Raw genomic sequence first — 52337 nt, forward strand, 5'->3', positions numbered from 1 at the left:
CAGGACGCTTCACTAACCCCCCCCAGACACACAATTTGTCCTTTAACCCGAGAATGAGCCGTCGCGAAAACGGTGTAGGCGGCATAAAAGCAATGCCCAGTGGGCATTTCGTCGCCGAAACACCAAACAGAAAACGGCAGCGGCGCAGTCACATGAGTCGCTGGTAAAACTGTGCTGATACCAAGTTTCTTCACCTAAAACCCCAGGTGAACCAAAACTTTCAAATTTAACATGGTTAGGCTAACCTAATTAACGCTTTTTGTTATTCATTGTCTGAGAAGGTTTTGGTAAGAGCTATGACTGAAAATATCGAGGAAACAACAGCAACGGTGCACACTTCATCCAGAAAGGGGTTGGCAAACTCCGTACTTGGAACCCGGAATTTGATGACCGTAGCTGCATTAGCAGTAGTTGGGCTAATTATCCTGCTTCCACTGAACTACATTTCGCCACTGCTCGCCACTTCCCCACGGGGCGTTTTGATTGGCTGTTCCATCATGGGGTTTTGGGTTATCCCCTATCTGTTGCCTTCGACTGTTGTTCGCCGTCCGGGTGCCACCATGCTAGCCTCCCTCATTATCGGTGTAATTTGTATCTTCGTCACGCCTACCGGTCCCATGGCTATAATCGGAAATCTGATAGGGGGACTGTACATCGAAGTTCCCCTCGCAGTAATGCTTTACCGACAGTGGAAGACCTGGGCATTCATGATTTCTGCAGGAGTTTTTGGTCTGTTGAATGGACTCCTCTACCTGACTCTGCTCAAGGAAGCTATAGGGATACCGTTTGGCACGGCATATGTGGTTACTTCTGTCGTTTCAGCCCTACTGGGCGGGCTGGTAACTGTAGGCATTACTCGCCTGTTGAACAAGGCAGGCGTGGGTGTGGCTAACCGTGCTTAATCAGACATGCAATCAGGTTAAAGAGAGCCTAAAAGTTCGGGGGCTTAGTGTCCACTATTACGGTCAAGAGAAGTGGGTTCTGTCTGATGTCGACCTGAGCTACCTGGAGGGACAAGTTTGCGCTGTCATTGGTCCCTCTGGCTGCGGTAAAACCACTTTGGTCAGAACCATCTGCGGATTGATACCGCATTGTTTACCGAGTGAGTATTCAGGCTGTGTCGAGTTGTGTGGAACACAAATCGCCGATGCCAGTGTAGAGTTTATCGCCCGACAGGTTGCCTATGTGGGGCAGAATCCCGATGCTGCCGTAATCACGCGTAGCGTGCATGATGACATCGCGTTTGCACTACAAAATCTCTGTCTGGATCCAGATACGATTGAATCACGGGTGGCACAGGCTGCTGCGCAGGTCGGCTTGGGCGAAAAGCTACATGATAGTCCTTGGACCTTGTCTGGTGGACAACGTCAACGTCTGGCAATAGCTGTGGTGCTGGCAATGCGCCCGAAGTTGCTGGTTCTGGATGAACCCACCTCTACGATTGACAGCCTAGGACGTAGAGACTTCTATGACCTAATTGAACAGCTGGTTCACCAGGGCATCGGCGTCATCGTGATTGACCATGATTTAGATCCGTTGCTGCCAATCTGTGACTCCGTGCTTGCGTTGAACGAAAAAGGTGAAATCATCGCGGCGGGAACGCCCCGCGAAGTGTTCTTAAACCACACCCAGGAATTAGCGAGTTGCGGAATCTGGTTGCCGCGAGCGATCCGTTCGGGGTGCAAGGAAGCGCTGACTTGCTCCGAAGCCGGCATTGAATTGCCACAGCTAAACGAGTTTTGTGGCAGTCAAGTTAAATACTGGATGAGGGACGACTCGGGATGGCACGAGACCGGAGAGTCGGTATCCGCGCGACCGGAGGCACTGCTGAAGCTAAATGACTTTTCGGTACCGCGCCGCTGTCCAAGTATCAGCGCAGAGTTCGCTGCTGGCGATTTCGTCGCAGTAATCGGACAAAACGGTGCCGGAAAATCATCGATGCTCTCCGCCCTTGCCGGTCTGCTGCGTTTCGAGGGCAATGCTTCGGTTACGGGCATCCCCCTAAAAAAGGGCAATCACCAGGTGGGTTATGTGTTTCAGAATCCTGAACACCAGATGGTGGCAGCCACCGTACGCAAAGAACTGAGCGTCGGAAAGGTAACGGATTCCCAAATCAACGACCTTTTGAATCGTTTCCATCTGCAAGCAGTCAGCGAGCAACATCCACTAACGCTTTCTGGTGGTCAGCAACGGCGGCTTTCCGTAGCCACGATGGTGGCGGAGCAACGCAAAGTAATCGTTCTCGATGAGCCGACGTACGGACAAGACTGGGCAAACACTTGCGAATTGATGGAGTTCATCCAGCAACTGTGCTCCGCAGGGCACCTGGTCATTATGGCTACGCACGATTTGGAGCTCGCCAAAAAATACTGCTCACACATAATCGCACTGCCATTTTCCCCACAGGTGACAGCTCCGGCTGCCCTCCCGCAGCGCAAAACTCGCGGTCTTTTCGACAGCTTCAATCCCCTGACTTTGTTTATCGCACTCGTGCCACTCATGGTGACGATATTCGTCCTCAAAAATCCGGTGGTTAATTTTTCGCTGCTCTCCGTGTCCAGCCTGGCGATGCTGCTGGCAGGAGCAAACCGGACACGTACCTGGGGAAGCATCCTCGGTTCGTGGCTGGTTGCTGCTTTTATGATTTGGATGTTCTCTGACAACGACGTTCTCTCTATGGCGTCAAGGCTAAACGATGTTGGCACGAACTATGCCGCCGGCAGCGGAATTGGAGCCCTGGTAGCTTTAGTTCTGCTTTCGGGCATCTATAGCGACCCGACAAAGATGCTGGTGAGCTTAAACCAGACTTTTAAAGTGCCCTACCGAATCACTTCCGCCGGTATCGCGGCGGTGAGTTTTATTACCCGCTTCCAGAACGACTTCAAAGTACTGCGAACCGCAAAAGCCCTGCGTGGAGTCGGGCAGCGCTACGGGATTTTTGCACCGGTAGTGCGTTGGGCAGGCTCGCTGGTTCCGTTGGCGATTCTCGCCGTTCAACACGGTGAGAGAGTCGCATTGTCGATGGATTCCCGTGGCTTCGGCGCTTTTCCTAAACGTACCGAATTAATTTCCGCCCCTTGGCGAGTACGCGACTGGGCGCTGGTGGTCGCAATCTGGATTGTGACCACCATATTGTGTCTATTTTTCTGAAAGGCTCTACATGAAAAAGATGTCTGTTGCAGACTTAATTAAACCCGCAAGAACGTCGATGATTGTCTCCGGTCTGCTCACCGCATGCGGGGCAATACTAGGCATAATGCCCTACATCTCGCTGCACCAAATGGCTCTAATCTGGCTACACGGTGTTACTCGAGACGGTCTGACCGGAAACATCTGGTTCTGGGCTGCAAGTGCCTTCATCTCACTTTTTATCGGACAGTCTCTCTATGTAGCAGGTCTGGGCGTTACGCACCTCTCCGAAGCAAAACTTCGCCACAAGATGCGTCAACAAGTCGTCGACGCATTAGCCAATTTGCCCTTGGGTCAGGTAAACGCCTACTCGCGCGGGCAAATCAGAAAGATGGTTTGTGACGATACCGCGGCCGTGCACACTATGGTGGCGCACCTACCTGGAGATGCCACGAATGCAGTGGTGTCTCTGGTCGCGGGGTTCGGCTACCTGCTGTGGGTGGATTGGCGATTGTGCCTGGTGCTGTTTGGTCTCTGGATTGCCGTAATTTCATTAATTTACGTACTCAATATGCGCGGGTACGGCGACTTAACCGCGCGTTTTGGGGAGGCGCAAACCGGTCTGGCTAATGCCACCGTGGAAATGCTGGAAGGCATCAAAGAGATTAAAAACTTTCAAGCCGTAGACGCCACAAAAACAAAGTTCAATGAGGCCAGAGAAAAATTTTCCAGCATCTCATACAGCTGGGTTTCACAATCAGGTAAAGCCGTTTCTAGTATCGGTGCGCTGCTTCGTCCCGCAGTGATTTTTGTGACTGTGGCACTGTTGACAGTTATTTTCGTAAAGAACGGTTGGATGCAGATTGCCGATACTCTGCCATTCTTTTTGATTGCACCGGGTGTTCCCGATGGCTTAGCCACGCTAATCAGTCTGTTACAGCATCTCTACGAAGCGAGACTCGCTGCGCAGAGTACTGTCAAATTACTTTCTTTGGAACCAATGAAATTCGGTAGCCAAACTACGGGTGATGCCTCTGACATGGGCAGAGTGGAGATGCGCGACGTCACTTTCTCGTATGAACCAGACACGCCAGCTGTCGAAGAGGTTTCCTTTACCGCCCAGCCGGGCACGGTTACCGCCCTGGTAGGTCCCTCAGGTGGCGGCAAGTCAACGTTGGCAAAACTGATTGCCCGGTTTTATGAAGCGGACAGCGGGACAGTTTTGGTCAATGGGGTTGACGTGCGCGATGCCAGTAATACTTTGTTGCTCGGTTCCGTGGCAATAATGCTGCAAGAGGTGGCGCTCGCTCATGACAGCGTATTTAATAACATTGCGCTAGCCAAACCTGACGCCAGTCTCTCGGAAGTAGAAGCAGCCGCGAAAGCCGCCTGTATTCACGAGCGCATCATGCAGCTACCAAATGGCTATGACACGATTTTGGGTGACGAGGGTGGGTTCCTCTCCGGTGGTGAAAAACAGCGTGTGGCACTGGCTCGGGCATATCTGCAGGATGCTTCGATTCTGATTCTTGACGAGGCGACAGCCCAAGCTGATCCCCGCTCCGAGCAGCAAATACATGAAGCTCTCGCGAAGTTAACCACGGGTAAAACGGTAATTGTTATTGCGCATCGTCTGGCGACAATCCGCAATGCAGATCAAATCTTGGTAATCGAAGACGGTCAGATTGTTGAGCGTGGTTGCCACGACAAATTAATGGAAAAAGACGGGCGGTATGCCACGATGTGGCGGACTCAGATGGTGAGGTAGGTCAGGATATGTGGAAGTCAATGACTAAAATCGCTGACGGTGCACAGCTTCGCACCATAATTTCGTGGTTCGTAGCCTCAGCAGTGCTGCAGGGGTTGACGCTTTCGGTCACAATCTGGTTCATGCAGAGTTTCTATTCCGGTTCAGACCAGACTGTGTTTTGGTTAATTGTGCTGACAGTTCTGGGTCTGGCAACGTTTATCGTCGACGCGGTTGCCATGTTTTCATCGTATCGAGTTAGTGTCTTTGTAGTTTGCGACACAATGATTTCTCGTCTCGCTGAGCACGTACTGGGACTTCCGCTCGGTTGGTTCAACGCAAAGCGAGAGGCGGCAGTCGCCAATGCGACTTCCCGAGAGGTGAACACGCTGTCACACTTTGCCTCAATCGTGATTCCAACGCTTTGTAACTCATTCATCGTGCCGTTGGTGATGATTATTGCCACCGCATTCATTTCTTGGCCTCTGGCATTAATCATGACCGCGGTAATCATCCCGCTCTATCTCATCTGGCGAGGTATGCAAGCTGCTCTCACCAGGGCAAATGAGCTAGAAGATCGATCTGCGCAGCAAGCCGCTGGTCGACTGATTGAATTTGCCCGGCTCCAGACCGTCCTACGAGCGACGGGCAGGTCCAGTTCTTGGGATCCGGTTACTATCGCACTGAAGGCAGATTCGAAAGCAACTCTCGACGGGCTGAGAATCAAAAGTCGACCGGGGCAGGCTTTTACCTTTGTGGTACACACCGCTTTTGCTGCCATAGTGTGCGTGGGAGTGTGCCTGGTGAACCAAACCGCCCTTACCCCCATCACGTTTTTAGCGATTATGGCGATTACCGCCCGGATGCTATACCCCTTGACGAAAGCTGCTTTGATTGCCTCTGAGCTGAATAACGTAAAGGTAGCCCTCGACTCCGTAACCGAGATTATAGATGCCAGACCGCTTCCCGAGCCGAGCACAACTCAACAGAAGCTGCCTCAGGGCGAAGACATAGAGTTCGCGGGAGCTTCTTTCCGCTACGTGGATAATTGCCCGGTCTTGAATGACATCAGCCTGGTGGCGGAACAGGGACAGATTACGGCTCTGGTGGGTCCCTCGGGTGCTGGTAAATCAACCATTTTGCGTCTGGTGGGCAGGTTCTGGGATGCCAATTCCGGTTCCGTGAAAATCGGTGGCGCAGATGTACGGGATATTCCCACCAAAGACCTCATGGAAATGATTTCGTTCGTGTTCCAGGATGTCTATCTGTTCGATATGACTATTGCGGAAAACCTCAGGATAGCTAAACCCGATGCGAGTGACGCCGAACTTGAATCGGCTGCCAAACGTGCGCAACTGGACAAAGTAATCGAGGCTCTGCCCCATGGTTGGCAGACAAATGTCGGACCAGCTGGTCAAAGCCTTTCCGGTGGGGAGCGCCAGCGAGTGGCAATTGCACGCGCTTTCTTAAAAGACGCCCCGATTCTGTTGCTAGACGAAATCACTTCTGCATTGGATAGCGAGAATGAATCAGCCATCACGAAAGTAATCAGTGACCTGGCTGTGGGGCGAACTGTAATTGTTGTCGCGCATCGACTTTCGACCATTCGCGATGCTGATAAGGTCGTATTTTTGCAGCCCAACGACGCTTCGGGGGCACAGGTCATACAAGCGGGTTCGGTAGACGAGCTAACGGCTGAGAAAGGTCCGTTCCGTGATTTCCTCACAGCTTCTAACGCCGTTTCGAGCTGGCAAATTAGTTCTCACCAGCAACAGTAATGACAATATCCGGTAAGTCACCATGACTTCTGGCTGATTGTTTCAGGGATTACATTTCCGGGCAGCGACGGCATATTCCGTGTATTCTTTATTGGTATGCGCGCTCAATCACTTTGGGCGCAGAAAGTCATGCCGGAGACAAAGCGGATTCCGCTGACAGAAATCTCTAAAAACTAGGTGCGGAGTAGTAACCATGGCAAAGATGAATTCAACGGGAATGCCGGTACTGTGTTTAGGTGAAGCACTAATTGACGTCATTGAACGTGCCGGCGAGGTTGAAGAAAAAGTGGGCGGTAGCCCCTTGAATGTGGCGTGCGGTTTGACCAGTTTGGGACACCCCACTGTACTCGCGTCTTGGTGGGGTGATGATTCCCGGGGCAACCGCCTTGAAGCTCACTTGCTCTCTGCCGGGGTAGAGATTATCGCGGGCAGCGACCATGCTGAAAAAACCCCGATTGCTAACGCCCATATTGACTCCGCGGGTCGGGCGACCTACGACTTCGAGCTGGATTGGCAAGTGCCACCGCTGCCGGACGCAACTCAGATTAGCCATCTGCATACCGGCAGTTTCGCCGCAACGCTCGCGCCCGGCGCTGGTGCAGTGGTGGCAGCAGTAAAGTCGATGGCGATTCGGGGAACAGTCAGCTACGACCCAAATGTGCGTCCTTCACTGATGGGTACACCAGAGGAAGTCCGACCTCAGATTGAAGAAATCATCAGTCTCGCTGATGTGGTGAAAGCCAGTGATGAGGATATTGCCTGGCTCTACGGCGAGGGCGTGCCCCTCGAGTCGGTGCTGCACAAATGGAAAAGTATGGGACCTGGGCTGGTCATTGCCACTCGCGGACCGTGGGGTTCCTATGCGCTGTGCGCGAACGACCGGGACATGCTGGTAGTAGATCCGCTCAATATAGAGGTCGCGGACACTGTGGGCGCCGGAGATTCTTTTATGGCGGGGCTGATTTCTGGTTTGCTCGACGCGGGGTTGCTTGGCTCAGGAGCAGCTAAAGCCCGGCTACGGCAAGCGCGTCTGGGTGACGTGCAACCAGCTTTACACCGAGCCACTATCACTTCGGGACTCACGGTCAGCAAAGTCGGAGCCTACTCCCCTACTCGCTCCGAGGTTGCCGAAGTCTTCACTGCCGACCCCACGCTTTAAATCGTCGCCGTCTCCGGGCACAGTGGCAGGTCTAGCGTGTAGCGTGTGGCAGAACCCATGAAATTAGTCGAGTTGCGCTGCTGCTTCCAGCATCCGCTCTACCGGCGGACGGTATTTGCCGTTCGCGTCACGAGTCTCGGCGCTGTCTCGCAAATAAGCATCCAGGAATTCCCGCAGCGCGCTGCCCACGCCCAGACCGGAAAGCTCACCGGTTTGAGGGTCAATAGCGCCGTGTGCCCGACCGGCAAAACTCACTAGCCACATGTCCTCGCCCACCGGTACATTCGGGCTGAGTCGGGGCATCTCGAAAGGAAAGTCCAGATATTTGGCACCCAATCTTTGATAAAACGCCCACCGTCGACGCGGATCGCCATGCTGCTCAGAAGCTACGTGCAGATGAGGATTTTCCACTTCCCCCAAAATCAAGAGGGGGTTGTGGCACGATTCCCACTGCGAGATAGCCCGGTGAAACAGCTCAGAGCCGACGCCATGTCCGCGAGTCAAGGGACTCACTGCCAGCCAACTGAGCATGGTAATTTCCGGGGTGGCAAACCAACCGATTGCCGCCCCTAATGGTCGTGAACCGTCCCATGCTGAGCATACCTGGAGTCCGCTGCCCGCTAGCTCTGTAATCAAATCATCAGGGTTTCCCAGTTCTTCGGGTCCAAAAGAGACTTCCAGCAGGTCACGAACCAAAATTTCGGCTTGGTCGGGTTTTAAATCATTTTGATACTCAATGTGCACACTTACACCCTAGCCCAAGACCAGATTGAAGCCTATTCCCTCAAAGCGTGATCCGACCTTATGCCCCAGCCAGTAACTCGGCTGTGGATGCACCTAACGGGCTTTCCCGCGCAGCATTGCGCCAGGCGGAATAATCTGCGCGCAGGGGAAAGAAAACTCGTGTGCCGGGTGATTAATTTCATTCACCATTTCCCCCGTTTCGTCACGTATCCCCGCAGAAGGTATCTGGAACGGAATTGGCTCAGTTCCTGGCATCAGGAACTCTACTTGCTGTCCTGGCACCATCTTATTGCGAGAAAGCACCGTCAGGCGCTGCGTAACCGTGTCATAATCTACCGCAGTGCCCAACCACAGCCAATCACTAATATACCCGCCTCGGGTAATGCTTTCGCCGACTGTTTTTTCGGGGTAAAAGAAGCCGGTACTGTACTCTCGGTGGGTTACTTTGTACGGTTCTTGCAAGACCCATTCAGGCAAGGCAAAAGTACCGTCACGTGCCAGGTCAGTCGCGTTTTCCTTTCCGTTCAGATACGTAGTGACCGCGGTTTTATAGGCATTGGTGAGAGCCGCGACGTAATACTCACCCTTGGCACGGCCTTCTATTTTCAAGCTGGTGACCCCAGCGGCAATAACCTCATCCAGGTGTGCCAGCATGTTCAGATCCTGAGAATTGAACAGGTAGGTGCCATTATCCGTCACCTCGACGGGAAAAAACTCACCGGGGCGTTTTTCCTCGACCACATGATATTTCCATCGACAGCTTTGGGCGCAGTCTCCATGATTGGCATCCCGTCCCGTGGTGTATTTTGAAATCAAACAGCGCCCGGAAAAAGCCATACACATGGAACCGTGTACGAATGCCTCAATCTCTAAGTCACCGGGAATTTTCGCACGCATTTCTCGAATCTCCGGCAAACTCATCTCCCGAGCTAAAACGACCCGTTTTGCGCCCAGCTCATGCAAAGCGGCTGCTGCCTGATAGTTCATCACCCCGGCTTGAGTGGAAATATGCAGCTCAGTATGCGGTGCAATCTGTCGAGCTGCCATCAAAACACCAATATCCGTAACAATGAGCGCATCCACTCCGATTTCCGCCAGTGCCCCCAAGTAAGCATTCATTCCCGCAACTTCTGCGTTGCCAGGAATGATATTCACGGTGGCATAGACCCGGACATCGTGAGCGTGGGCATAGTGAATACCCTGTTCAATATCCTCTAACGTGAAGTTTTTCGACGCTGCGCGCATCCCGAATTCTGCCCCGCCGCAGTACACCGCATCCGCGCCGTAATCCACCGCGGTCTTTAACACCCGCAAGTTTCCTGCTGGCGCTAACACTTCGGGACTGCGTCTCCGGGTAATCTTTGGTAGTTTCACATTCACGAAGCGAGCCTTACTCTGAGAGATACTCCACTGAAATGTTCGCCCGACTTAACCGGCGACGCATAATCTCAATAGCTTCTGGGTTTTCATCTATTAATACGAAACGGCGCTCAAGAGTGCCCGCGACTGCCCCGGTCGTGCCGGAACCTGCAAAAAAATCTAATACCCAGTCCCCCGGACGGCTCGAAGCCTGGACGATGCGCCGCAAAATACCCTCGGGTTTTTGGGTGGCATATCCGGTCTTTTCCTTTCCTGTAGGGGAAACTATAGTGTGCCACCACACGTCAGTCGGAAGTTTGCCCCGTGCCGCCTTTTCCGGAGTGACCAAGCCAGGAGCCATATAAGGTTCACGATCCACTGAATCGGAATCAAAATAATACTGTTTTTGGTCTTTAACATATACCAGGATATTGTCATGTTTGGCGGGCCATTTTCGCTTGGAACGCCCTCCGTAGTCATACGCCCAAATAATCTCATTCAGGAAACAATCCCGCCCAAACAGCGCATCCAACAACACTTTTGCGTAGTGAACCTCACGATAGTCCAAATGCAGGTATAACGTCCCGGTGGGAGCCAGTAAACGCCAGGCTTGCTCTAAGCGAGGCTCTAGGAAACCCCAATAATCAGAAAAACTATCATTATAGGCGGTAACTTTCCCGCGCACAGTCTCATAAGTTTGCCCCTGAAACCCCACCCGTGAACCAGCAACCGGGACATCGGTACGCACGGTTTTCAGGGACTGACGCGACTGCACCTTTCCCGTATTAAACGGTGGATCTATATAAATGAGTTGAAAAGACTCGTCTGGTAGCAGCTCCAGTACGGGCAGGTTATCCCCCGCTACCACCAGATTTGATCCGGTGGAATTCCAAGAGCTGATAGACATCTGCTGAGCTGCCACGCCGGTTAGTTCTTTCCCGGATGGACGCCCAAAGCGCTCAGCAGCTCGGCAGGGGTCGAGACAACCTGGACAGCCCCGCGTTCTTCGCCTGGTTGAGTCGTATCGCCCCAGGTAGTCAGAATTGCCGAAATGCCATTAATCTGAGCACCCTCGATGTCATAGAACCGATCCCCAACCATCACAACACGCCGCTTGTCCTGTGGTTCCTCCACGCCAAATTGTTGCAAAGCCCAGGCAATTACCGCGGGTTTGTCCACCCGCGACGTGTCCGGGATTACCCCCGAAACGACCTCAAAGAAATCTGCTATGCCCAAGTGCTGGAGGATCTGCAAAGACATCTCTTGAGACTTGGTGGTAGCCAAGCCCAGGCGGTATCCCCGAGCGCGCAGCTTTTCCAGCATTTCCCGGATACCGGGATAAAGCGGCACATCAATAGCATTGGGCCAATACATTTCACGATACCGAGCGACCATGAAAGCCACTCGTTGCTCGTCAGCATCCGGTTCCATATCCCGCATCGAATCAGCGAGAGGCGGACCCACATATTTCTTGTAAGCGTCGGGCGAAAGCATCCGACCGTGCAGCTCCAAATCCAAAGCTGCAAAATACTCGGTAATGCGAGATACGGAATCTGTCAGGGTGCCGTCCATATCCAACAAAACGATTTCGACTCTGCTCAAGTCCACCACGGTGCTGCCTCCATCTCCGAGCCTTACCCGGAAACCTGCCCGAAATAACTTTTGAGATGCTTAAACACGTAACGCCCAGCACCGGGGCCGGGCGTCGCGAATATCGACCTTGTTAGTCTTCGACGGTCAAACGGCCAGTCTGGTAAGCCTTCACCAGGCGACGCGGAATCGCGACTTCCTGACCCTGAACCTTAACGTTATCAAGCTGCGTCAACTTAGCCGTCCAAGCAGAACGACGTGCACGAGTGTTGGCGCGGGACATTTTGCGCTTGGGTACTGCCATTGCCCTGCGCTCCTTTCAGTTGGTGATTGTTCACAAGACATACAATGTTAGCAACAATTTTATATTTTTATCAAACTGAACCACCGTGAGGTAAAAGGATGAGGCATCGTTACGTGACCATCGCCGAGGACGCACCGGGATATTTCGAGCTGGAAATTAAACGGTCGCGTTTCCTGGGAGTGGCACAAGGTATCGTGGATGAACCCACCGCCCGTCAGGTAATCGAAACCGAACGGAAACAGTATCCCGATGCGCGCCATCACTGTTCAGCTTTTACTTATTTGCCTGCAGGATGGGAACACGGTGTGCAAGCAGTCCAGCATTCCAATGACGACGGGGAGCCCAGTGGAACCGCCGGGCGTCCCATGCTCGATGTGTTACTGGGCAGCGAAATGCAAAACGTTTGCGTGATAGTGACACGATATTTTGGCGGGATAAAGCTGGGAACTGGCGGCTTAGTGCGAGCCTACAGTGAGGCAGCGCAGGGCGCTATTGCGGCTGCGGGAAGGCTTGAGGTCAAATCCACGCCTGTGGTGTCCTTTGACGTCGCCGCTAACCGCGCGGCTGCCCTGGAATCTTGGCTACACTCGCGAAACTGCAAACCCCTGAGTGTAACCTGGTCAAACCGGGTCACGTTTGAACTGGCGGTGGAAGGCTGCACCCAGGACGAACTTGCCGCGTCTCTCGCCGCCCAGCTCGGCGCGCCGGTAACTTTTGGCGAGGCGGGAATAAAAGTAGTGCGCTCACGGTTGTAATAGACTGCACTGTCAGGAAAACGAACAGAAATACCGAAAAAGAGATTTAAGGGATTAACAATGAGCTATGCGAACGACGTCACGGCAACTATCGGACACACTCCTCTGGTGAAGATTAATCGGATACTACCCGCGGGAACCGGCGCAAAGGTGCTGGCAAAAATGGAGTTCACGAACCCTGGTGGTTCGGTAAAAGACCGACCTGGCTTGGCGATTATTCGCGCTGCCGAAGCCTCGGGTGCGCTCCAGCCCGGTGGCACTATTGTGGAGGCTACCAGCGGTAACACCGGGGTTGCCCTGTGCATGGTGGGGGCTGCGCTGGGGTATCGGGTGGTCATCTCGATGCCATCCTCCATGAGCGTGGAGCGTCGACAGCTGATGAAGGCTTATGGGGCAGAGTTGCTGCTGACCGACCCCGCAGGGGGGATGGCAGCCGCAGTTAAAGCTGCCGAGGACTACTTAGCGAACCACCGCGAAGCTGTATTCGCTGGGCAGTTCGATAATCCTGCCAATCCTGAGATTCACTACCGCACCACCGGTCCCGAAATTTGGGAACAAACTGAGGGACACGTTGACGCGTTTGTGGCTGGGGTGGGATCCGGCGGCACGGTTTCCGGGGTTGGAAAGTTCCTCAAGGAACAGAACCCAGAAGTGTGGGTCGTGGCAGTAGAACCGGCAGAATCGGCTCTGCTGTCCACCGGTCAGGCAGGTGCCCATAAGATTCAGGGGATTGGCGCCAACTTTGTGCCCGATAACTACGACCGTGCAACCGTTGACGAAGTCATAACGGTGACCTCTAACGATGCCATCGAGACGGCGCGGAAAGCCGCCACGCAAGAAGGTCTTTTGGTTGGGATATCCTCCGGAGCGAACCTAGCGGCAGCCGCTGCCCTCGCCGCACGACCTGAATTTGCCGGCAAGACCGTGGTGACTTTGCTTCCCGACACCGGCGAACGCTACCTGTCCACGGTACTGTTCGCGCACTTGGGCGACTGAGGAACCGCGACAACCAGGCTGATTGAACCCACCGCCCTGGTGCAGTTTCGGCGAATGAACGGGGATGACCCGACCCGCCCGGGCTGGCTCGGACCGGCTCGGGCGGACTCAAGCAGAGCACTTTAACTTGCCGGACAAGCCGCCCGAAACGAGCCTCGGGAACGATAGCCTAGAATAGTTAGCGTCCGGTCGTTTAACCAACCAGAGGAAGTACCCGTCCTGATGACTTTCGTGAGACACACCACCCCGCCACGGCACCTGCCCGCCAATAAACTCGGCGTGCGGGAATTGCTGTTGGAGGACTTGGACACAGCCTTGAAACGTGACCCCGCCGCACGCGGACGCTTAGAAGTCGCGCTCACTTATCCGGGAGTTCACGCTCTGTGGGCACACCGGCTGTCCAATCGGTTTTGGGTCAATGGTTTTAAAATGATTGCGCGCCTGATTCAGGAATTCGCCCGCCTCATCACGGGAGTAGACATCCACCCGGCCGCGACCATCGGACGACGACTCTTTATCGACCACGCAACCGGGGTGGTCATCGGGGAAACCGCGGTTGTTGGCGAGGACTGCCTAATTTTTCACGGGGTGACCCTGGGCGGGCAGTCCATGAACCGGGGCAAACGCCACCCGACCTTGGGTAATGAGGTCATGGTGGGTGCCGGCGCAAAAGTCCTGGGCGCCATCAACATCGGAGACGGCGCCAAAATCGGCGCCAACGCCGTAGTCGTCAAGGACGTTCCTGCCGGGCGTATCGCCCTGGGAGTGCCGGCGAAGCTGCGCAATCCCAAGAAACCGGTCAGTCCCGATATGAACATCGATCCTTCGCTGTTTATCTAAGGGTCTACACAAACAATAAGACATCAACATCCTTATCAGCCCCAATATATGTTGTTATTTATAGGTTCTCTCTGGCATTTGTGGCCCCTATGCTGGCTTGCCGAACGTTTCATGCAGTCTCAGTTATGCCATTTTCACCCTAGTTTCCCTTGATTTACTGTGTTAGGATGGAGGTACGGGGTTCAGGACATAAGGAAGTGGTCATCATGAAATTGAAAAGTATTGTCATACTCTCCAGCCTCTGTTTATTGCTCAGTATGGCGAACATTGCAAATGCTGACTCGTCATCGCCCCAAGAAATACCTTCTGACTGGCAGGATCAAATTGCTACAGTGGTTACTTTTGCCCAGGAAAATTATCCGCATGATTTCACGGAAAGCTACATTGACAATATTCGAAAGAATGGTGAAATCCTCTTTAGAGGACAGGTTCCTCGAGCGGTTACTGATGCTGCTAGTAAGCTCCCCTATCTCAAGCTGACTGGAGGGAGCGGAATTTCGAATATGGAGGCTCAACGTCTCCACTTCGAGCTCGTTGAAAAACTACGGGCGGAAAACCCGGATCTACGTTTTGGTTCCTATGTCGATTTCCGAAAAAAAACTATCGAAATCCAACTGGACTCCGCACAAATCTCTAACTTTAAAAAAATGCCTGCGACTCTAGCTCTTTTGAAATCCAGCCATGTTCTGCGCCCTCATTTCACATTCGAGTCAATGCAAGAATCCACTCTCGATGCCCTATTTGGAGGCGGGTATCTCTCTTCATGCACTAGTGCCTTTTCTGCCAAGAGCCCCGGAAAGCCGAACTTGCTGCTAACGCCGGACACTGTCAACCTCCGCAGTCTTACCATTCCGTCCCTCTCGTGTATGAGGGCTCCCATGTTGGAAATCATGGCGATTTCGGAGTCTATTCTACTTCAGCGTACACGGCTCCACAGTTTTACAGCGCTCCTAGCGTTTTAGTGAATGTAACGGCTTTGAAAATCCCGTCTGTAGGACAAGCCCTTTGTCGCAACGGCCAAACTACTGGACGAAGATGCGGACAAACAGTTGTCACTAATAATTACTGCGATTCGACCCACTTTCCCAGGGTATGCGAATTAACAGTAATGAATAATCGTCAAGCAAAAAAAGGTGATAGTGTCGGGCCCTGGTTCTCCAGCACATATGCTTACGGAATCCATTCTCGTGGTCTTAACTACAAAGGTGTTGCAAGAGATGCCTTTTCTCCCGTTGTTAAAGCACAAAAGTTTCTTAGTATAACCGTGAAAACAACCTCAAGTAATTAAAATGTATAAACAGACTGCTTGTACCGTTTACTCAATCACGATTCTAAACTATATAACTTTGTACTTGCCGTAAATTAATCTACTCAAGAGCTTATCTTAAATCTTTTCAACAAACGCACATTTGACCCCTCGCAATCTGTTTATAACTTAGTACCAATTTTGTTATCTATCGCATTTCACCTTACCGCTCCCTGGCGTGGTGGGGCCGCGGTTAGGAATCGGGAAAACCGGGGTTCAATCTGGGACAACACGAACGACCGATTTCAGACCCGGTTTCCCAGATTCGGAGTTCGGCTGGAATTTAGTACCGCAGGTTGAGGGCTTTTGAGAATGGTTCGCGCTTAAATTTCGCGTTGAAAACGGTCGTTCGTGCAAGACCCACCCGCTGCGCTTGGATTAATCGTCACTGCGGCCTATCAATCGCCCCGCCGAAGCGGCGGTCGCGGTGCTGGTAGACCAATAAATCCCGCCACAGAGCCGCCCGCCCGTACTCGGGCCACGGCTCGGGAGCGAAAACAAGTTCCGCGTAAGCTGCCTGCCACGGCAAAAAGTTAGAAGTGCGCTGCTCCCCGGAAGTGCGAATGAGCAGGTCAACATCCGGTACATCCGGCAGATACAGTTCCCGAGCGAAAGTAGCCTCGGTGATACGCTCGGGATTTAGTGTTCCCGCTGCGACTCGCTGGGCAAGTTTCCGAGCCGCGTCAGCGAGTTCCGCACGCCCCCCGTAATTGAGACACATAATCAGCTGAGTGCCGGTGTTTCCCCTGGTCAAGGTCTCTGCCCTCCGCAGTTCGGTGAGGACCGATTTCCACAAGCGCCCCTCCCGCCCACTCCACCGCACGCGAACTCCCCAAGCATTCAGTTCATCGCGTCGATCCCGCAGCACCCGGCGTGAATATCCCATCAGGAACTTTACCTCTGCCGGACTGCGTTTCCAGTTTTCAGTAGAAAACGCGTACACACTTAAGAATTTCACCCCCGCCTCGACAGCTCCCGCAATGGTGTCCATCAGGGCGTATTCCCCTGCCTCGTGACCGGCAGTGCGGTTCAAGCCCTGTGCGTTCGCCCAGCGCCCATTCCCATCCATGATGATTGCCACGTGTGAGACAGCCCCGCGTGACAATCCAGACGGCAACTCAGGATTCTCCCGCGGCGGAGTGATGCTACGTACCCAGGATTTTTCCACGTCGTAGCCCTAAGCAAGTTCCAGTAGGGACATGGATTTCAGACGACGCTCCACGTGCCATTGCACGAAGGTCGAAACTAAAGCATGGGCCTCGGCACGTGCCTTCCATCCGCTTTCTTGGGCAATTTGCCAATCTCCGGTAGCCAACGCTGCCAACAAGCGCATCGTCTCAGAATCAACCGGGCGCGCCCCGGTTAGCTTGCAGTTTACGCACATCGCTCCGCCGCCACTGGGATTAAAGTACTCGTGCGGTCCCCTGGCTCCGCAGGATGCGCAATCCCAGCAGCTTGCCGCCCAGCCCGCCAATGACATGAGACGTAACAGGTAAGAATCCAGAATCAAAGACGGCTCATGACGCCCCGTCGCGAGAGCGTGCAAGGCCCCAATAGTTAGGTGGTAGTACCTCTCGTTAGTCCAAGAGTCTTCGGTGAGACGTTCCAGGGTTTCCACCATCAGGTTGGCAGCGGTGTAGCGAGCGTAATCGTTAGCGAGACTGCGACCGTAGGGTGCCAGGATTTCTACTTGTTCGATATGGTGCAGGTTGGACTTGCCCCAGCGAATCTGAATGTCGACCGTCCCAAAAGGTTCCAGTCGCGCGCCCAGGCGCGAAGTGGTCTTACGCACTCCCCGCCCCACGCAGCGCAAAAGCCCGTGTTTCTCAGTCAGCAGGGTCACGATGCGATCAGCTTCTCCCAAGTCCTGGGTACGCAAGACAACTGCCGCATCTCGAAACGTTCTCATCAAGAATCATTATGCCACGTCTGGCTTTAGAGATTAGCTAAAATTCGTGGAAATAGGGCATTACGCGGCGACAAGGAACAAAGCTAACAGCACCGTAACCGCCACCGTGCCAGTCGAAACTGAGACCTGTTCCGGGCATGTCGCAGCAGTCAGGGCGATGCTTAAAACAAAGCCTTACTCGTATTTGAACTGCTCCAGCTGAGACTTCAGACCTTCCCCTGCCTGTTTCATACGTAGGCTAGTGTTCGCCAATTCTTGGATTGGCTGTTGGGCATTAGCAGCTGACTCTGCATATTCATTAATCTTTGCCGCAATATCAGACGATCCAGTAGCGGCCTCAGAAATAGACCTTGACATGTCATTGGTGACCGTAGTTTGTTCTTCTACCGCTGCCGCAATAGTAGTTTGATAATCATTGATCTCATTTACAATCTCGCTAATACGGCGAATCGCTTCAACTGCCGATTCAGTGTCAGCCTGAATCTTTTGAATCTTATGGGTGATTTCCTCGGCGTCTTTGGCAGTTTCGGAAGCTAAATCCTTAACTTCTCCTGCCACGACGGCAAATCCTTTTCCGGAATCTCCCGCTCTCGCAGCTTCGATGGTTGCGTTCAAAGCCAGCAAATTCGTTTGTCCGGCTATCTCGGTAATCGTGCGCACCACGTCGTCAATCTCTCGAGAAGACACACTGAGTTCTTCCACGGTCTTTCTGGTGCTATCAGCAATCTTGGTCGCCTCTTGAGCTACCTTTGCAGCTTCAATCGCGTTAGAGCTAATCTCGCGAATAGCGCTGCCCATTTCTTCAGCTCCTGCCGCAACCGTCTGCACGTTAAACGAAACCTGCTCGGCTGCGCCTCCCACGGCGTGCGCCTGCAAGTTCTTTTCCCCCACTACCTGGGCTGCTTTAGAGGTGAGACTCTCCACGTAAGATGCCTGTTGTGCAACGGTAACGGCAGTCTGATGCGCTTTACCAAATATTTCACGCAAACGTATCTGTGAAGCATTGAGCGAATTCACCATGTCAGAAATTTCGTCATCAGTGTGGCTCACGGCTGTTACCGTCAAGTCTCGCTTTGCCATTGCCTGAAGAGCATGTTGCATAGAATCTGTCGAAGCGCTCATCCGTTTGCGCAGCCTCGCCGTCAATATCACCACCAGGACGGCAATAATGACTACCATGACCAGCTGCGACAGAACTGTCAGCCAAGTGGTAGAGACTGCAGTCTCTTGAGCGTCAGCGCGCTCCTTGTGCAACAGGTCTCCTAGAGTAGAGATTTCTCTTTCACTAGAATCTAGGTTCTCCAATAATGCTGCTTTTAATCCGGATACATCTCGATCTTTATCAGCTTGCAACTGATTAACAATGTCTTTACCTATTTTGATGTTTTCAGATTGCAGCGCGCCGACCTTGTCAATTTGCGCATCAATCTGGCTACTTTGAGACAGTTTCTTAAACTCATCCAAGTATTCAGTAACCTTTTGAGCTGCAGTTTCACTATTTGCCTGAGACTCTTGCGGTGACCGTCCAGCTTCCAAATCATTTGCCGCTGCGAGCTGATATTTCGTCACTTGTTTAATTTCCGCGTGCATCACATTCAAATTGACGCTGACACCGGACAGTTCCATTGAGGTGTTGACTTTCCCATCGTAGAGGACGGAGATTGCAGCGGACATGAGCAGGATTACCAGCATTGCCACAATACCTCGCAGCGCCACAGTCAGGAATTCCTTCCTGAATGAGCTGCGCCGATTCTGGCGATCAGTCGGGGAATTATTGACTTGCGGAGATGCGGAGACAACGGCGTCTAGCGGTACTTTAGTGTTCACGGTTTCTTGGCTTTCCATAGGTTGTCACATTCCCTCTAGTAAACGAAATTACTCATCTCCGCGTCCAGAGAAGCGGTTTCTGCGGACACAGATTTGGCTCGTTTCACTGAATCTTCCAAATCATTTGTAGAATCCCTGGTTGCGGATGCGATGTCTTGGATATTGGAAGCTATCTCGGTGGAACCATTTGAGGCCTCCGTAATCGATTTAGACATTTCGTTTGCCGTGGCAGTTTGTTCTTCCACCGCTGCTGCGATAGTCGTCTGGAAGTCATTGAGTTGAGAGATAATATCGCTAATCTCCGTAATAGCTTTGATGGCTCTGTCCGTGTCTTGCTGAATCTTTTCAATCCTCGTGGCAACTTCCGCGGTTGCTCTGGAAGTTTCAGCAGCCAAGTCTTTGACTTCGCTGGCGACCACGGCAAATCCTTTCCCCGCTTCTCCGGCACGGGACGCCTCAATCGTCGCGTTCAAAGCCAACAGATTGGTCTGTTCGGCTACTGCGGTAATAGTTTCAATAACTTCACCAATCTCTTTCGAGGACGACCCGAGCTGTACCATCGTTTCGTTCGTCGATTGAGCGACTTCAGTAGCTTCTGTCGCCACCTTCGATGCCTCAGCTGCGTTAGTGGAAATTTCTCTAATGGAACTGCTCATTTCCTCTGCGGCGGCCGCCACTGAAGAGATAGAAGCCGAGACTTGTTCAGCCGCGGCTGCCACTGAAATCACCGTTTCGGAAGCCTTCCGAGCTTCGCCAATAATCGCCGCTCCATCAGCGCTCATCTGCGCTGTAGTGGTGTTAACATCCCGAGTCGTGTTCACCACATCCGCGGTTACCTTGCGCAGCTGCCCCACCGCAACTGTGAATTGTTGAGTTAAATATCCCACTTCATCATTGCTGAAACGTTGTGGCTTTGCGGTTAAATCTTCACGTGCTAAAGCGTCAAGAGCCGCTACGTTTTGGGCTGCCGAACGACTCACTGCCTTTGACAAGAACAATCCGAGCAAAATCATGACGATGAAACCCAAAGCGCTAACCACAATCGTGAAAGTACTGCTGAGAGTAGAGCTTAAGGTGATGGCTCGTTTATCAGACTGTTTATCTGTCGCAACTTGAGAAACCAACTGGTCCATAGCGGCATTCATGGATTCAGACGTGGCTGAAAGCTCTGCAGCGTGGTTGCGCATCGCGTCGGCTACTCCCCCAGGTAATTGAGGAGCCTCCTGCTGCATGGCAGCAACTAAATCATTGTGATTATCAGCCAGATTCTTAATCTCTTGATATAAGTGAAGCATTGCCCCACTCAGTTTCTCAGTCTTGACCTCTGAAACGCCTTTCGCGAATTGGTCATTAGCCTGGAGGTAGGTGTCAACTGTCTGTCCCAACTCGCCCGTTGACTCGTGGGTAAGGCGCGCTTCTAGAATCTCCAAGGTATTCCACTGATTAAGCAACGATGCCAGCGATTCATTTGCGTTTGCGCGCTCAATTGATTCGTTCATGGTTCGGTTACCCACAAACATTCCCGCCCAAGTGGCGCCTAGTGCAAGCACTGCCACCACCGCTAACAGGACGTTTACTAGAGTCAACTTCGCACGTAGATTTACTGTCTTTTCCGTATTCTGCGACTTCATCATCTTCCTGAGGGAACAACTGTCAACTAACCACACTATGGTATCTGTTTAACCAGGCTAATGGCGTACATTGAAATTTTTTCCCGCAAAAAGCCTCCAGCGCTGATTTCCGGTTTTCCCGCGAACTGACCCAAAGCAACAATGTTCATCGTTGCAAGAGCATCAGACCTCAGACGAAACAGATAAAGCCGGCAACAGGTTATTCCCCGCCACTGCACGAAATATGGAGTAGCTCAGTTAGTCTGCGGTATCAGCATCGCTAGTCACCCTGCAGAGTTAGTTAAACCAGTAACGAAAACCTCACCACGGTCGCCTTCTGACCCGTCATCTCGATACGTTGCACTTTCAAGAACACGTAACCGAACCGTCCTCTTGGGATTGCCGCAGCGCGCGATTAATCGCTGAGATTACAGCCTTATAGGCAGCGCGGATGGTCGAGGAATCAATGCCGACCCCCCACAGCACCTCGCCGTCTACCACGGCCTCGACGTAAGCCGCCGCGGTCGCATCCCGGCCAGCGCTCAAAGCGTGCTCCACATAATCCAAAATTCGCACTTCCATGCCCATCTGTTCGAAAGCATGGACGAAAGCGTCTATAGGACCATTACCGAAAGACTCCAACTGCAGCTTCACACCACGGTCGTTGAGGGAGATCGAGACTTCCGTGTCCCCGCCTGAAGGCGCCGGAACGGAGGAAACATGTGCCCCGTCAAGCAAGAAACGCCCCCAGTGACGCGAGTCAATCCCCGCTTCTGACGCCGGCAAGTATTCATCGGCAAAAATTTGCCACAGGTCGTTCGCCCCCAGTTCCCCACCGAAGCGGTCGGTAGTGCGCTGTACAATCTTTGAAAACTCGATTTGCAGGCGTCGTGGCAGGTCGAGGTGATGATTTTCTTTCATCAGGTAGGCGATACCGCCCTTGCCGGATTGCGAGTTTACGCGCACAATAGCTTCGTAGTTGCGCCCCACATCGTGAGGGTCAATAGGCAGGTAAGGCAGTTCCCAGATAACTTGCTTTTCGTCTCCGCCCGCGTCCCGGACTTTCTGTTCGCGCGCAGTGAAGCCTTTCTTAATCGCGTCTTGATGGGAGCCGGAGAAGGACGTGTAGACCAATTCCCCCACGTAGGGCAGCCGCGGCGGGGTGGTCATGCGTGTGCAGCTCTCGACGATAGCGCGAACTTCATCAAGATTGGACAGATCCAGTTGCGGGTCGATGCCCTGGCTAAAGAGGTTCATCGCCAGAGTGACCAGGTCAACGTTGCCAGTTCGTTCACCTTGCCCTAACAGGCATCCTTCAATCCGGTCTGCCCCCGCCATCTGCGCCAGTTCAGCGGTCGCGATACCGGTGCCACGGTCGTTGTGGTTGTGGGCAGAAACGCAGACATGTTCCCGGTGCGAAATGTGGCGGCAGAAGTACTCAACTTGATCGGCGTAAACGTTGGGGGTGCAGCGTTCCACAGTGGTAGGCAAGTTGAGGATGATTTCCCGCTCGCTGTCGGGCTGCCAAACTTCCATGACAGCTTCGCAAACCTCCAGGGCAAAATCGATTTCCGTGTCTACGAAAATCTCCGGGGAATACTCGTATCCAAAAATCGTGTCCTCCCCCAGGATTTTTTCAGCTCCGGCGATGACCTCACGAGTACCGGACACTGCCATCTCGATGGTTTGCGCTTTATCGTTGTGAAACACAACTTGGCGAAAGACCGGGGCGGTCGCATTGTAGAGATGTACGGTCGCGCGATGGTAGCCCTTAATGGCTTGCAGGGTACGTTCCAGCAGCTCCGGGCGGGATTGCGAGAGGACTGAACAGGTCACGTCCTCGGGTATAGCGTCATCCTCGACCAAGGAACGTACAAAGTCAAAGTCGGTTTGGGATGCGGCCGGGAAACCAATTTCGATTTCTTTGAAGCCCAGACGCACCAGGAGGTCAAACATTTCGCGTTTACGCGCGGGATCCATCGGCTCGATGAGGGCTTGGTTGCCGTCTCGTAGGTCGGTGGATAACCAGCGTGGGGCTTTGATAATTCGGTTGTTGGGCCAAGTCCGTTCCGGAAGTGAGATGGGGTTGGTGTCCAGGAACGGGCGATATTTGCCGTGAGGCATTCCGGAGGTTTGCTGACGATTGGTAAATCCAGAGGTACGCATGATGAAAATCCTTTGCTGTTGTTGCTTTTATCTGAGTCGCCAGGCGAGCAGAAAACTCCGCGCAGGGGGCCTGGCCGATTCAGAGCCCTACGCGGTTAGGCAACAGCAGCATGGTTTGCGACACAGTCTCATCGTACCACTGGTTTCAGTTTACGAAATTGCTGTCTCAATATGAGAAATTAGCGCAGTTCACGCAGGAAGTTGTGATCGAGGTACCAGCGCAGGGGCTTATCCAAAACCACTATTGCCCCGCCCCCCGGATTGCTGGCAGTTTTCGCGGTAAGCCCCTCTAAAACTGCCAGGGGCAGAGGTGCCATAACTTCAAAAACCCGGTAGGGGTTCTCGTTCTTTAAGCTAATTCCCCGCTGCGCCAAGGGGGTGCCCAGTGCAAACAAGAACTGGGCTTTGTCATCGTCAAAGCAATCCAAGAGATCACCGGGACGCAGCTCATTCGAGCCAGGTTTCCCCCCGCGGGAAATCGTGCGGGCATCAATTCCGATGGCGGTGCGGTGACCACGCTCGGCGGCGTTGACCGGCAATTCACCAGTTTCTGGTTTTTCCCGCACCAATCGAGCGACCAGGGATACTGCCGATTCCAAGTCAGGCAGCACTTCGTAGGCGGCGAACTCGGCACCGCGCTGCGAACCGACCACGTATCCCTCTTCGCCCCAAGGAGCGACTACCCACGGCTCTTCTGGCGCCAGCGGTAATTGGGGGTCACGAGGATCAAACCCGCGCACGACTTCGTTCTCAGTCAGTCCGCGTTGCGCACACAGTTCGTCAAAATATGACTTGTAACGAGATACCTCGCCGTTCTCAGATTCAGAGTTTCCCGGCGGTTGAGGCACATCCCACGTTACCTCGGGACGCCCGGAATGCTTGCCGGCACGTTTTTCTGCCCGCTCGGTCCACGCCAGACTCGCCAACTGGGCAATTTCCTCGTTCGCATCTTTACGCAGTTCAGCAATAACTTTCAACGGTGTCAGTTCATTAGCGACCGCCGCCTTTTGCACCCGACTATCGCCATCCTTGGCGAGTTTAGCGAGCACATAAGCGGGAGTGCGCTCCTGCATCGCGACCAGGTAACGAGCCCGCCACGGGGCAAATAGTGCAATCGTTTCAAACACGGTGTCGGGCAAATTCTGTGATTGCGCCACATACTCAGCCAAATCCGGGCGGGTGCGAATGATCTCCTCCCAGATGAAAGTCGGCGCCACGTCCGTCATTGCCCGCATGAAGTCCTCTTCATCATCCGAAGTACACAGGCGAGCGAACTCCTGGACCGAACCAATCACGTCGATGCCCTCCTTTGGCAACAAGAGAAGATATACATCTAAAGTTTAAGCCATAGGAGGGCACCAGCGTGAGCTTTCATCTCAGTATTGAGTTGTGTCGCGGATCGAGAGGACCATTCAGCCGCATTTATTCATATTTGAATTTGCCCAGTTCATCGCGTAAAGCCTCCGCTTTGGACTGCAAATCCGAAGCGGTCGTCGCTAGAGCATTCAACGGTTCTATCGCTTGGCTGGCGGCGCCGGCAAACTGACCTATGTTCGTGGCAATCGTGGAAGAACCGGAGGCTGCCTCCGTCACAGAACGCGCCATCTCATTGGTGGTGGCAGTCTGTTCCTCGACCGCAGCGGCAATGGTGGTTTGGAAGTCGTTAATTTGAGAAATAATCTCGGAGATGCGTCGGATGGCCCTCACGGCGGAATCCGTGTCCTCTTGGATCTTGGCAATCCGTCCCGTGACGTTGTCCGTGGCTTTAGCCGTTTCCGCAGCCAAATCCTTGACCTCGCCAGCGACTACCGCAAAGCCTTTGCCCGCTTCTCCGGCGCGCGCTGCCTCAATGGTGGCGTTGAGTGCCAGCAGGTTAGTTTGCTCCGCAATAGCGGTGATGGTGTGGATGACGTCATCAATTTCCTTCGATGATCTGCCCAGTTTTTCAACAGTCTGGGTGGTCGCCTCAGCGGCGGCGGTAGCCTCCTGGGCGACTCGCGCTGCCTCGTTGGCATTAGACGAAATCTCCCGGATAGCCGAGCCCATCTCTTCTGCACCCGCGGCAACGGTCTGGACATTAAAGGAAACCTGTTCCGCTGCCCCCGCAACCGCATTGGCTTGTGACGCCGAATCGGCTGCTGCTTTGGCAGTCTGGGAAGTCAGGTTGACCACTGTTTCTGACTCGGAACGAACCGTCTCGGAAGTACGCGCCGCTGCCCCAAATGCCTCTTGCAAGGTCGAGTTGGAAAGGTTCACTGCTCGTGACATGTCTGCCAGCTCATCATTGGAATTAATGACTGCGCGACGCGTCAGGTCGCCTTGGGACAAGCCTTTCACCACGGTTTCCACAGATTCTACGGAATTCGTGATGGAATGGCGCACTCTACCCATGAATATTGCTGCCGTGCCTGCCAAGAAAGCCAAAAATACTATCTGGAAAATCGACGCTTGGATGCGCTGTTCATGCATCTCTTTTTGAGACTGGTTCACTTCTTGGGTGAGCAGTGATGTCAATTTATCCTGCTGGGCAACCATATCGTTGACAGTTTGGGGAATGACCGTGTTCAGGATTTCGGAATTCTGTCCCTGATTGGACTGCAGTTCGGAAGTGGATTGGGCAATGACCTCGCGCAGGTTATCAGCAGATTTCATAATCTCCTGAGTCGCCTCTCGAACCTGATCGGAGTGCGTGGTGTCGATAATGTTTTGGAGGTTCTTTTCCAACACGTCTTGGGCTGCATCCAGCTTCTTAGCCTGTTCCTCATCCGGGTGACCTTCCAAGATAGAACGGGCGTACGCGTACTGATGTTGACCAATCTCGAGAGTCTCGGCTTCCATCAAAGATAATGTTTCCGCATTAGCAGATGCGTTCAAATACCCTGTCGTGCTGTGGTTGGTCTGAACCACCGTAAAGAGGGCGGCAATCCCGATGATGAGCACTCCCACAAATCCTGGCAACGCTCCTCTAAACAGTCGCATCATCAGGGTGGTGCGCTTGTATACCTTTTCTGGTTTCGTCGTGGTATTCGATTGAATCTTCATTTCCTGCTCCCCTAGCTGTGTGACCGGATTAGTCTGAGTCATACTTCTCACTGTCCTTCCCGGTAGGTAAATTCGCTAAGTTGCTGGTTCAAATCTTGTGTCTGATCCACCACGCCTTCTGCCCTGCTGACAGAATCACGGAGGTTATCGGCACTGGTGTTGGTAGTTTGGGCTATCTCGTTAATATTTGCCGCAATCTCGGTGGAACCGGAAGACGCTTCGGAAATAGACTTGGTCATTTCATTAGTGGTAGCAGTTTGCTCTTCCACTGCTGCCGCGATAGTCGCCTGGAAGTCGTTGATTTGAGCGATGACGTCACTAATCTGGCTGATAGCTTCCACCGCCTGACTGGTGTCGACTTGAATTTGTTCAATTCGCGCGGCCACATCAGCGGTAGCTGTAGTAGTTTCTGCCGCCAAGTCCTTCACTTCGCTAGCCACGACCGCGAATCCGCGACCGGCATCTCCGGCACGAGCGGCTTCAATAGTAGCGTTCAGCGCCAGCAGGTTGGTCTGTTCCGCCACCGCTGTAATCGTTTCGATAACCTCACCGATTTCTTGGCTAGATTCGCCCAGCTTAGTTACGGTTTCGTTTGTCTGAGACGCTACTTCGGTGGCTTCTTGTGCAACCCGGGCTGCCTCATTGGCGTTTGACGAAATTTCTCGAATCGAAGCTCCCATTTCTTCCGCAGCTGCCGCTACCGTGGCAATACTGGTAGAAACTTGCTCGGCGGCAGCCGCGACGGAGGTAATCACATTACTGGCTTGTTCAATAGTGCCGATGAGGTCATGACCGTCACCCACCATCTTTTGGGTAGTGGTGTGTACTTCTTCAGCTGTTGTCACGGTTTTACCGAAAATGTTACGCAACTTTTCGGCTGCAATCTCGAGCTTGTCCGCCAGACGCCCAATTTCATCATTTGTATATTTGACCGGGTGAATAACCAGGTCTTTGCGGGACAGTTGATTCAAAGCTGCGGAGCTTTCTTGAGCGGATTTCACAAAACCACGCGACATCTTTAGGTTCATCAGCAGCATAACGAACAAAATCACCACGCCGGCAACGATAATCGCTGCCACCATCAGAGGCTGAACAATTTTTATTTTGTCGCTGATGGCTTGGTTTTGAACGCCAAGATCCGCGCTCAACGTTCCGATGTTATCGCTAATCGATGTCGAAACATTATGAATATTTTCCGCATTAGCGCCCACGGCACCGCGCAGGCTATCCAGAGAAGTCGCGGACCCGCTGACCTGTGTCAACATGGAATTCAGCGATGCCGCATCTGATTTTATGTTATCGAAAGTGGCTTGATTCTGAGCTTTAAGCTGGTCCGTGGGGAAACTCTCCACATGTTGATTGAAAGCATCCAAGTCTTGGAGATACTTTTCAAAAGTCTGCAACGCGTTCGGATCGTTGCGCAGAGCGGTATAGGTACCTTGCGACCAGAGGAATTCTGCGGAGTGCCATTCCTCTGCTAACTTGGTGATTTCCTGTGCCGTCTGCGAGTTAGAGGCTTTTTGGGAAACGTCTGCATTCGCAATGCCGAACCCAATCCATTCCACTATCAACAGCAAAACTGCTGCTACAGCGGCAAACGTATTTACAAGAACCATCTTTTTCCCGAGAGAGATTTTTTTGCCGCCAGTCTTCAGGCTCTCGCCGACCTGTACGGTAGCACCAGTCTGTGCTGGTGCCGCCTTTTTCTTCGACATCTAAGAACGCCGCCTTCCATAAACGTATCCGTATCCGATAAACCGAATCATCCTACATAGAGCATAATCGCTGTTCATCGCTAACATTTTAGGCTTTTTCCCATTTTTTGTGTGCCATTGCAACGAATTTACCCAAAATAGGTTTCCCCAACCGGAAAACCCGGTCGGGGAAACTTGTGAAATATTGGGCAAAAAACCTCTCGAACTACACCTTCGGGCGCACCCCGAGATGCATCAAGCCCCAGGTCAAGGACTCGACGAGGGCTTCCCAGGATGCTTCAATCACGTCCTCCCCCACCCCGACAGTGGTCCATTGGATGTCTCCGTTCGTGGTGGTAATCAGCACCCGCACGGTCGCGTCCGTTCCGGAAGTCGTGTCTAAAATCCGCACTTTGTAATCTACGAGTTCAAAATTCGTGATGTCCGGGTAGGTCTGGGACAATGCCTGACGCAGCGCGTGATCCAGCGCGTTGACCGGACCGTTGCCTTCCCCGGTGACAATTTTGCGACCGTCACGAGTCCGCAGCTTGACGGTGGCTTCGGCTTCCGCTTCCCCGTTTTCGCTGAGAGACGCTCGACCAGCCTGGACCAAAGTCCGCCACGTCTCGACCTCGAAATAGGTCGGTAAGTCCCCGCCTTGTGCCCGCACCAATAGCTCAAAGGAGGCGTCAGCCGCATCAAAGACGTAACCGTGAGACTCCTTTTCCTTCACTGCTTCTACAACGCGACCGGTCAAGTAGGGTGTCCCGGACAGGTCAATGCCCAACTCTTTGGCTTTCAGCTGCACTGATGCCCGTCCTGCCATCTCGGAAACCAACATCCGCATATCGTTGCCCACCGTCGCGGGATCAATGTGTTGATACAAGTCTGGATTCACGCGGATAGCCGAAGCGTGCAGACCTGCCTTGTGCGCAAACGAAGAATCCCCCACGTAAGGCAGACGCTTAGACGGCTGTAGATTCGTGATTTCTGCAACGCGATGCGAAGTGCGTGTCAGCTCCGCGAGACCTTTTTCGTTCAGCAGGGCGGGGCGACCCAGTTTGATTTCAATGTTGCCGGCAAGGGTGAGGATGTCAGCGTTACCGGTGCGTTCCCCGTAGCCGTTCACACAGCCCTGGACCTGCGCCGCCCCGGCTTCAATGGCAGCCATAGCGTTAGCCACGGCACACCCCGTGTCATTGTGGGTATGAATCCCGATTTTTACCTGAGTCAAGCCGTTTTTATCCAGGTAGTCGCGGGCTTCCATGACTTTCGCGCCGATGCTAGAGGGCAGATTGCCACCGTTGGTGTCGCACAGCACGACCGTTTCCGCACCCGCTTCACCGGCGGCTTTCAGCACTTTCAGCCCGTATTCGGCATCGTGTGTCAAGCCGTCGAAGTAATGTTCGGCATCCAGGAACACACGCCGCCCTTCCTTAACCAGGAATTGCACCGTATCGCGCACCATCGCTAAGTTCTCTTGACCGGTAGTTTTTAGGGCATCCGTAACATGACGCAAATCGGATTTTGCCACCAGGGTAATCACCGGTGCCCCGGACTCTAGCAGTGCTAGGACCTGGGGGTCCTCACTGGCTTTAGTTCCCACCTTGCGGGTGGCGCCGAAAGCTGCCAGAGTCGCGTGGCGCAGCTGCAGTTTCGACAACGCCAGCGCGAAAAACTCGGTGTCTTTCGGAATCGCGCCGGGCCATCCGCCCTCAATAAAGCTAACTCCTAAATCATCGAGGGCTTGGGCAATATTGAGCTTGTCCGCTACAGACAGCGAAATGCCCTCCATCTGGGCACCGTCACGCAAAGTTGTATCGTATATCTCTATCGGCTGAGTCGTCGTTTTCATGCACCCATGTTACAAAAGTCCCCCGCAAGAAATTAATTGAGCTCCATTTCCACTGCATTAATTTCATTGATTTAAATTACGTGTCCCTGAGAGAGTACTATTGCTACTACCATGCCGAAACCAATAGGTAATGAATCACGCTATAACCCAGGCATCGACGGCTTGAGAACTCTCGCTGTCCTCGGCGTAATTTGCTATCACCTCGGATTCAAATGGATGCCCGGAGGCTTGGCTGGTGTGGGCGTATTCTTTACCATCTCGGGTTACCTCATCACCGGTAACCTCATGCGTTCTTGGTATCACCACGGCAACCTGGGGCTAAAAACCTTTTGGCTGCGCCGCCTGCGCCGCTTAATGCCCGCAGTCATCCTCACGGTGCTGGTCATCTGGGCACTCACGCCGTTTTTTAAAGCTGAAAACTGGTCCGACTATCGTCTCGGCGGGCTTACCACCATTTTCTACGTCAATAACTGGGCCACCATTTTCTGGGGCGATTCTTATTTTGACCAGTTCGCCCAGAGCCCCTTTGAGCATATGTGGTCGCTGTCGGTCGAGGAACAGTTCTATCTGTTCTGGCCGCTGGTGCTGCTCTTGTTCTTGGTCATCAGCCGCGGTCGCCGTATCCCCCTCCTGGTCTTGACCTCAATACTCACTGTCGGTTCCTTCGCGTGGCTGGCATACGGATACTCTCTCGGCATGGATGCCACCCGCCTTTATGAAGGCACCGATACTCGCGCGGGAGGTCTGCTGGTGGGGGCTATCCTCGCCATTGCGATGATTCAGCCCACTGATCCCAGTGCGACCCGCCCCCTCATCGGCAGGGTCATCTCTCGAAGGGATAACTACCCGGCGGAAGCTTTGGGATGGCTCGGTCTGGGCGCGGTGCTGGTCATTTATTTCTTTATTCCAGATTCTTCACCAGCCTTGTTCAACGGCTTACTGGTGGTTCTCTCGCTGGCTACCGCGGCATTGCTCTTTGCTGTCTCGAACCGCTACACGCAGATATATCAGCTCTTTGCGCTCCGCCCCCTCGCCTGGATTGGGGAGAGGTCTTACGCCATGTATCTGTGGCACATGCCACTTATTGCTTTCCTTTACACGCCTCTGCAGGTGATACCGGTCTTTGCCCGAGCCTTGATTATCATCGGAGCTACCATTGGTCTGGCTGCATTGTCTTGGACCCTGGTCGAGGATCCCATTCGTCGCAACGGCTTCTTTGTCCCTCTGTGGCGGTGGCTGGCTCGCAGAGGCTCCCTACCCCGCGCTCTGTGGTCTTTCCCTCTCGCTTTCCTCCTCATCTTTGCCCTGGTCGGCGTGCCAACCAATGCAGCTACTAGCTATCACAATCAGCTCGAGGCAAAACAGGCAGCCCTGGCAAAGGCTCAAGCGGAACGGGAACGTAAAGCGGCTCAGGCACGCGCCCTCGCGGCGACTCACACCCGATGCCACCAAATCATTCACGTGGGAGATTCCACCTCCCTGGCAATGTTCACCGATGCCGGAGTGCTCAATCCGGCTGACAATGCTGAGAAGACCTACGCGGACACCGGCGCCACGAAGGTTACCAACTCTAGCTTCGGGGCGCGCGCCACCAATCAGGGGTTTAAGGATTTTCCGTCCGGTAACGACTCTATCCGCGAAATCCTCGCCGGCGGGATTGATAAAGATTCATGCTTTGTGATTGCTCTGGGAACGAACGATGCCGCGAATATGAACGTCTATGGCGGCACCGACTACGACACTCATATTCGCACCACCATGGACATCATCGGACCGAACTACCCGGTGCTCTGGATTACGACTGTAGTAAACCCGAACGGATCGCCCCGGTGGTACACCAAGGATGTTATGGACGCTTGGAATGCAGAGCTTTACCACCAGCAGCAACGCTACCCCAATATGTGGGTCTATCCGTGGGATCGGGATGTCCGCCCCGAGTGGTTCCTCACCGGTGATGGGGTACACTACAACACCATTGGAAACTCCGAACGTTCCCGGCGCTTTGCGCAAGCTGTGGTCAACGCCTGGCCGCTGACCTTGGAAGGGGACAAAGCGCCGCTGCTACCCAAGAAACGGCTCACCCCGAAACAGCGTGTCGTGACGGGAATACCTCCCCAATAGGCTGAGCTGAGTCTCACCACCAGCGGGTTTTTCCTGGTGCTTAGCCCCAACCTCCGAATTATTTTTAAGGTGTCGGTGGGGAGATGATTCCGGATCAGAGAATCGGGTTTCCGGTTGCAGATAATCTCAGTGTCATGAAAAATAAATATGTGAAAGAAAATGAACGTATGTGGGCGATGTTCGCTCATCTCTCGGTAGTTATCGCTATGGCGGTTTCAGCAGGCTGGCTGTCCTTCCTCGGACCGCTCATCGTCTGGTTGGTGAAAAAGGACAGTTCCCCAGCCGTGCGCGTTGCCGCTGCTGGAGCGTTTAATTTTAACGTCACCATGTGGCTGGCCAGCATCGCCGGGTGGATTGCTTTCTTTACCATCGTATTAATTCCGCTCTCTCTGATTCTGTGGCTGGCGGTGTTCGTGCTGACCTTGTGGCACAGTATACGCGGCGCCATCGCCGCCTCTAACCAGCAGGTCTACCTCTACCCCTGGCAGCTGCCCATTCTTAATTGATTGCTAACTTTGTGGTTTCCAGATAGACGTCGTTCTATCTGGAAACACCTCGTTGCCATAAATTCAGACACGAAAACATTAGTTGTAGCCTAGGGGCTAGCATTTTTCAATGGTCATGGTTAGAGGATACGAGATGTGAGCTAAGTGCAGGGCTTGGAAAATAATCCGCGTTAGCCTGCCGATTACTATGGGATTCCAAACGTCCACTTTGACCTGTCGTGAATCAGATTGTCTCGAATTCGGTCTGGTCTGACGTGGTGTGCTCGACGCCGCCTGATTGTATGAGGCGGTTTCGGAACCATAAAATATGTGCTTTTCCTGATGTTGGACAAGTTCGGAAAATATATCCCAAAATGGTATAACATTTTGGTCGGCATATTCGATGGTTACCGTCGCTTGTTGTGGCTTGCGGAAGTTCTCTGCAATGATTTCGAGATACGATTCTCCCCTGACATCTGGAAAAATCACCCGCGGAATAACCTCACCGACGAACCGCTGCAGCCGCGACCTAGCTGAACTCGTCTCAACGGATGGTTGCCCATAGGACACGATTTGCTTGCCGAGGGAAAACTCAAACGAACCAACCCTTATGAATACTCCATCGACGGTGGCAGGCTTCACCAGCCGCACACAATGCGACATCGCCGCGAACAGCAGCGCGAACGGAGGCTTTTGCGATTCTGGGAAAGATACATAAACCCATGAAAGCAAGTTAGGAATGTCTCGTGGCCAAGGTTCCTCCGGATAGTAGTACCAAGCGGCACACCGGTTCTCCTCGAAGTCCAAGCATTCTTCACTCCAGCCAGTAAATAGCTCGACAAATTCCTGTCTCTCGGAATCGGACAGGATATTCCCCTGGCTGGCGCCAGAATGCGAAATAAATGCGACCTCTAAGGTACTGTCCATATCAACCTTTTAGGCTACGACACCCGGTAACACCAGCCGTGGGAGTCCTCGCGGCGTCCCCACTGAATGCCGGTGATGACATCGTGCAGGTGCTTGGTCATCGGACCGGTAGGAACCTCCAACTCAAAGTCTTTCCCTCCAAGTTTGCCAATCGGGGTCACGACCGCGGCCGTCCCGCAAGCCAGGAACTCGGCGACCTTACCGGCGCGAATATCATCCAACAGCTGGTGCAGGGCGATACGTTCCTCACTGACAGTAATGCCCTCGTCAGCCAGAACCTGAATAATCGCACCGCGGGTGCCGCCCTCCAAAATACACCCGTTGAGCTGCGGAGTCGCCACCTTGCCGTCACGGTACACCACAAAGACGTTCATGCCCCCCAGCTCGTCGATATAGGTGTTCGTTTCTCCGTCCAGGAAGCACACCTGCGCGTAGCCCTTTTCTGCGGCAATCTCTTGAGGTTGCAGAGATGCCGCATAGTTACCGGAAGTCTTAGCTTCACCGGTACCGCCCGGTCCGGCACGATGGTAATCTTCCGATACATAAATCGACACCGGTGAAAAACCATTTTTAAAGTAAGAGCCCGAAGGCGAACCGATATTGAGGTAGGTCACCTCATGCGCCGGATGTACCCCCAGGAAAGACTCCGAGGCGTACATAAAGGGACGCAGGTACAGGGTGGCGCCGTCTTTGACGGGAACCCAGCGGGCGTCGGCGCGCACCAAATCCACACAAGACCCCACGAAGTCCTCAACCGGGATTTCCGGCAGCGCCATGCGGCGTGCGGATTGATTGAACCGGTTTGCGTTGAAAGCGGGACGGAACAGCCAAATCGTGCCATCAGCGCGGCGGTACGCCTTTAATCCCTCAAAAACCTCCTGACCGTAATGCAACACTGAGGTTCCCGGATACACGGGCAGTGGTCCATAAGGACGCAAGTCTTTTTCTTGCCAGCCGCCGTCCTTGGTCCACCGCGCGTGCGCCATATAATCACTAAAGGATTGACCGAAAGCAAGTTTTTCCATTACCTCTTGGTAGGTGGATTCAGTGGCCTTGTGGTCGTGTGGCTGAGCAGGGAAACGTCCCGCTAGTTCGTCAGCGTCAGGCAACGGTTTTTTAGCAAGTTCTTCGAGGTTACTCATGTCGTTCTTCTTTCTTTAGGTTATTGACAGGCAAAAGTCGGTTAGGGGACGTAATGTCCAGGATTTTCAGCGTTTACGGGGATTGGCAGTCACCAGACCTATAGATAGGCAGCTATAGCGTCGCCAATTTCGCTGGTAGTACGCGCTAGCGGAGTTCCTGCCGCAGAGGCTTCAGCACGATGAGCCATATCCGCGTCAATAGCGCGTTGGATATGCGCTGCCAACTGGGGATAGTCCAGATGGTTCAGCATCAATACCAGGCTCGCAATAGTGGCAGTCGGGTCGGCTTTACCTTGACCCGCGATGTCTGGGGCGGAACCGTGGACGGGTTCAAACATGGACGGGAAAGTTTTTTCCGGGTTGATGTTTCCCGATGCCGCCAAGCCAATACCGCCGGTGATTGCTCCCGCTTCGTCGGTCAAGATGTCACCGAACAGGTTGTCGGTCACAATCACGTCAAACCGGGATGGGTTCGTAACCAGGAAAATCGTGGCAGCATCGACGTGCAAATAATCGACTTTGACTTCTGGAAATTCCTCCCCGACTTCCTCCACGCAACGGCGCCACAGGTGTCCGGCGTTAACCAGCACATTGTGCTTGTGGACGTAAGTCAGATGTTGGCGCCGGGACTGGGCTTGGGCAAAAGCGTAGCGCACGACACGTTCCACGCCGTGACGAGTGTTCACGGACACTTCGGTAGCAATCTCTTGTGGCGTGCCCTGACGCAACACCCCACCGTTGCCGCAGTACAGGCCTTCCGTGCCTTCGCGCACCACCACAAAATCAATGTTGCCTGGATTCGACAACGGAGTCGGCACCCCCGGATAGTATTTGGAAGGGCGCAAATTCACATAGTGGTCAAAGTCGAAACGCAGCTTCAACAGCAGCCCGCGCTCTAACACCCCAGACTGTACGGAGGGATCACCGACTGCACCCAGCAAAATTGCGTCGTGACCGCGCAAGGATTGTTCCGTGGCTTCATCCAAAACCACCCCATCGCGATGGTACCGTGCTGCCCCTAAATCGTAGAGGGTAGTTTTCAAGTCAACGCCTGCCCCGTCCAGGACCTTTTTGAGAACCTTCACGGCCTCGGGAACGACCTCGTGACCGATGCCATCCCCCGGAATCAGAGCCAAATCAATGCTCGTCATGATGTCATGCCAACTTTCTTTTTACTTCTAACTTTGTCAGTTTTTCCGGTCAGATTCGCAGTTTTTCGGGCAGCTTCGTGGTTTTTGACCGGAACTGGCTCAGCTTCGTCGGGATGAACCCCGCTCAGTTGAGCCGCCACTATAGCCACCATGATGAGGCTGCCACCCACCAGGAGCCGCCAGGTCAAGGCTTCGCCGCTAAACACCACCGAAAAGAGAGTGGCAAAAAGCGGTTCACACGCCATAATCAAAGCTGCCTCGGTAGAGGACATCCGCGCTTGTGCCCACGTTTGGACGAACAGAGTGCCCAGGGCACAAACCAGAGCCATATAAACCAAGTCAGCCCAGACGATAGCGTTGGGTGGCAAGGTAAGTTCCCCATCCGATAGCGCCGGAACCGCGTTCACCACCGCGGGTCCTACCATCTGCATCGCCGCCAGTGCTCCTGCGGAGCGTCCCGGCGAAATCACACCGAGGGAGGCCACGTGAGCCGCAAAGAACACTGCTCCCAACAGGGTTATAAGCTCCCCCAAGCCAAAAGACCATCCCCGCAAGGAAAGCGCCGCCAAGCCGAGCGTGGCCAGCAACATCCAGAGCCAGGTAATCGGTTTGAAGTGTTCCCGGAACAGAATCATTGCCACAAAAGGTACCAGGACCACAGACATGGCAGTGATGAACCCTGAAGTCGCGGCGGTAGTCATGTTTAGTCCCCACGTTTGTGACAGTTGCCCCAAACCGTGAAGAACCCCTGCCCCAAAGCCCAGCGCCAGAGTCTTCCAACCTGCCGTACGCAGTTCTCGAAACCACAACAGACACGCCACTACAGACGCAAGCGCAAAGCGCACAGTCAGGAAGTCGGCTGCCGGAACCTCAGTCAACACATGATCCTTTACCATGAAAAAAGTTGACCCCCACGCAGCGCAAGCTAAAGCCAACGCAAAAATGGGGATTAACTTTTTCATCACGAGGTCCTTATCTGTGCTGGGCGATTAGCGGGCGGCGTGACCCTCCACATAATCGGTGTCTTTATTGGTATTCCAGGTAAACATCTGACGCAGTTGAGCACCAACTTTTTCAATCTGGTGACCTTCACCAGCGGCGCGCAGACGCTTAAAATCAGGAGCTCCGGCAGCTTGATCATCCATGAACCGCTTGGCGAAGCTGCCGTTTTGAATGTCTGCCAAGACGTCCTTCATGTGGGATTTAACATCGGGAGTAATGACGCGCGGACCGGAGACGTAATCGCCATACTCAGCAGTATCAGAGATAGACCAGCGCATCTTGGACAGACCGCCTTCGTTGATGAGGTCCACAATCAACTTCATCTCATGGCATACCTCGAAATAGGCGATTTCAGGCTGGTAACCGGCCTCAACCAGAGTTTCAAAACCGTACTGGATGAGCTGGGAAATTCCGCCGCACAACACGTTTTGTTCGCCGAACAGGTCAGTTTCGGTTTCTTCGGTAAAGGTCGTCTTGATGACACCCGCACGGGTCCCTCCGATGCCTTTCGCGTAGGACTTCGTCAGCTCCCAAGCGTGACCGGAGGCGTCACGCTCCACGGCGATAACGTCGGGGACGCCCTGACCGGCAACGAAAGTACGGCGCACCACGTGACCCGGACCCTTGGGAGCCACCATGCATACGTCGTGACCGGGACCGGGCTGGATGTATCCGAAACGGATGTTGAACCCGTGAGCAAAGAACAGGGCAGCGTTCGGCTTCAAGTTCGGCTCAATTTCAGCTCGGTAGACAGCGCTTTGCACCTGATCCGGCAGCAAAATCATGACCACATCGGCGTCTTTCACCGCCTCTGCCACGGGCTTTACCGACAAGCCCTGTTCCTCAGCTTTCGCCCAGGACGAGGAACCTTCACGCAAGCCCACGACCACATCGACCCCGGAGTCACGCAGGTTCAGCGCGTGGGCATGCCCCTGCGAGCCGTAACCAATTACGGCTACTTTTTGAGACTGGATGAGCGACAGGTCAGCGTCGTCTTCGTAATAAATTTCTGCCATGATTATTCTCCTTAATAATTGTAGAGGTGTTTCATTGAAAAAGATATAGGGCTCAATCTGTGCAAATAATAAGCAAAATCCTGTTAATCTGCACCTAAATTTGATCGGTGATAGATTTCGAGCCGCGCCCTATCGCGACATTGCCCGATTGGACGATTTCCCGAACTCCGTAAGGCTCCAATTCACGCAGCAGCGCCGCATGTTTCGCTGGGGAGCCAATAGATTCGATGACCAAGGTGCTTCGCGCCACGTCCACGACATGTGCCCGGAACAGTTCTACAATCTGGAGCACCGCGGTTCGATTCGTATCGTCAGCTGATACTTTAATCAGCACCAGTTCCCGCTCGACTGCCCGTTCGGGATCCAACTCCACGATTTTCAGCACGTTGACCAGCTTGTTCAGCTGTTTGGTGACCTGTTCCAGGGACACTTCGGACACATCAATCACGATGGTGATGCGCGAAATCTCCGGTTTCTCAGTTTCCCCCACCGCGAGGGATTGAATATTAAAGGCACGGCGGGCAAACAGTGCCGCCACGCGTGCCAAAACACCAGGCTTGTTTTCGACAAGCACCGACAGGGTATGCGTCATGTTCATGTTTAGTCCTCCCAGGTCACAGTCTTGTCAGGGGCATAAATGACTTTATCGTTGGTCTGCCCGGCGGGAACCATCGGGAATACCATAGCGTCGGGGCTGACCAGCACCTCAACCACGACCGGACGGTCGTTAATCTGGTGAGCCGTTTCCAGAGCTTTTCGCAAATCCTTCGGATCGGTTACTCGGATTCCCTCGGCTCCGTAGGCCTTCGCCAACAGCATGAAGTCGGGGATTCCCACCCGGTCAGCCTCGGCGAAGTTCCGGACCCCATCATGCAGATCAGTCTGAGAATAGCGCTGGTTATAGAACAAGGTCTGCCATTGACGCACCATCCCCAGCGAGGAGTTATTAATCAGCATCACCTTTATCGGGATATTCAACTGTGTGCAGGTAGCCAGTTCCTGATTCGTCATCTGGAACGAGCCGTCCCCGTCGATGAGCCAGACTTCCCGATCCGGATTAGCGACTTTCGCGCCCATCGCGGCAGGAACCCCAAATCCCATCGTCCCCAGACCGCAGGACGAAATGTAGGTGCGCGGGTAACGGTAGGTCATGAACTGGGACGCCCACATCTGATGCTGTCCAACGCCGGTGACCACGATTGCGTCCTCGTCACTGACTTCGTCAAGCACCTTAATCGCCTTTTGGGGACTGACCAGTCCGTCCAAGGTATCGTCAAAGTAGACGGGATACTTGTCTTTGAGTTTAGTCAAGGACTTCATCCACGGAGTCAGGTCCGGTCTGCCGTACTGTTTGTAGGCTTGGGGCAAGGCTCGCAGCAGGGCTGCCATGACGTCTTTGAGGTTTCCCACGATGGGAACATCAGCGTGACGAATCTTTGAGATTTCCGCCGCATCAATATCAACGTGAATGACTTTGGCGTGCGGCGCAAAGCATTTCACATCCCCGGTAACCCGGTCATCAAACCGGGTACCCAGCGCAATCAACAGGTCAGCCTGTTGCATAGAGAGCACCGCGGACACGTGTCCGTGCATCCCCGGCATCCCCATATGCTGTGGGGAGTCATCCGGGAAAGCGCCCCGCGCGGTCAGGGTGGTGACCACGGGCGCCCCCGTCGCATCCGCAAGTTCCCGCAGTTCCGGAGCGGCATTGGCGCCAATCACCCCACCGCCGATATAAAGTACCGGACGATGCGCCACCGCGATTTCGGTCGCGGCTGCCACGATTTGCTGCTTGGAAGGTTTACCGGGCAGTTTATATCCGGGCAGTTCCATCGGCGGGGGCCAGGTGAAAGCCATTTTTTTGTTCTGGGCAGTCTTCGTGACATCCACCAGCACCGGTCCGGGACGACCGGAAGTTGCAATAAAAAAAGCCTCGGCGAGGCGCGAGGGAATGTCCTCGGGACGCGTGACCAGGAAACTGTGTTTGGTCAGGGGCATTGAGGCTCCCACAATGTCGGATTCCTGGAATGCGTCGGTACCGATTGATTCCGCTCCGACCTGACCAGTTATCGCCACCATCGGAACCGAGTCCATCATGGCGTCAGCCAGACCGGTCAGAAGGTTCGTGGCGGCAGGTCCCGAGGTCACCAAGCAGACCCCGGTTTTCCCGGTGGATTTCGCGTAGCCTTCCGCGGCGTGGGCTGCGCCCTGTTCGTGGCGGGCAAGTACGAAGTTTAGTTTCTGGGAGTCATACAGCGGATCAAAAGTGGAGAGAATCGCCCCACCGGGGAGTCCGAAAATATCGGTCACACCCAGTTCCTCCAGGGTACGAATGATTGCTTTCGCACCGGTCATGACTTCCCCGCGAGCTGCGGGATCAACTTCATTGGGGGTCTCCTCCGGGCCATAGGCGCCCATGGATTTCTTTTCTGGTTCGCTCATGCCCTCAAATGTAACTCTGGGTCAAATGAGAGCGAAACTCGCAAGGGTAAAATCTCACTATGTGGATTTCCGACCGAATAGTGAGACGGATGGAGCCGGGGAAAATCCCGGTCCCCACCACAAAAATATAGCTTCTATGTAGGTCCTAAAACCGGGGAAAACCAAATTATTTTCTCCAGCTGTGCCCTTAGTCCTGATTAATGGCGTCCACCAGATGGTTAAATCTTTTTGTGTCATTGAATCTAAATTTTCCCCGACGCGTGAAAGAGCAGACCGCAATGTTTCTGTCAAAGCACTTGGAACGACTGCGTGGCGAGCGCGACCACGCTTTTACCCCCAAGCCAAAATCGACCGACACCCCTATTGAAGTCAGTACGCAAAGTGTGGTGGAGTACGAAAAGATTCGTATCCAGCTCACAGAAGTGTCCCGCACAATTATGCGCTTAGGTCACATGCTGCAGTCCTGCGGGGCTTCTGCCTACCGCATTAAGATTTCGATGGCCCGCTTGGCTACCGCGTTGGGCGCCGATGAACACCATGTTCAAGTTACCTTTGGCGAAATCAGCTCCACCGTCTATCTGCGTCCCTTTTCCCGTACCGAGATCTCAGAGCAGAGGGACTTTGGAACCAACGCCGCGAAACTCGATCGGCTGCGGCTATTTATTCAAAACATCAAGCCGGATACCCCCGTCAGCGAAGCAAACCGGCTCATGGATCGCATTGAGTCCTACAAACCTGAATTCAATAAGATTGCTAATACATTGGCAGCAGGATTTGCCTGCGCCTGCTTCTGTTTCCTGAACCGCGGCGGTCTCATCGAGTGTATATTGGCAGGTTTAGCTGCAGGATTCGGGCAAAGCGTGCGCCGGATGATGATGGCAAAGAAAACGAACCATTTTGCAGTCTGGATGACTGCCGGTTTTGCCGCCTCAGTGGTTTATATTTGCTGCGCCGAGCTCCTGGAAACGTGCTTGAGGAGAGTCTATTCATCCGCGGTCCTGGCAACCATACCGCCTTGGGTTACTGCTGATCCTCTCGGATTCCGGGTGGGAGTGGTGTCTGCGGTTCTATTTTTAGTTCCCGGTTTCCCGCTCATTACCTCGATGCTCGATTTGGTGCGCATGGACCTTTCCGCCGGGATACCCCGCCTGGTATACACCTTGATGCTGATTATTTCCGCCGGCGTGAGCGTGTGGATCGTGTCCCTCACCTTCCATTGGGCAGTTGATCCCGCGGTGAACCCGCCTCTGGAGGGAAACTGGCTCTACTTGACTCGCACGGTCTGTTCATTTGTGGCCTCTGCCGGGTTCGCCATGCTGTTTAACTCGAACCGGCGCCTGTGCGTTTATGCCGGTCTGATATGCGCCCTGGTCAATCCGCTGCGTTTTTTCGTCGTGGAATCAGGGCTAAATTGGCAGTTTTCCGTAGGACTGGAGGCGCTGGCAATCGGGCTGCTGGCAGACTTTATCTCTCGCCTGTCAAACTTTAACTACTCACGAGTCTCGTTGTCCGTGCCGGCAGCGGTACTGATGGTTCCGGGGGTTCCCCTCTATTCAGCCTTGGTACACCTCAATGAGGGGAATTTTATGGGGGCTATTGCCTCCCTCACCGAGGTGTCTATAGTCATTTTGGCAATTGGTATCGGACTTTCCACAGCCCGGATGCTAACGGATCGAAACTGGCTGCAAGACAAGGAAATTGTTGATACCCACCCCGTCCTCCACGCCGACGCTGACGATTCTTTCAGTATGCGTTGATAGACTGACTTTGTTGGTTTTCCCGACCACGAGGTTGATTTATCACGACGTCTCTGGAGGGCATTTTGTTCGAATTTTTCGCAGCTCACCCAATTGTCCTTTTAGCTGCTTTATTGGGTATAGGCATGGCGTTTGGACACATCAAGGTCAAAGGTGTTTCCTTGGGCGCAGCAGCGGTACTGTTCCTCGCGATTGCCGTCTCGGCGTGGGCCAGTGCCTCGGGCATAAAGCTCATGATTCCAAAAGAAATCGCGGTATTAGGGCTCTCACTGTTTGCGTTTTGTATTGGTTCAAACTCTGGTTCGAACTTTTTTGCAACCCTTCAGACTGCCTGGAAATCCATCCTCCTGCTGGTCGGCGTCTATGTGGGAGTCAGCGCTGTCGCGGTGGGTATCGGCACCCTTCTGGGAATGCCTGTCAGCCAAATTGTGGGTACCCTCTCGGGGGCTCTGACTAACACTCCGATGCTCGAAGCAGGAGGGGAAACTTCTGGAGACAATGCCACCGCCACGGTCGGTTATTCTATTGCTTACCTGTACGGCGTCCTGGGAATGATTTTTTTTGCCTCGCTGGCACTGAAAAAAGGCAAAAATGACCGCGATGCGCCCAGCCCCGTCGTGTCCAAAACAATCCGAGTGGAAATCGACACCCAACCTCGCTTGGGAGAAATCTTCGAGCGTTTCGACGAAAAATTGGCTTTTTCACGTCTGCGCCGCGGTGAACATGGACCCATCACCCGTCCCAACATGTCGGATACGCTCAACCCCGGTGACCTGATTACCATTGTGGGTGAAGCCTCAGCGGTCCACACCATCATTGAAGAATTGGGGCACTCGTCCTCCCATTCACTACAGACCGACCGCACCTACCTGGACTATCGACGCATTACCCTTTCCGATGCCACCAAAGCCGGCAAGACGATTGCAGAGCTAAACATGGGCGACCGCTTTGGTGCCACTGTCTCTCGCGTCCGTCGCGGCGATGTGGATATGGTAGCTTACCCGGATTTGACCTTGCAGTTAGGCGACCGGTTGCGCGTGGTAGCACCAAAATCTAATATCGCTACCATCACCAAATACTTGGGTGATTCCACCCGCGGACTCACTTCCCTTAACCCGGTGGCACTGGGAATTGGGATGACCCTGGGGTTCCTCATCGGCGAAATTCCCATCCCCAATCCCGGAGGCGGATATTTCAGCGTCGGGTATGCCGCTGGAACCATCATCATGGGACTGATTATGGGACGCATCGGACGTATCGGTCCCTTTGTCACCACCCTGCCCTACACGACGGGTCAAGTCTTGGGCGAAATCGGGCTGCTGCTGTTCCTAGCCCAAGCTGGCACAAACGCCGGAGGTTCCATCCAAACCGCGTTCACCGGTGGAGATTGGTGGAAGATTCTGCTTCTGGGCTTCATCATCACCAACATTTTTGGACTTGCCCTGTTTATCTTGATGCGTGTGGTAGCCAAGATGGGGGGCACGAAACTCTCCGGCTTCATGGGCGGCGCCCAAACCCAGCCGGCGGTGTTGGGATTCGCTAATGATCAAACCAACACCGACCCGCGGGTTTCCTTGGGCTATGCCATGGCTTATCCCGTCGCGATGATTACCAAGATTCTGTGCGGCACCTTCGTCGGGATGATTTAACGCGGCTCTTACTGATGGTAGCGGGAGACGAGCTTGCTGAGCTGGCTGGATGAGTCAGCGACCGCCTGACCGGCTTCCAGAGTCGTGCGGGCGCCCGCAGCGGACTTCTCAGCCTTAGCCGAAACCGTCTCAATCGTGCCCACGATGTCCTGAGTCGTCTGTGCGGCGCCACTAACGACACCAAACATCTCATTTGTCGTTGCCGTCTGTTCCTCTACCGCCGAAGCAATCGTCTGTTGGGAATCGTTGATTCGCGCGATGACCTCACTGATTTGCGCGATGGCCTCAGCTGCCTTCGTGGAATCCTCCTGGATAGAATTGACCCGCTCGGAAATATCTGCCGTCGCCACTGCGGTCTGCGCAGCCAAATCTTTTACCTCACCAGCAACAACCGCGAAGCCTTTACCGGCGTCTCCGGCTCGTGCTGCCTCAATCGTCGCGTTGAGCGCCAGCAGGTTCGTCTGTTCTGCAATCGAAGTAATCGAATTGGTAATCTCTCCGATAGACTGCGAAGACTCGCCCAAGGTATCGATAACTTTCGTCGCAGAACCGACCGACTCCACCGCTTCTTCTGAAATCCGCGAAGCCGACGTGGCAGACTCAGAAATCTGGCGGATAGCCGCCTGCATTTCTTCCATCGCCGTGCTCAAAGTATCCATATTGGTCGCCAGCAGCTGCGCCTGTTCAGCCGCGCCCGCTGCCTGAGAACGAGTGTCCTGAGCGGTTTGGTCTAGCTCAGCAGCCGTATCTGCCAGATTACCCGCATGTTCATGCAAGCCTTTGGACGTTCCGCTAACTTCCCCAATCAGCTCGTTGACCTGGTCATTTTGCCCATTGAAAGCCTTGGCCAAATCCCGAATCTCCGGCACTCCGGTATCGTCACGCAACCGGAAACTCAAATCATACTGGTCGTGATTCTGCAAAGCCTCAGTATGCCGTGACAGGGGCAGGCGAACAGTGCGCAACGCGGCGAGCAAGAACAGCAACACCGTCACTGCCAGAACAATGAATATCGCAATCAGAATATAGATGGTGACCTTTTGTAGGGAGGCCGCCCGCCCCATTTGCGTATCCGCGGCATTAGCAGAGCCGTTTTCGATTTGATTCAACCTGTTCAGTGGCGACATTACAGACTTGTACGAATTGGAATAGATTTCCCCGAACACCATGTCTGTAGCAGTTTGCAGCTGTGTCTCGGGATCCATAGCCCGTTCCTCTGCAGAGAACTGGAAATTTTCCAAATCCGCAGGCAGCGTACTAAAGTCAGTGCCACGGCTCAGAGCTGCCAAAGCCATCGCGTGTATTTCAGTGTCTTGGGTAGCTTTTGCCGCTTCCAGCGACTGCTGCACCAGTTTGTTTTCATCTGCCGTACCGTCGTTATCGGCGATGAGATGGGCTCCGTACTCAGAATCGCGATTCACATAAATCTGGTTGAAGTAATCCATCATGGCTTCTTCCAGACCGGAAACCACAAAGTCCCGCGCATTGTCAGCCAGGTTTGTCCGGGCATTCTTAATGTAGGTAATCCCGTTATTGCGCTGGTTCGATTCTTCTTGCGCCTGATTGACCTGACCGGTCGTGACAATGGTGCCGATTTGGGCGATGAGACCGAAAACTACCAACGCCATCACCACAATCATGGTGAATTTAATCATTGCTGAAAAACGCATTTTATTTCCTCCCTGACCTAGGCAATCGGCGGATTCAAGGTCGCATAGTTGAGTGCAATGAATTCCTCACCCCACGGCGCGAGGACTTCCTTGAGCATTCCCGTGTCCATCATTTTTTGCAGACCGGCTTGGATAGCTTTCGCCAATTCCGGGTTGTCTTTCGCGGTCGCCGGACCCTGCGGCGCCACCTGGAAAGCCTCACCTGCGGTGGCAAACTTTGGATTTCGCGACTCGGCATAAGCCATAATCGGGCTTTCCCCAATAATGGCGTCCAAAGTTCCCGCCGCGACCTGCTCTATCAACTTTTCCTGATCTTCGTCAGTAACAACCTGTATCGCCGGTTTTCCGGCTTTCACGCATGAATCACTGTTCGCCTGTAAAGTTTCAGCCTGTGTGGTGCCTGACTGGGCGGCAACTTTCAATCCGCAGGAATTGGCAGGATCAAAATTTTTAGGATTGCCCGCCTGGGTTCCATAGATGTACCCGGACTGAATGTAAGTAACCATATTGACCCGTGACATCCGCGCCTTCGTGGCGGTCATAGATGCCACACCGACATCATAGGTACCATCGTTAACCTTGGGAATAATCGCATCGAAGTCTTCATCACTAATTTTGAGTTCCGACACCCCCATCAGCTTTGACAAGGCTTTCATAACATCAACCTCGTAGCCGACAGGCTGTTTGTTACTATCCAGGAACTCCGCAGGGGAATAAGGAATATCCATCACTACCCGTAACGTCTCCCGGTTTGCCTGCGGAACCATCGCCACAATCTCAGGGTCAGGTTTAATGGAATCAAAATTATATGATTTAACGCCAGCTGCACTGGTCGAACCCGCACAGGATGCCAGCGTTCCTGCCAACAGAACAGCACCCGCTGCTGCCGAAATTTTTTTCATCGAGGGCCACATTGCCTCTGCTCTCCTTCCCAGAGAGGAAACCACCTAAACTTTACTAGCCTATAGTATCCCAAAGTATGGAATATGAATTTGAATTCACGCAATTGGCGGGTTTAGCGTCGCATAGTGCAGTGCAATGGATTCTTCCCCCCACGTGGAAAGAACGTTATTTAACAACCCCGTATCAATCATCTTTTGCAGACCGGCCTGCACGGCTTTCGCCAGTTCTGGATTATCTTTCGCAATAGCCGGACCCTGGGGAGCCACGTGGAAAGCCTCGCCCACGGTGGCAAACTTTGGATTCCGCGACTCGGCATAAGCCATAATCGGACTCTCCCCAATAATGGCATCCAACGTTCCCGCCGCAACCTGCTGTATCAAATCTTCTTGATTATCACTTGAAACAATCTGTATAGCTGGTTTTCCAGCCTTTAAACATGATGCGCTTACATCTTGCAGTGCGTTTTCTTGGCTGGTTTCTGATTTAGCGGCTACCTTGAGTCCACAGGGATTCGCGGGATCGAAATTCTTAGGGTTTCCCCCCTGCGTGCCGTAAATAAATCCCGCCTGAATGTAGGAAATCATATTAACCTGAGCCATCCGGCTCTTCTTAATGGTGATGGATGCCATACCAAGGTCATAAGTTCCGTCATTAACTTTGGGAATAATCGCATCGAAGTCTTCATCACTAATTTTGAGTTCCGACACCCCCATCAGCCTTGACAAGGCTTTTAAGACATCTACCTCGTAACCCGTAGGCTGATTATTGTCGTCGAGAAACATAGCGGGGGAATAAGGAATATCCATCGCTACGCGTAACGTCTCCCGGTTTGCCTGCGGAACCATCGCCACAATCTCGGGGTCAGGTTTAATGGAATCAAAATCATACGACTTGCCCCCCGCTGAATCTGAGTTTCCCATGCATGATGCCAAGGATAAGGTCAAGAGAATGGCACCTGCCGCTGCTGGAATTTTTTTCATTACAGACCTCATTATCTTTATTCTCCTCCCCAGGGGAAACAGTCTACGATGTTTACATTAACATGGTACCGCTGGGGTGGAAAGATAAGAATATTTTCAGGAATTTGTCCGGTCTAAAATCTCCAAGACATGCCCCAATACCGGTGTGAGGACCTCTATCGTGTCCCGCACCGCACCCGGAGAACCGGGGGCGCACACCACCAGTGCGGCTCCCGCCTGCCGCGTGGAAATCCCCACCACCGGACGAGACAGCATCCCCAGAGGCGCAGCCTGCCGATTACGTTCTAGTAGCGCGGCTTCGGCGCCGCTTAAACGTGCTACCACCAGGCTCTCCACAGCTTCAGGAGTGAGGTCACGCGGGCTAATCCCCGTCCCTCCCGTCGTAAAGACTAATCGCGCACCACTGTGGCACGCTGCCGCTACGGCCTGGTGCACAGAATCCACACCATCAGGAACCACCATCGGCCCGCTCAGCACAAATCCCAGTTCAGACAACATTTCTACCGCCAACGGACCGGACCGATCCGAGTTCACACCCGCAGAAACGGAATCAGAAACCGTAATGACGTAAGCCGGTGTCTCCGGCGGTAACGATTGGGCAGCATGAGTCATGATTCTCGCTCCCAGGTCCCCGAACGACCGCCGGACTTATAAGTCACGAAGGCTTCCCGTAAAGTAATCTGGCGATCTACCCCTTTTAGCATGTCCACCAGCGCCAATGCTCCCACGGTTACCGCGGTCAGAGCCTCCATCTCAACTCCGGTACGTTCTACGCACTTCACCGTAGAACGCAGAATCACCTCGTTGCCTTCCGAGGTGATGTCTAGGGCAACATAGGTAATCCCCAAGGGGTGTGCCAGCGGGAGCAGCTCCGGGGTGCGTTTCACCGCCTGGATACCGGCGATGCGCGCCACCGCTAGGGCGTCTCCTTTCGGGACACGATTATCGCGTAAAGCCGCGGCTACCTGGGGCGACACGCTGACTATGGCTTGCGCACGCGCTTCGCGCAACGTTTCATTTTTCGCTGACACGTCCACCATCCGAGCCTCGCCGTGTTCGTTCAGGTGGTTCATGGGTAGGGTATTTTCCATCACAAGTCTCCCCGTAAACACCCCAGTTCGGGGTCTGTTTCCTCATCTGACCCTTTTAATATATGCAGGAAATTGTTTCCCTGACTAGAATTGTCACGTGGAATTTTTTGGGATAAGCGGTTCGGAGCTGCTGCTCATTTTAGTCGTAGGCGTCATCGTCATTGGTCCACGGAACGCGGCTCAGGCTCTGCTCTGGTTCAAAAAAGTCATCGAGTGGTTGCGGGAATGGTCCGCTCGGCTACGCGAAGAAGCAAATTTCACCAAGTCCGGCTTGAGCGTTGACTTAAGCAGCTTTGATCCACGAGAATACGACCCCCGCAAGATGATTAAAGACGCCGTCGCCGAAGAAATGCAGCTGTGGATGGAACAAGTCGCTGACATAGAAAAAGCCGCTAGCACCGAGAAAACCGTCACCACTGACCTTGTGACGAAAAAATCCACAGACACCCCCAAACCATCGATTGACTCTGCCCCCGGCGATTCCCCCACGGAGCCACCAGCTGCCCCCCGGCAAGAAAAGCCCGCGTAAACTGGTAAGCTGGTAATGATTTAGCCAGTTAAAAAGGAGAAACTTATGGTTCCGGCGCATGTGATGTTGTTCAGCGTAAGCCCCTTGGTGTGGATTACTGTCATCATTATTTTGGTCGTGGTTTTTGGTGCCTCGAAGCTGCCGGAGATTGCTCGCAACGTAGGCAAGTCTGCGAAAGTCCTGAAAGAAGAACTCAACGATTTGACCGAGGACACCAAATCTGACGGCAGAGTAATTGAGGGTCAGAATGACACCACTGCGGACAATTCCGCGAAAACTGACCCGACTTCTGGCAACGGTGCCGCTCAGTAATCCCGCGCGTGCCTGCTGAGAAATTACCTGACAAGAAACGTGATGCCCGCTCTGAAGGCGTCATGTCAGTCACCGCTCACCTCGCTGAGCTGCGCAGACGTCTGATTTGGTCATTTGTGGGCATCGCCCTGGCGACAATTGGGGGATGGTTTCTCTACGAATTCGCGCTGGCGCACATCACTGCCCCCATGAAAGACGTCGCTGGCGCGAACCTAAACTTTCAAACTATCGGCGCGGCGTTTGACCTGAAAATCCGCGTGTCCCTGTGGTTGGGGGTGCTGCTGGCTTCACCGTGGTGGATTTTTCAGCTAGTGGCTTTCATCTGGCCCGGTCTGCGACGCCGAGAACGCCTGTGGATGTTGATATTCGGTGTCGCTGGTGTCATCTTGTTCGCTGCCGGAGCAGTTTTCGGCGATTGGACCGCACCGCGAGCCGTGTCGATTCTGTCCTCGTTCACTCCCCCGGATTCGGCGATGCTGCTACAGGCAGATTCCTATATCAAGTTCTATATTCGCCTGGTTTTAGCGTTCGGGATTTCTTTCCTGATTCCCGAGATTTTGGTCATGCTGAACTTCCTGGGGGTGCTCAAAGCCCGCACCATGTTAAAGGGCTGGCGTTGGGCAACCATGGTGGCGTTTATTTTTTCGGCTATCGCCAACCCACTGCCAACTCCGTGGCCCGTCATTTTGCAGGCCTCCGCCCTGTTGGCACTGTATTTCCTGGCGGTTGGAATCGCGGCGCTCCACGATTGGCTCCGTTCCCGGAACGCTACCTAAGCCCCGCAGTTCCGTGCCTCTCCGAGGTTAAATTTCGATGACTTTCACAATCGACCACGGCGCCACAGACTCAACATCCCGGTCAATCAGCATCAAGGCGTTCGCTTTATGCAGCGAAGCCACCAAGTGTGACTTCGACCCCAAGCGGTGAGTACGCTGCACCGTGGGGGTTTCCCCCGGCTGTCCCGGCGTCAAACGGACGGGCACCACCTGGACTTTCCCACGTGGCGAAGTCCACTCCTCCACTACGGTCGCTTCCCGGCAGACATGCGCCTGGTCAGGATCCCGACCACTGAGTTTCGCCAGAACTGGCAGCACAAACAGATGCCAGGAAACAAAAACCGAAACCGGGTTTCCCGGCAGGGTCAACACCGGGACGCGGCGCCCCCCACTTGCCTCGACGAAGCCGTAACCTTGAGGTTTGCCCGGTTGTAAAGCAACTCGTGCAAAATGGAATCCCCATTCACTGACGCCCTGTTTCACCACTTCATACGCGCCGGCAGAAACCCCTCCCGAAGTCACGACCAAGTCGCTCGTCTCTGCAACCTGGCGCAAGGTTTCTCTAAACTGTGCCACATCATCCCCGCATTGTCCTGCAAAGCTCACCTCCGCCTGAGCCACACGTGCCAAGGCTGCTGCCAGAGACGAGTTAGAATCCGGAATCATCGACCCTTCCAGCGATGCCCCCGCCCCTGCCAGTTCAGAACCGGTGGCAATAATTCCCACCCGCACCCGTGGGAACGCCGTAACTTTGGCATAGCCTCCCGAGATAGCCGAAGCAATCGCCCCCGGACTCATGACCTCGCCAGCAGCCAGGACTTCGCTGCCCACCGGCAGATCCTCACCTACCCGACGCACGTTCGCCCCAGCTCGCGGAACACGATGAATAGTGACCTGTTCCGGTAGCGGAACCGGACCGGGCTTTTGATCCGTGTCCTCCACTTTCACCACCGTGTCCGCCCCCGCGGGCATTTTTGCGCCGGTCATAATCCGCCACGCCTGACCCGGCTGGCAATCCGCGCTCGGATCTGTGCCCGCCGGAATATCGCCCGCCACCGGCAATGTTACAGAACCGTCAACCGGCAGCCCCGCACTGTTGAAAGCGAAGCCGTCCATCGCCGAGTTCGTAAAGGGCGGAACCGACAGCCGGGAGATGACGGGTTCTGCCAAAGTCAGCCCCAAAGAGTCGCCCACGGGAAGCTCCCGCGGGGTTAGGGGAACGATTTCAGCCAGGAGACTCGCCAAAAAGTCTTGGTAATCAAGCAATTTTTCGGTGTTACTCATGATTTCTCTCCTTTACGGTCACCAGTCTCACCAGACGGGGTTTCGGAATAGTTTGGGTTCGGGAATTGGGCAGCAGCGCGAGTCGAATAATCCACCACGTTCCATTTGCCCCTGCGGGCATCCCCAATAACCAGGCGTCCGATTAGGGGTTCGCCCCAACCGGCAACCATCTTCAGGACCTCGGTAGCCATCAGCGACCCAGCTTGCCCGCAAACCGGGCCGAGAATACCCACAGTAGCCGAGTCTGGAGTACTCTCGGGCGGAGGCGGAGTCGGATACAACGTGCGCAAACACGTCCCGACCGCTGGAGAAAACACGCTGACCTCGAAGTTTGTTCCGACTGCGGAGCCCCACACCAGGGGGCGGGATAACTTCGCACAAGTGTCAGAAATCAGGTATTTCGAAGCAAACGTATCGGTAGCATCCACCACCAGGTCATATCGAGAGATAATCGCGGCGGCGTTCTGTGCATCCAACGAAGGCTCCGCACTGACATTCACCTCGGGATTCAACGCGCGGACGGTGGCAGCGGCAGAAGCCGTTTTTAGCTCGCCTTGGCGGTTAAACGGGTGAATGACTTGGCGCCCCAAGTTGCTCAAACTCACCGTGTCACCGTCAGCAATCCCCAGGGCTCCCCCCGCCGCAGACAGACCGACCCCGGCAGCAGCAAGGTACGCAATGATGGGCGAACCCAGCCCACCAGCGCCAACCACCAGGACTTTTGCACTCATAACACGATCCTGACCGGACGCCCCAAACCCTGGAATCGCACAGTGGGCAGCGTAGCGGCTCTGGGGCTGAAAGTCCGTATCGACGTTCGACCACGCCGCATCACCCTCGGAAAAAACCTGTTTCTTCCAGACAGGAACCCGGTCTTTAACGGCATCAATCAGCCAAGACACCGTAGAAAAAGCAGCTCGTCGGTGCGCGGCAGAAACCCCCGCCAAAACAGCTACTTCACCAATCGACAGGTGCCCCACACGATGCAGCACCGCCACCTCCTGGACACCAGGAACCGCGCTGGCCTCACTGGCAATCTGTTGCAATTCGCCGGCAGCATCCGGGTGAGCGCTATAGGTAATCGCCTCCACCCCGCGCCCCTGGTCATGGTTGCGCACCCGACCGATGAACACGAGCTGACACCCAGCTTCGGGCGCGGTAAAGCTCGCCTCAAACCTAGCCGGGTCCAAAGTCTCATCGGTCAAGTCCGCTTGCAGTATGGTCGCCAAAGAGTCTCCTATGAATTGATTTTTGCGTTAGTTGGATGTGCGGTTCAGGGGCACTCCCTTT

General features: G+C 53.9%; 45 protein-coding genes. 16 read left to right on the plus strand and 29 right to left on the minus strand.

The window, feature by feature from the left end; all coding sequences use genetic code 11:
- Positions 1–194 (minus strand): hypothetical protein (locus HMPREF0574_RS09705; RefSeq protein WP_211204371.1); only part of this gene is annotated, 194 nt, incomplete at its 3' end.
- Positions 195–296: 102 nt separating this feature from the next.
- On the opposite strand from HMPREF0574_RS09705, the gene HMPREF0574_RS01895 reads away from it, so the two are divergent.
- The 5 genes from HMPREF0574_RS01895 to HMPREF0574_RS01915 all read left to right on the plus strand — a co-directional run bounded on the left by HMPREF0574_RS01895 (position 297) and on the right by HMPREF0574_RS01915 (position 7813).
- On the plus strand, positions 297–902 hold the full coding sequence (locus tag HMPREF0574_RS01895) for an ECF transporter S component (RefSeq protein ID WP_004006983.1): 606 nt from the start codon (positions 297–299) through the stop codon (positions 900–902).
- Positions 895–3150, plus strand: a complete 2256-nt coding sequence (locus tag HMPREF0574_RS01900) for an ATP-binding cassette domain-containing protein (protein WP_004006984.1) — start codon at positions 895–897, stop codon at positions 3148–3150. The genes HMPREF0574_RS01895 and HMPREF0574_RS01900 overlap by 8 nt, the downstream gene beginning before the upstream one ends.
- A gap of 10 nt (positions 3151–3160) precedes the next feature.
- Entirely contained in the window at positions 3161–4897 is a 1737-nt protein-coding gene (locus tag HMPREF0574_RS01905) for an ABC transporter ATP-binding protein (protein WP_004006985.1), read from the plus strand.
- The gene (locus HMPREF0574_RS01910; protein WP_004006986.1) at positions 4873–6654 is read left to right on the plus strand and encodes an ABC transporter ATP-binding protein; all 1782 of its coding nucleotides are present in this window, start codon (positions 4873–4875) and stop codon (positions 6652–6654) included. The genes HMPREF0574_RS01905 and HMPREF0574_RS01910 overlap by 25 nt, the downstream gene beginning before the upstream one ends.
- A gap of 193 nt (positions 6655–6847) precedes the next feature.
- Positions 6848–7813 (plus strand): PfkB family carbohydrate kinase, encoded by a 966-nt coding sequence (locus tag HMPREF0574_RS01915; RefSeq protein WP_004006987.1) that lies wholly within the window; start codon positions 6848–6850, stop codon positions 7811–7813.
- A gap of 63 nt (positions 7814–7876) precedes the next feature.
- On the opposite strand, the gene HMPREF0574_RS01920 is transcribed toward HMPREF0574_RS01915, so the two are convergent.
- The 5 genes from HMPREF0574_RS01920 to rpmF form a co-directional block, all read right to left on the minus strand.
- The gene (locus HMPREF0574_RS01920; protein WP_004006988.1) at positions 7877–8557 is read right to left on the minus strand and encodes a GNAT family N-acetyltransferase; all 681 of its coding nucleotides are present in this window, start codon (positions 8555–8557) and stop codon (positions 7877–7879) included.
- Between the two features lie 93 nt (positions 8558–8650).
- Positions 8651–9937 carry a peptidase U32 family protein gene (locus tag HMPREF0574_RS01925; RefSeq protein ID WP_004006989.1) on the minus strand — a complete coding sequence of 429 codons (1287 nt, stop codon included), beginning with the start codon at positions 9935–9937 and terminating at the stop codon, positions 8651–8653.
- Positions 9938–9947: 10 nt separating this feature from the next.
- Positions 9948–10823, minus strand: a complete 876-nt coding sequence (locus HMPREF0574_RS01930; protein WP_004006990.1) for a DNA-methyltransferase — start codon at positions 10821–10823, stop codon at positions 9948–9950.
- 20 nt (positions 10824–10843) lie between these two features.
- On the minus strand, positions 10844–11527 hold the full coding sequence (locus HMPREF0574_RS01935; protein WP_004006991.1) for an HAD hydrolase-like protein: 684 nt from the start codon (positions 11525–11527) through the stop codon (positions 10844–10846).
- 112 nt (positions 11528–11639) lie between these two features.
- Positions 11640–11810, minus strand: coding sequence for a 50S ribosomal protein L32 (gene rpmF, locus HMPREF0574_RS01940; RefSeq protein ID WP_004006992.1), 171 nt, complete (start codon positions 11808–11810; stop codon positions 11640–11642).
- A 98-nt stretch (positions 11811–11908) separates the two neighbouring features.
- Here rpmF and HMPREF0574_RS01945 point away from each other — a divergent pair, with 98 nt between their 5' ends.
- The 4 genes from HMPREF0574_RS01945 (at position 11909) to HMPREF0574_RS01960 (ending at position 15363) form a co-directional block, all read left to right on the plus strand.
- Positions 11909–12565 carry an IMPACT family protein gene (locus HMPREF0574_RS01945; RefSeq protein ID WP_004006993.1) on the plus strand — a complete coding sequence of 219 codons (657 nt, stop codon included), beginning with the start codon at positions 11909–11911 and terminating at the stop codon, positions 12563–12565.
- A 60-nt stretch (positions 12566–12625) separates the two neighbouring features.
- Positions 12626–13561, plus strand: a complete 936-nt coding sequence (gene cysK / locus HMPREF0574_RS01950; protein WP_004006994.1) for a cysteine synthase A — start codon at positions 12626–12628, stop codon at positions 13559–13561.
- 222 nt (positions 13562–13783) lie between these two features.
- Positions 13784–14401 (plus strand): serine O-acetyltransferase, encoded by a 618-nt coding sequence (gene cysE / locus HMPREF0574_RS01955; protein WP_004006995.1) that lies wholly within the window; start codon positions 13784–13786, stop codon positions 14399–14401.
- A 206-nt stretch (positions 14402–14607) separates the two neighbouring features.
- On the plus strand, positions 14608–15363 hold the full coding sequence (locus HMPREF0574_RS01960; RefSeq protein WP_236585859.1) for a hypothetical protein: 756 nt from the start codon (positions 14608–14610) through the stop codon (positions 15361–15363).
- A gap of 729 nt (positions 15364–16092) precedes the next feature.
- On the opposite strand, the gene uppS is transcribed toward HMPREF0574_RS01960, so the two are convergent.
- From uppS to cimA, 9 genes are all read right to left on the minus strand, one after another.
- Positions 16093–16875, minus strand: coding sequence for a polyprenyl diphosphate synthase (gene uppS, locus HMPREF0574_RS01965; RefSeq protein ID WP_004006997.1), 783 nt, complete (start codon positions 16873–16875; stop codon positions 16093–16095).
- 9 nt (positions 16876–16884) lie between these two features.
- Positions 16885–17616, minus strand: coding sequence for a DNA repair protein RecO (gene recO, locus HMPREF0574_RS01970; protein WP_004006998.1), 732 nt, complete (start codon positions 17614–17616; stop codon positions 16885–16887).
- A 174-nt stretch (positions 17617–17790) separates the two neighbouring features.
- The gene (locus tag HMPREF0574_RS01975) at positions 17791–19461 is read right to left on the minus strand and encodes a methyl-accepting chemotaxis protein (protein WP_004006999.1); all 1671 of its coding nucleotides are present in this window, start codon (positions 19459–19461) and stop codon (positions 17791–17793) included.
- A gap of 17 nt (positions 19462–19478) precedes the next feature.
- On the minus strand, positions 19479–21077 hold the full coding sequence (locus HMPREF0574_RS01980; protein ID WP_004007000.1) for a methyl-accepting chemotaxis protein: 1599 nt from the start codon (positions 21075–21077) through the stop codon (positions 19479–19481).
- 342 nt (positions 21078–21419) lie between these two features.
- Positions 21420–23219, minus strand: a complete 1800-nt coding sequence (gene leuA, locus HMPREF0574_RS01985; RefSeq protein WP_004007001.1) for a 2-isopropylmalate synthase — start codon at positions 23217–23219, stop codon at positions 21420–21422.
- 179 nt (positions 23220–23398) lie between these two features.
- Positions 23399–24535: a TNT domain-containing protein gene (locus HMPREF0574_RS01990; protein ID WP_248612665.1), complete on the minus strand. Its 1137-nt coding sequence runs from the start codon at positions 24533–24535 to the stop codon at positions 23399–23401.
- Positions 24536–24641: 106 nt separating this feature from the next.
- The gene (locus HMPREF0574_RS01995; protein WP_004007003.1) at positions 24642–26303 is read right to left on the minus strand and encodes a methyl-accepting chemotaxis protein; all 1662 of its coding nucleotides are present in this window, start codon (positions 26301–26303) and stop codon (positions 24642–24644) included.
- Between the two features lie 5 nt (positions 26304–26308).
- Complete coding sequence (locus tag HMPREF0574_RS02000) at positions 26309–27976, minus strand: methyl-accepting chemotaxis protein (RefSeq protein WP_004007004.1); 1668 nt, start codon at positions 27974–27976, stop codon at positions 26309–26311.
- Positions 27977–28181: 205 nt separating this feature from the next.
- On the minus strand, positions 28182–29810 hold the full coding sequence (gene cimA, locus HMPREF0574_RS02005) for a citramalate synthase (RefSeq protein ID WP_004007005.1): 1629 nt from the start codon (positions 29808–29810) through the stop codon (positions 28182–28184).
- A 111-nt stretch (positions 29811–29921) separates the two neighbouring features.
- Between cimA and HMPREF0574_RS02010 the strand changes: the two genes are divergently transcribed.
- Both HMPREF0574_RS02010 and HMPREF0574_RS02015 read left to right on the plus strand, forming a co-directional pair.
- Complete coding sequence (locus HMPREF0574_RS02010) at positions 29922–31931, plus strand: acyltransferase family protein (RefSeq protein ID WP_004007006.1); 2010 nt, start codon at positions 29922–29924, stop codon at positions 31929–31931.
- Positions 31932–32065: 134 nt separating this feature from the next.
- Positions 32066–32437: a DUF4870 domain-containing protein gene (locus HMPREF0574_RS02015; protein ID WP_169760357.1), complete on the plus strand. Its 372-nt coding sequence runs from the start codon at positions 32066–32068 to the stop codon at positions 32435–32437.
- A 96-nt stretch (positions 32438–32533) separates the two neighbouring features.
- On the opposite strand, the gene HMPREF0574_RS02020 is transcribed toward HMPREF0574_RS02015, so the two are convergent.
- The 7 genes from HMPREF0574_RS02020 to HMPREF0574_RS02050 all read right to left on the minus strand — a co-directional run bounded on the left by HMPREF0574_RS02020 (position 32534) and on the right by HMPREF0574_RS02050 (position 40096).
- Positions 32534–33343: a hypothetical protein gene (locus HMPREF0574_RS02020; protein WP_004007008.1), complete on the minus strand. Its 810-nt coding sequence runs from the start codon at positions 33341–33343 to the stop codon at positions 32534–32536.
- A 14-nt stretch (positions 33344–33357) separates the two neighbouring features.
- Positions 33358–34485, minus strand: coding sequence for a branched-chain amino acid aminotransferase (locus HMPREF0574_RS02025; protein WP_004007009.1), 1128 nt, complete (start codon positions 34483–34485; stop codon positions 33358–33360).
- Positions 34486–34583: 98 nt separating this feature from the next.
- Positions 34584–35636 carry a 3-isopropylmalate dehydrogenase gene (locus tag HMPREF0574_RS02030; protein WP_004007010.1) on the minus strand — a complete coding sequence of 351 codons (1053 nt, stop codon included), beginning with the start codon at positions 35634–35636 and terminating at the stop codon, positions 34584–34586.
- Positions 35633–36598 carry a DMT family transporter gene (locus tag HMPREF0574_RS02035; protein ID WP_004007011.1) on the minus strand — a complete coding sequence of 322 codons (966 nt, stop codon included), beginning with the start codon at positions 36596–36598 and terminating at the stop codon, positions 35633–35635. Before HMPREF0574_RS02035 ends, HMPREF0574_RS02030 begins: the two co-directional genes overlap by 4 nt.
- Positions 36599–36625: 27 nt before the next feature.
- On the minus strand, positions 36626–37654 hold the full coding sequence (ilvC, locus tag HMPREF0574_RS02040) for a ketol-acid reductoisomerase (protein WP_004007012.1): 1029 nt from the start codon (positions 37652–37654) through the stop codon (positions 36626–36628).
- A 94-nt stretch (positions 37655–37748) separates the two neighbouring features.
- Positions 37749–38252, minus strand: a complete 504-nt coding sequence (ilvN, locus tag HMPREF0574_RS02045) for an acetolactate synthase small subunit (RefSeq protein WP_004007013.1) — start codon at positions 38250–38252, stop codon at positions 37749–37751.
- A gap of 2 nt (positions 38253–38254) precedes the next feature.
- Positions 38255–40096 (minus strand): acetolactate synthase large subunit, encoded by a 1842-nt coding sequence (locus HMPREF0574_RS02050; RefSeq protein WP_004007014.1) that lies wholly within the window; start codon positions 40094–40096, stop codon positions 38255–38257.
- 278 nt (positions 40097–40374) lie between these two features.
- On the opposite strand from HMPREF0574_RS02050, the gene HMPREF0574_RS02055 reads away from it, so the two are divergent.
- On the plus strand, positions 40375–41853 hold the full coding sequence (locus tag HMPREF0574_RS02055) for a threonine/serine exporter family protein (RefSeq protein WP_231294144.1): 1479 nt from the start codon (positions 40375–40377) through the stop codon (positions 41851–41853).
- A 65-nt stretch (positions 41854–41918) separates the two neighbouring features.
- Positions 41919–43502, plus strand: a complete 1584-nt coding sequence (locus HMPREF0574_RS02060) for an aspartate:alanine exchanger family transporter (RefSeq protein ID WP_013189410.1) — start codon at positions 41919–41921, stop codon at positions 43500–43502.
- An 8-nt stretch (positions 43503–43510) separates the two neighbouring features.
- Here HMPREF0574_RS02060 and HMPREF0574_RS02065 read toward each other — a convergent pair whose 3' ends face one another.
- The 5 genes from HMPREF0574_RS02065 to moaC form a co-directional block, all read right to left on the minus strand.
- The gene (locus HMPREF0574_RS02065; RefSeq protein ID WP_236585858.1) at positions 43511–45172 is read right to left on the minus strand and encodes a methyl-accepting chemotaxis protein; all 1662 of its coding nucleotides are present in this window, start codon (positions 45170–45172) and stop codon (positions 43511–43513) included.
- Between the two features lie 17 nt (positions 45173–45189).
- Positions 45190–46086, minus strand: coding sequence for an ABC transporter substrate-binding protein (locus tag HMPREF0574_RS02070; RefSeq protein ID WP_004007018.1), 897 nt, complete (start codon positions 46084–46086; stop codon positions 45190–45192).
- A gap of 84 nt (positions 46087–46170) precedes the next feature.
- The gene (locus HMPREF0574_RS02075) at positions 46171–47067 is read right to left on the minus strand and encodes an ABC transporter substrate-binding protein (RefSeq protein WP_004007019.1); all 897 of its coding nucleotides are present in this window, start codon (positions 47065–47067) and stop codon (positions 46171–46173) included.
- 84 nt (positions 47068–47151) lie between these two features.
- Entirely contained in the window at positions 47152–47667 is a 516-nt protein-coding gene (locus tag HMPREF0574_RS02080) for a MogA/MoaB family molybdenum cofactor biosynthesis protein (protein WP_004007020.1), read from the minus strand.
- Positions 47664–48146 carry a cyclic pyranopterin monophosphate synthase MoaC gene (gene moaC, locus HMPREF0574_RS02085; protein ID WP_004007021.1) on the minus strand — a complete coding sequence of 161 codons (483 nt, stop codon included), beginning with the start codon at positions 48144–48146 and terminating at the stop codon, positions 47664–47666. The genes HMPREF0574_RS02080 and moaC overlap by 4 nt, the downstream gene beginning before the upstream one ends.
- Positions 48147–48243: 97 nt before the next feature.
- On the opposite strand from moaC, the gene HMPREF0574_RS02090 reads away from it, so the two are divergent.
- From HMPREF0574_RS02090 to tatC, 3 genes are read left to right on the plus strand one after another with little or no spacing between them, the layout of a single operon-like run.
- Positions 48244–48675, plus strand: a complete 432-nt coding sequence (locus HMPREF0574_RS02090) for a twin-arginine translocase TatA/TatE family subunit (protein WP_004007022.1) — start codon at positions 48244–48246, stop codon at positions 48673–48675.
- A 45-nt stretch (positions 48676–48720) separates the two neighbouring features.
- Positions 48721–48987, plus strand: coding sequence for a Sec-independent protein translocase subunit TatA/TatB (locus HMPREF0574_RS02095; RefSeq protein WP_004007023.1), 267 nt, complete (start codon positions 48721–48723; stop codon positions 48985–48987).
- Positions 48988–48995: 8 nt separating this feature from the next.
- Positions 48996–49763, plus strand: a complete 768-nt coding sequence (gene tatC, locus HMPREF0574_RS02100) for a twin-arginine translocase subunit TatC (RefSeq protein WP_004007024.1) — start codon at positions 48996–48998, stop codon at positions 49761–49763.
- A gap of 27 nt (positions 49764–49790) precedes the next feature.
- On the opposite strand, the gene HMPREF0574_RS02105 is transcribed toward tatC, so the two are convergent.
- Both HMPREF0574_RS02105 and HMPREF0574_RS02110 read right to left on the minus strand, forming a co-directional pair.
- On the minus strand, positions 49791–51047 hold the full coding sequence (locus HMPREF0574_RS02105; RefSeq protein WP_004007025.1) for a molybdopterin molybdotransferase MoeA: 1257 nt from the start codon (positions 51045–51047) through the stop codon (positions 49791–49793).
- A complete protein-coding gene (locus HMPREF0574_RS02110) occupies positions 51044–52276 on the minus strand; it encodes a ThiF family adenylyltransferase (protein ID WP_004007026.1) in 1233 nt (410 codons plus the stop codon). Before HMPREF0574_RS02110 ends, HMPREF0574_RS02105 begins: the two co-directional genes overlap by 4 nt.
- Positions 52277–52337 lie beyond the last annotated feature (61 nt).

It is taken from the genome of Mobiluncus curtisii subsp. curtisii ATCC 35241, from assembly GCF_000146285.1.
Classification (GTDB): domain Bacteria; phylum Actinomycetota; class Actinomycetes; order Actinomycetales; family Actinomycetaceae; genus Mobiluncus; species Mobiluncus curtisii.

What these genes read in the sequence shown, in the direction of transcription:
- HMPREF0574_RS01895 (WP_004006983.1), top strand. Translation starts at nt 297, where the DNA reads ATGACTGAAAATATCGAGGAAACAACAGCAACGGTGCACACTTCATCC.
- HMPREF0574_RS01905 (WP_004006985.1), top strand. Translation starts at nt 3,161, where the DNA reads ATGAAAAAGATGTCTGTTGCAGACTTAATTAAACCCGCAAGAACGTCG.
- HMPREF0574_RS01915 (WP_004006987.1), top strand. Translation starts at nt 6,848, where the DNA reads ATGGCAAAGATGAATTCAACGGGAATGCCGGTACTGTGTTTAGGTGAA.
- HMPREF0574_RS01930 (WP_004006990.1), bottom strand. Translation starts at nt 10,823, where the DNA reads ATGTCTATCAGCTCTTGGAATTCCACCGGATCAAATCTGGTGGTAGCG.
- rpmF (WP_004006992.1), bottom strand. Translation starts at nt 11,810, where the DNA reads ATGGCAGTACCCAAGCGCAAAATGTCCCGCGCCAACACTCGTGCACGT.
- HMPREF0574_RS01945 (WP_004006993.1), top strand. Translation starts at nt 11,909, where the DNA reads ATGAGGCATCGTTACGTGACCATCGCCGAGGACGCACCGGGATATTTC.
- cysK (WP_004006994.1), top strand. Translation starts at nt 12,626, where the DNA reads ATGAGCTATGCGAACGACGTCACGGCAACTATCGGACACACTCCTCTG.
- cysE (WP_004006995.1), top strand. Translation starts at nt 13,784, where the DNA reads ATGACTTTCGTGAGACACACCACCCCGCCACGGCACCTGCCCGCCAAT.
- HMPREF0574_RS01960 (WP_236585859.1), top strand. Translation starts at nt 14,608, where the DNA reads ATGAAATTGAAAAGTATTGTCATACTCTCCAGCCTCTGTTTATTGCTC.
- recO (WP_004006998.1), bottom strand. Translation starts at nt 17,616, where the DNA reads ATGAGAACGTTTCGAGATGCGGCAGTTGTCTTGCGTACCCAGGACTTG.
- HMPREF0574_RS01975 (WP_004006999.1), bottom strand. Translation starts at nt 19,461, where the DNA reads ATGGAAAGCCAAGAAACCGTGAACACTAAAGTACCGCTAGACGCCGTT.
- HMPREF0574_RS01980 (WP_004007000.1), bottom strand. Translation starts at nt 21,077, where the DNA reads ATGATGAAGTCGCAGAATACGGAAAAGACAGTAAATCTACGTGCGAAG.
- leuA (WP_004007001.1), bottom strand. Translation starts at nt 23,219, where the DNA reads ATGCGTACCTCTGGATTTACCAATCGTCAGCAAACCTCCGGAATGCCT.
- HMPREF0574_RS01995 (WP_004007003.1), bottom strand. Translation starts at nt 26,303, where the DNA reads ATGACTCAGACTAATCCGGTCACACAGCTAGGGGAGCAGGAAATGAAG.
- HMPREF0574_RS02000 (WP_004007004.1), bottom strand. Translation starts at nt 27,976, where the DNA reads ATGTCGAAGAAAAAGGCGGCACCAGCACAGACTGGTGCTACCGTACAG.
- cimA (WP_004007005.1), bottom strand. Translation starts at nt 29,810, where the DNA reads ATGAAAACGACGACTCAGCCGATAGAGATATACGATACAACTTTGCGT.
- HMPREF0574_RS02010 (WP_004007006.1), top strand. Translation starts at nt 29,922, where the DNA reads ATGCCGAAACCAATAGGTAATGAATCACGCTATAACCCAGGCATCGAC.
- HMPREF0574_RS02015 (WP_169760357.1), top strand. Translation starts at nt 32,066, where the DNA reads ATGAAAAATAAATATGTGAAAGAAAATGAACGTATGTGGGCGATGTTC.
- HMPREF0574_RS02020 (WP_004007008.1), bottom strand. Translation starts at nt 33,343, where the DNA reads ATGGACAGTACCTTAGAGGTCGCATTTATTTCGCATTCTGGCGCCAGC.
- HMPREF0574_RS02025 (WP_004007009.1), bottom strand. Translation starts at nt 34,485, where the DNA reads ATGAGTAACCTCGAAGAACTTGCTAAAAAACCGTTGCCTGACGCTGAC.
- HMPREF0574_RS02030 (WP_004007010.1), bottom strand. Translation starts at nt 35,636, where the DNA reads ATGACGAGCATTGATTTGGCTCTGATTCCGGGGGATGGCATCGGTCAC.
- HMPREF0574_RS02035 (WP_004007011.1), bottom strand. Translation starts at nt 36,598, where the DNA reads ATGAAAAAGTTAATCCCCATTTTTGCGTTGGCTTTAGCTTGCGCTGCG.
- ilvC (WP_004007012.1), bottom strand. Translation starts at nt 37,654, where the DNA reads ATGGCAGAAATTTATTACGAAGACGACGCTGACCTGTCGCTCATCCAG.
- ilvN (WP_004007013.1), bottom strand. Translation starts at nt 38,252, where the DNA reads ATGAACATGACGCATACCCTGTCGGTGCTTGTCGAAAACAAGCCTGGT.
- HMPREF0574_RS02050 (WP_004007014.1), bottom strand. Translation starts at nt 40,096, where the DNA reads ATGAGCGAACCAGAAAAGAAATCCATGGGCGCCTATGGCCCGGAGGAG.
- HMPREF0574_RS02055 (WP_231294144.1), top strand. Translation starts at nt 40,375, where the DNA reads ATGTTTCTGTCAAAGCACTTGGAACGACTGCGTGGCGAGCGCGACCAC.
- HMPREF0574_RS02065 (WP_236585858.1), bottom strand. Translation starts at nt 45,172, where the DNA reads ATGCGTTTTTCAGCAATGATTAAATTCACCATGATTGTGGTGATGGCG.
- HMPREF0574_RS02070 (WP_004007018.1), bottom strand. Translation starts at nt 46,086, where the DNA reads ATGTGGCCCTCGATGAAAAAAATTTCGGCAGCAGCGGGTGCTGTTCTG.
- HMPREF0574_RS02075 (WP_004007019.1), bottom strand. Translation starts at nt 47,067, where the DNA reads ATGAGGTCTGTAATGAAAAAAATTCCAGCAGCGGCAGGTGCCATTCTC.
- HMPREF0574_RS02080 (WP_004007020.1), bottom strand. Translation starts at nt 47,667, where the DNA reads ATGACTCATGCTGCCCAATCGTTACCGCCGGAGACACCGGCTTACGTC.
- moaC (WP_004007021.1), bottom strand. Translation starts at nt 48,146, where the DNA reads ATGGAAAATACCCTACCCATGAACCACCTGAACGAACACGGCGAGGCT.
- HMPREF0574_RS02095 (WP_004007023.1), top strand. Translation starts at nt 48,721, where the DNA reads ATGGTTCCGGCGCATGTGATGTTGTTCAGCGTAAGCCCCTTGGTGTGG.
- HMPREF0574_RS02105 (WP_004007025.1), bottom strand. Translation starts at nt 51,047, where the DNA reads ATGAGTAACACCGAAAAATTGCTTGATTACCAAGACTTTTTGGCGAGT.